This window comes from Peptoniphilus sp. BV3AC2, from assembly GCF_000478945.1.
Classification (GTDB): domain Bacteria; phylum Bacillota; class Clostridia; order Tissierellales; family Peptoniphilaceae; genus Peptoniphilus_B; species Peptoniphilus_B duerdenii.
Map to the genome: position 1 here is coordinate 1 of NZ_AWXD01000030.1, position 57671 is coordinate 57671.

The following is a 57671-nucleotide window of genomic DNA, read 5'->3' on the forward strand; positions in this document are numbered from 1 at the left end:
TATTTCACTTGCCTAGACTTGACCTTCTGAAGTTATACCCGTTCGACTCACTTCGTTCGCTCAGGGTGACGGCAGTTGGGAGGGTGTCCTACTAAAAAAGTTTCAGAGGAAGACTGTCACCCTGAGCGGAGGGTGGAGGTTTACCGACACCCGTAGTCGAATGGGTATAACCCTGGTGGGGTTATACAAGGATTGTTTCATTTGCATGGACTTGTCCTTCTGAGGTTATACCCGTTCGACTCACTTCGTTCACTCAGGGTGACCGTAGTTGGGAGGGTTTTTGTTTCTATTATATAGGGATGATTTTCGTACGGCTTCGCCTGATGAAAGATAATGTAGTATCGAATTTAATGGAAGCAGGTTGATTCCGCTACAAATTGTATGCAGTTTTTCCCACATAAAAAAAGGAAGCGGGGTGCTTCCTTCTTCTATATTATTACTTTTATTTGTTCACTCTTATTACTATTTCGCCTTTGTCATCGGTGTCCACTGTTAGTTTATCTTTTTCTCCTACTTCTCCTGCTATGATCATCCTTGATAGTTTGGTTTCTAGTGTTGATTGGATGTATCTTTTGACTGGTCTTGCGCCGTATTGTACGTTGTAGGATTCGTCTAGGATTTTTTGTAGTGCGCTTTCTGTGGCTTCGATTGTGATTTCTCTTGCTTCTAAGCGTTTTTCCAATTCTTTGATTGCTTGTTTTATGATTTCAAAGATTTGGTCTCTTGTTAATGGTGTGAACATGACGATTTCATCTATTCTGTTTAGAAATTCTGGTCTAAATGATCGTTTCAGTTCTTCCATGACGATGTCCTTGGTTGTTTCTGGGATTTTGCCGTCTGCGTCTATTCCTTCTAGTAGGTCCGCTGATCCAAGGTTAGATGTCATGATGATGACTGTATTTTTGAAGTCGACGGTTCTGCCTTGGTTGTCGGTTAGTCGCCCGTCGTCTAGGACTTGTAGCAAGATGTTGAACACGTCTGGGTGAGCTTTTTCGATTTCGTCAAAGAGTATTACTGAGTATGGATGGCGTCTTACTGCTTCTGTTAGTTGGCCGCCTTCTTCGTAGCCTACGTATCCTGGTGGGGATCCGATGAGTCTTGATACGGAGTATTTTTCCATGTATTCACTCATGTCGATTCTGATTAGGTTCTTTTCGTCATCGAATAGATCTTCTGTAAGTGCTTTGGCGGTTTCTGTCTTGCCTACTCCTGTTGGTCCTAGGAAGATGAATGATCCGATTGGTCTGTTTTCTGATTTTAGTCCTGCTCTTGCACGAAGTACTGCGTCGGAGACTGCTTTTACTGCTTCGTCTTGTCCGATTACTCTTTCGTGGAGTCTTTCGTCTAGTTTTAAGAGTTTGTCTCTTTCAGTTTCGTTTAGTCTTTCTAGTGGGATTCCTGTGAGTCTTGAGACTACTTCTCTGATTTCTTCTTCGGTTACGACTTCTTTTACCATTTGGTCTTCGTCTTTGGTTTTTTCTTCTTTGGTTTTTAGTTCTTCTTCTAGTTTTGGTAGTTCGCCGTATTTTAGGACTGATAGTTTTTCTAGGTCATAGGATCTTTCTGCTTCTTCGATTTGATGTTTTATGTCTTCGATCTTTTCTTTTATTTCTTTGACTGAGTCTAGGTCCTTCTTTTCTTGTTCCCATTTAGCTTTTAGTAAGTCGTAGTCGGATTTCTTTTCACTGATTTCTTTTTCTATTGATGCGAGTCTCTTCGCTGAGGCTTCGTCTGTTTCTTTTTTTAGTGCTTCTCTTTCGATTTCTAGTGATAGTATTGCTCGTCTTACGTCGTCGATTTCCGTTGGCATGGAGTCGATTTCTGTTCTTAGCATTGCACAGGATTCGTCCATTAGGTCTATTGCTTTGTCTGGTAGGAATCTATCTGAGATGTACCTGTTGGATAGTGTTGCTGCTGCTATGACTGCTCCGTCGGAGATCCTGATGCCGTGGTAGATTTCGAATTTGTGTTTTAGTCCTCTTAGGATGGTGATGGTTTCTTCGACTGTTGGTTCTGTTACCATGACTTTTTGGAATCTTCTCTCTAAGGCGGAGTCTTTTTCGATATATTTTCTATATTCGTCTAGTGTGGTTGCGCCGATGGTGTGGAGTTCTCCCCTTGCTAGCATTGGCTTTAAAAGGTTACCTGCATCCATTGCGCCGTCTGTCTTGCCTGCGCCGACGATGTTGTGTATTTCATCGATGAATAGGATGATTTTGCCTTCTGAAGATGAGACTTCGTTTAGGACTGCTTTTAGTCTTTCTTCAAATTCTCCTCTATATTTTGCGCCGGCTATTAATGAGCCCATGTCTAGTGAAAAGATGGTCTTGTCTTTTAGTCCTTCTGGTACGTCGCCGGAGACGATTCTTTGTGCGAGGCCTTCGACGATGGCGGTCTTGCCGACGCCTGGTTCTCCGATTAGGACTGGGTTGTTCTTGGTTCTTCTGGATAGGATTCGAATTACATTTCTAATTTCTTCTTCTTTTCCTATTACTGGGTCCATCTTGCCAGATTTTGCTTCGGCGGTTAGGTCTCTTCCGTATTTTAGTAGTGCTTCAAAGGTGTCTTCTGGGTTGTCTGTGGTGACGTGTTGGTTGCCTCTGATTTTTCTTAGGTTTTCTAGAAATGTTTCTTTGGTGATGTTAAATTTCTTTAGTAGTTCGACCACTGTGCCATTTTTATTTTGTAGAATTGCTAGGAAGATGTGTTCTACTGATGTGTAGAGGTCTTTGAATTCATCTCTGATTTTGTCAGCGTCTCTTATGGCTACGGAAAAGTCTGTGGATGGGTGGACTGAGCCGCCCCTCATCTTAGGTAGTCTTTCGATTTCTGCTTTGGTTTCCCTTAGAAGATCATCTGAATTTACTCCCATGTAGGATAGAACTCTTGGGATGAGTCCGTTTTTATCCATTAATAATGATGCGAGTAGGTGTTTGTCTGTGATCTCTGGGTTGCCGTATTCTCTTGCTATATTTTCTGTATTTTGTATTGCTTCTATGCTTTTTTGTGTCCATTTTTCTAAGTTCATAGTATCACTCCTTTACATTTTTAAGTTTCCTGTAGAGTTCTTCCATTTCCGGTGTGATTTCTACTGGATTTACTATATTAAATGTTATATAAAGGTCTCCGGTCTTGCCTTTTAAGTCTTTGAATCCTCTGCCTGGGATCCTCATTTTTGAGCCTCCCTTGAATTTTGGCGGGATTTTTACTTTTATTTTATTTGAGAGGGACTCTACCGTCACGTCATCTCCCAAAGCTGCTTGCCATGGGTAGATATCTTGGGTTGATTCTAGGTTTAGTCCTTCTAGTTTGAATTTTCTGTTTGGTTTTATCTTTATTTTAAACATGATATCAGCGGTTATGCAGTATTTATCTGCTTTTACTTTAATTTTTTATTTTCGGTGATCCCTGCTGGGATTTTGAGTTCAATTTCTATGTTTTTTCCTTCTATATTAAGGCTCACTTTTTCAGTCTTGCCTAGGTATGCTTCTTTCAGTGTGATTTCTAGTTCTGTGTTGTAGGTTGGCCTTTGAGCTCTGGCAGTTCTCTTCTTGCCACCGCCTCCGAAGTCGGAGAAGATGGCTCCCATGGAGAATCCGCCGAAACCTCCTTGGTCGGATTTTGCGTCACGCCCAAATATTAAATCAAAAAAGTCTGAAAAGCCACCGCCGTTGCCGCTGGAAGTATATGTGTAGCCATATTGAGAAGGGTCGAAATTTTGTCCCCCTGCGAAGTCGTAGTTAGAGCCAAAGGTATCGTATCTCTTTCTCTTTTCCTTGTCCCCTAGAACTTCGTAGGCTTCGTTGATTTCTTTGAACTTTTCCTGTGCAACTTTGTCATCTGGATTTAGGTCCGGATGGTATTTCTTCGCCAATTTTCTGTATTGGGATTTGATTTTTTGTTCAGTTGCGTCTTTCTCAACGCCTAATATTTTATAATAATCTTTATATTCCATATGTCCTCCATGTGCTTAAATGTTTTTGACCTTATTTGACCTTAAATAAATTATACAAGGGTTGTGGATTTTTTGCAAGAGGTTTTGGGAGGTTTTTGATAATATTTATTTGTTTTTTGTTTTTATTTTTTGTTTTTGGGTGATGCTATCTGGATAGCATGAATTTATTTTTGATGCTATCCGGATAGCATGAGAGATAATAATTATTAATTAGTTTTATATAGCTATTTCATTTGCAAAAACTTTACCCTCGGAGGTTATACCCATTCGACTCACTTCGTTCGCTCAGGGTGACCGTAGTTGGGAGAGTATTCTATATAAAAGTACCCTCGAGGAAGACAGTCACCCTGAGCGGAGGGTGGAGGTTTACCGACACCCGTAGTCGAATGGGTATAACCCTGGTGGGGTTATGTACGGATGATTTTTTTTGCAGAGATTGGTTAAATATAGGTCAGATCCTTCGACTTCGGCGGTTGAAACCGCCTTCGCTCAGGATGACAATACATAAGGATAGACCTTTAGAAATTCTTTAAATCAAAAGAGTTTGCCTGTGTAGAGCCTCTCGGCTGTGGAACCTGGAAGGTTCCGCTACGGGGATAAAAATTTTTTTCTATATTAAACATCTACATAAAATAAAAAGCTCCAAAAGAGATTCCGTCTGGAAGAAAATCGTAAAATTCAAACCTAAGAAGACCGGCTGCAAATCGCACTGTTTGAGCGAAGCGAGTTGCGAATTTGCAGGTCGACGTGGTTTAGAATTTTTGAGTTTCTGTAATCGGAATCGTCTTGGAGCTTTTATTTTTGTTATGACTTATTTGCATAAACTTGACCTTCGGAGGTTATGTACGGATGATTTTTTGGCAGAAATGGGTTAAATATAGGTCAGATCCTTCGACTTCGGCGGTTGAAACCGCCTTCGCTCAGGATGACCAAGTGGAAGGAGCGTCGCTCGATAGATGTTAATCATTTGCTATATATAAAGACTTCACGCCTTCGGCTATGGAACCTGGAAGGTTCCGCTACAAAAACATATCATTACTTAGATTTATGTAAAAATAAATTTAGAACTCTCCTTCGATTTATCCCATAGAATCCTTAATCACTATCCTGGTATACACACAACCTAAACCACTACAAGTGATTTTTGCTTTCGGCGTTAAGAAATTTTCCACTGTCTGAGCGTAGCGAGTTTGGAAAATTTTAGCCGGATAAAAAAATCACTTCAACAAAAAGCCCAATGCGAGGTGGGTAGAGGGAGCACGATTGGCAGTCGAGTTCTGCAAATCAGCCTTCATTTCATTCGGCTTCTTTGGAACTCTTTGCATAAGACCTGCAACGAAATCGGAGATTTCGGCTAGGGCTTTAACAAGGGAGGAAACTGCGAGTCTCGAAGAGAAAACCGAAGGTTTTTTCAAGAGACGTTAATTCCCTCCCTCTCCCTCGTAAAAAAAGATTTGAAGAAGAAAGAATATGTTTTAAAGAAGTATAGGATATTTATTTACATTTATTATAATTTTTGAAATTATTTCATTTGTGAAGACTTGACCTTCGGAGGTTATACCCATTCGACTCACTTCGTTCGCTCAGGGTGACGGCAGTTGGGAGGGTTTTTGTTTTACTAGACTAAGTTAAATATAGGTCAGATCCTTCGACTTCGGCGGTTGAAACCGCCTTCGCTCAGGATGACTAAGTGGGCGGGTTGTCGTACGGCTTAACGCCTAAGAAAAGAGAATTTAGTATTTAGGTTTATGGAAGCAGGTTGCTTCCGCTACGGGGATAAATTAAAATAATGTTTATTGCACGCCTGACGGCTGAGGGTAGATAATTTAGTGACGATTTTTATAATGATTGCTTCTGCTACTACCTAAGGGGTGGATAGTGGGATTCGAACCCACGACCTTTCCTCTCAAAAAAAGAAGGGTTAATCCCTTCTTTGATTTTCTTTTCTTTTTCTTATGGATGACATGATTCTTTCGTTTAGTGCTACTGCTGGGTTGTAGCCCAGTTGTTTCTGTTTGAAGTTATTGGTTGCGACTTCTATAATCATGGCGGTGTGTCGTCCTGGTTTTACCGGTATGGTGTACTTGACTACGTCGATGCCTAGGATTTCTTGGTAGGTGTCTTCTAGTCCAAGTCTTACATATTCTTTTTCGTCGTCCCAAAGTTCTAGGTGGGCGATCATTTCGACTTCTCTCTTTTCCATGACGGAGCCGACTCCGAAGAATCTTTGGATGTCTATTATTCCTACTCCTCTTACTTCCATGAAGTGTTTTGTGATTTCTGGGCTGGTACCTATGAGTCTGTCGTCCATCTTCTTTATTATGACTGAATCGTCGGAGATGAGTTTTGAGCCTTTGGCGATGAGGTCTAGGGCGGTTTCTGATTTGCCGACTCCTGAGTCCCCGGTTAGTATTACTCCTACGCCGTACACGTCTAGAAGCACTCCGTGGATTCTCGTGGTTGGTGCCAATGCTTCATCTATGAAGTTTTTTAGTTCTTCTAGCACGATGTTGGTCTTTTTGTCGATTTTAAAGATGGTGATGTCGTATTTTTCTGCTGATTCCAAGGCTTCTTTGAAGACTTCGTTACCTGCGGCAAAGATGATTGCCGGCACGTCTTGTTCAAAGAGTTTGTCCAGGCTTTCTCTTCTCTTGTCCGGTTCCATTTCGGATAGATAGTACCATTCTTGGTTACCTATCATTTGTAGTCTTTTGTTTTTAAATTTTCTGAAGTAGCCTGCTAGTTGTAGTCCTGGTCTGTTGACTTCTGGTTCTGTGATGCTTACTGTGAAGTATCTCTTGGCTTGGTATACCAGGTTGAAGTTCAGTTCTGCTTTTAAATCCATGAGGGTGTAGTAACTCATTTTTTCCTCCAATGATTGTAGAGTTCTTCCGCCGAGGTTCTGTTCATCGACGGCACTTCCATCAATTCTTCTATGGTTGCTTCTTTTATTTTGTCTATGGTTTTGAAATGTTTCATCAGGTTTTGTTTTCTGATTTTGCCGATGCCTTCTATGTCGTCCAGTTCTGATTTGAATGCGGTCTTGGAGTGTAGACTTCTGTGGTAGCCTATGGCAAATCTGTGGGCTTCTTCTTGTATTTTGTAAAGAAGTCTGTAGAGTCCTCCTCTTATTTCTAGTGGAATTTCTCTGTTTTCGTAGATGATTGCCCTGGTGGTGTGGAAGTCGTCTTTCACGAGGCCTGCCACTTCTATTTCTATGCCCATCTCTTCCATAACTTGCTTGGCTATTCCCACTTGTCCTTTGCCTCCGTCCATGAGGATGAGATCCGGCAGTAGTGTGAAGGAGCCTTTTTGGTCTTCCTTCGCTCTTTTGAATCTTCTCTCTAGGACTTCTTTTAGTGATGCGTAGTCGTCTGGTCCTACAACAGTCTTTATTCTGAATTTTCTGTAGTCGGATTTTTTTGCGTCGCCATTTTCAAATACCACCATGGAGCCTACCGATTCTACTCCAGAGATGTTTGAGATGTCGTAACATTCGATTCTCTTTGGTAGTTTTTTTAAATTTAAGGCTTCTTGCAATTTTTCCAAGGCGATTAGGTTGGATTTCATCTTCGATTCGTAGGAATCCTGATATTTTGAGACCATGTCCAGTGCATTTTTCCGGACAAGACTCATAAGATGAGATTTTTCTCCTTTTTGTGGGACGCTTATCTTCACCTTTTTGCCTGCTTTTTCTGAAAGGAATTCTTCTAGGATTTCGCTGTCCTCTGGCATTGATTCTGTGAGGATCTCCTTCGGCACAAATGCCGCTCCCATGTAGAACTGTTTCATAAAGTCGGAGATGATTTCTTCGTCCGATGCGCCGTAAGGATCTTCGATTAAGAAATGTTCCCTGCCGACGATTTTGCCGAGCCTGATAAAGAATATCTGCACCACCACCGAGTCCATGCCCCTCGCAAATGCGATGATGTCACGATTTTCTGTGTTGGCGCTATCCATAAGTTGTTTTTCTTGTAGTGCTATAAGGGAGTTCATCATGTCCCTTAGCTCCGCCGCTTTTTCAAAGTTAAGCTCCTTCGATGCGTCCATCATCTCTTTTTCCAATGAATTTATAAGTGTGTCGTCTCCCGCGAGGAAGTTTAGGATTTCATCGATCATCGGTGCGTATTCTTCTTCCGTCACGTCCCCTTTGCAGGGCCCCATGCACTTCTTGATGAAGAAGTTTAAGCATGGCTTGAAGCTTAGTGGTTTCTTATTTAAATTTAGTTTGCAGTCTCTAATCATGTAGCGTTTTTCAAAGACTGTGATGGCGTCGTTTACCGCCATGACATTTGGATATGGTCCGAAGTACTTGGCTCCGTCCTTTATGATTCTCCTCGTCTTTTCCACTTTTGGGAATCTATCCTTAACCGTTACTTTGATGTAGGGATACTGTTTGTCATCCCTGAGAAGTATATTGTACTTGGGAGAGAGTTCCTTTATGAGGTTGGACTCGAGTATAAGGGACTCCACTTCGTTTCCTACTATTATATATTCGAAATCGCTGATGTTTTTTACCATGGATTCCACTTTTCTCGTGGACTTTCCATAGGATCCAAAATATTGTCTAACTCTATTTCTAAGATTCTTAGCCTTTCCGACGTAGATCACCGCATCGGTCTTATCCTTCATAAGATAAACTCCCGGGTTTTCCGGGAGCATGGCTAATTTTTCTCTTAAGTTCATATTTCTCTAGTTTCGTGTTTCAAGAACTCTAGCATTTCCCCGTCAAAATGTGGTGCTAGTAGCTCATATGTTTTTTTGTGATAACTATTTAAAGTTTCGATTTCTTCCTTAGTTAAAAGATCTTTGTCGATTGCACTTAGGTCAAATGGAATATATGAAAGTGATTCAAATTTGAAGAATCTGCCGTCTGGATACTTTCCATCGTCCACACATTCCATAATGTTTTCGATTCTGATGCCGTGTTTGTTTTCTTTGTACACGCCTGGTTCGTTGGATACGATCATGCCAGGTTCCATAGGCACATTTCTACCAGCTCTTGGGCTGATGCCGTGAGGACCTTCGTGAACATTTAGGAAGTGACCAACACCGTGGCCTGTTCCGCATTTGTAATCCATGTGGTACTTCCAAACATTTATTCTAGTGATTCCATCAAGGGCGATAGTTGAAGTGCCTTCTAGGAATACTGCATTTAGAAGTGCAAGATGGCATTTAAGAGTAAGTGTGTAGTCGCGGATTTCTTCTTCAGTTAGTTCACCAACGGCGATGGTTCTAGTGATATCTGTAGTGCCGCCGAGGTATTGTCCGCCGGAATCCACAAGAAGGAATCCATGATTTTCGATCTTTGCGTGGTCGGCTTCAGTTGCGTGATAGTGCATCATTGCAGCGTTTGGACCATATGCACAGATGGTGTCGAAACTATCATAGAAAAATTCGTCTGATTCTTTTCTAAATTCGAGAAGTTTCTTGGTAGCAGTCACTTCGTCTGTGTGGTTTTCCTTTGCCCATTTGATAAACTTGGTAATCGCAACAGCATCTATAACATAGACTCTCTTTTGATTGTCCAGTTCAACCTTGTTTTTAATTGCTTTTCTGTAATCAGTTGGGTTTGCACGATTTATAATTTCATTTTTAGAATCTAGGATTGCATAAGCCTTGTGGTTTGTATATCCAGTGTCAACTAGCACCTTTTTGCCATTTATCTTTTCAAGATCAGTGAAGAATTCTCTATAATCTTTGAAATTTGCATCATTAAAATCTTTTAGATCCTTAACTTGGTCAAGATCCACATAGATAGTCGCAGAATCATCAGTTACAATTGTGTAAGAGATGAAAACAGGGCAACAATTGATGTCGGCGCCTCTTAGATTGTAAAGCCAAGCGATATCATCAAGCTTAGAAAGCACGAAAACATCAGCACCTCTGTCCTTCATATCAGCTCTAAGGTCAGATAATTTGTCGCTAGCAGTCTTGCCAGCGTATTTAACATCGTGGGTGAACACCTTTGACTTAGGAAGATCCGGTCTATCCTTCCAAAGTTCTTTTGTAAGATTTGCGTCTACGATCTTTATATCAGATGGTATATTGTCGCGAAGTCTCTTGAAATTAGCTTCAGGATAAAGTTCAAAATCTAGACCAAGGGTTCCAGATTTGAAATTATGAGAGATGTATTCCTCGATGGTGTCGTAACCAGGAGTAGCCATCTTCATAAGTTTGTATCCAGGGAACATTTGCTTTTCCGCTTGGATGAAGTATCTTCCATCAGCCCAAAGAAGAGCTGCATCTTTTGTAATAAGTGCGGTTCCTGCAGAACCAGTAAAACCTGAAACGAATTGTCTTTCGTTGTAGTGATTAGGTAAGTATTCTGAACCATGTGGGTCGAAGGTAGGTACAAGGTATAGATCCAAGCCTTCCCTTTCCATAAGTTCTCTAATATTGTTAAGTATCATAAAAACTCCTTTGTATAAATTAATTCTTTGTTTATATTAATATTATATATCAAAGGTTGCGGTGATGTATAGTAGAGAGGAAAATGTTTTTGTGTTGTGGAGTCAACACGTATGACTACCCGTAGTGGAAGCATTTTGCTTCCACAGCCGAGAGACCACAATAGAATTTGCAAATTGTTAACATTTATAGAGCGACGCTCCTTCCAATTTGTCATCCTGAGCGAAGACGGTTTACCGTCGAAGTCGAAGGATCTCTACTAATAAATCCCTAAGGAAGACAGTCACCCTGAGCGGAGACGACGAAGTCGTCGTAGTCGAACGGGTATAACCCTGGTGGGATTATGTACGGATGACCGTTTATACCCGTAGCGGAAGCATTTTGCTTCCACAGCCGAGAGACCACAATAGAATTTGCAAATTGTTAACATTTATAGAGCAACGCTCCTTCCAATTGGTCATCCTGAGCGGAAAAGGCGTAGCCTTTGGAGTCGAAGGATCTCTCCCATTGTGAGGCCATGTACGGATGATTTCATTTGCATAGACTTGACCTTCTGAGCTTATACCCATTCGACTCACTTCGTTCGCTCAGGGTGACGGCAGTTGGGTGGTTCATTGTAGCCTTCGGCTGTGGAACCTGGAAGGTTCCGCTACGATCTACAATTGAATGTTTACGTGGCTTCACGGCTTCGCCTGATTTTTTGTTTATTCGTATGGAGGAAGGTTCTGAAATTGTTATTAAAGGAATTTTAGGAATGATATGTTTTTGTAGCGGAAGCAATCTGCTTCCATAAACCTTGATCCTAAATTTTCTTAAATTAGCCGTCAGGCGTAGTTGAACTTATACATATTATTCAAACCCACACCCTTTTAACACAAAACAAAAAAAGGAAGACATGCATCTTCCTCAAATCTCTTTATTCAATATCCAACACCTAATTCTTCCCCATCCAATCTATAAAAAACTTGGTGAACTTCTCCGCGCCTTTTTCGTTTAGATGCCCTGGGTCATAGAAGTCACTCTCTATGAGTCCAATCTTATCTTTATCCCCATTGAAATCGTAGAATTTAAGTCCATTTTCCTCGCATAATTTCGAAAACTCTTTTAAATTTTCGCTATACACTGTTTCATCGTAGACCGGTGTCTTTATAAGTCTTAACTCCACTCCATTTTTCTTGCAAAGCTCGGAAATTTTTACAATCGTAGCTACTTTGTCCTCTATGAATTTCCCTGAAGCAAGTTTAATCGCCTCTAGATTTTCTTTCTTCATGGTTTTGTCCTTGGAAAATGATGGCGACTGCCCGGTGAGCTTCACGTATCCATTCAAATCATCGTGGTACATGCTGTATTTAAAATGCCAGTCCTCATCCTTTAACTCGTCCCATCTGGAATGGTACATGAGAAGTGGAAACAGGGTGTGCAGCTTCATTCCTTTTGGCACCGCCTCGGTAATCATGTGAATCTTGCGAAGTCCAAACGGAAAATAATCCGTGTAGGAATGCACCGTCGCCTCATCGGTTTCCGTTTTTGATAGGGCGTCGAAAATATCCAGGTACACCACCTTTGGATGGGAGATGGAAAGCGCCGCATCGATGTAGAAATAGTTCGCTTCCAGCGGTTGCTTTTGGGATGCGAGAATGTAACTCGTTATGCCCTTTTCCTCTAGCATGCTCGGTATGATAGAGCAATATGCGTGGGATGTTCCGAAAAACATGATGTCGTAATCCTTCTTTTCGTTGAAGTATCCACCGATTTTATTGCCCATGTCCCAAGGTTTGTCCAAGGATTTTCTCATAAGAATTCTGTTTGCATAACTAAGAGATGCTCCAAGGACACAGATAAATATTAAAAAACATATGAAATTACGCAATCTTTTCATAAAATCATTCCTAAAATTGAAAATAGATAAACATGGACTCAGAAAAACCAACGCCGTAGATGCCGAAAATCACCACAATCATAATTAGTGCGAAGAATATGGCACCTTTAAAGATTGTAGGAGCGTGCATAAAGCGGCCCTTCACGTCCACAGAATTATATTTTAAAATATCCACCACAAGGAGTATCAAAACCGCCACCAAAAGTGCATAGAGATTGGCTATGTTTAAGCCAGCTTCCGCGATTGTTGCACCATTTGTAGAGAACATCCTTTCGATAAATGTAAACGCATCGGAAATAGTCTTCGCACGGAAAAATACAAACGCTAGCACCACGAGGACAAAGGTCACAAGCCTAGAAATATTCCTAGAAATTATCCCTTCCTTGTTTTTAAAACGCGAAATGAAGTGGCTACATACATTTAAAATTCCATGAATCAAACCCCACATGAGAAAAGTGTAGTTCGCACCATGCCACAGACCACTCACCAAGAATACGATCATGATGTTTGCGTAGTGCCTGAAGCTGCCCTTTCTGCTTCCGCCCAGTGGAATGTAGAGATAATCCTTGAACCAAGTGGATAGAGAAATGTGCCATCTACGCCAAAAATCCACTATGGACACCGCTAGAAACGGTTCACGGAAATTATCCATAAGGTCGATTCCCATCACCTTTGCAGAACCTTTCGCCATAATCGAATAACTGTAAAAGTCGCAGTAAATTTGAATGGAAAATAGTAGGGCGCCAAGCATCATCACCGTTCCTGTAAAATCCATTGAACCGAAAACCGTGTTTACAAATATGGCAGCACGATCAGCGATTACAAGTTTTAAAAATAGTCCGTAAAAAATCAGAAGCAGACCTTCAACTAGGTTACAAACGCAGTACTCCCCATGATTTCTGATCTGAGGTAAGAGATTCTTCGACCTCTCGATAGGACCAGCCACAAGTTGCGGAAAAAATGACACGAAAAGCGCATATGTTATGAAATTTCTCTCTGCTCTTAAGTCGCCGCGATACACGTCCATTGTATATCCCAGAGCTTGAAAAGTGTAGAAAGAAATCCCTACGGGCAGGATGAATAGCGCCTCAGTCGGCGTGTTGCCACCAAGTATGCGGTTGAAAATATCTATAAAAAATCCATAATATTTAAAAACAAATAAAATCCCGAGGTTTAGCACAAAAGAAATAGAAAGAAAGAGTTTTTTCTTTCCATAAGAATCCATGAGAATCGCTGCAAAGTATGTAATCACAGTGGATAAAAGCATAAGAGCAGCGTACTTAACGTTCCAGCAACCATAGAAAAAATAGGACGCCAGAAGCAGATGGATGTTTTTGAATTTCTTTGGAAGTGCAAAGTATAAAATTACCACAATCGGGAAGAAAATTGCATAAGAAATTGAATTAAAAACCATAAAACCTCCAACTATAAGTGTATAATATGGTAGGTTAAAAAGCTAGTTTTTTGTTGTTTGAAGGTATGTTTGGATTATCTCACTTGTATTTACTTGACCTTCTGAGGTTATACCCGTTCGACTCACTTCGTTCGCTCAGGGTGAAGGCAGTTGGGAGAATGTTTTTGTTAAGTAAAGCTAAAGGGAAACAGTCACCCTGAGCGGAGACGACAATGTCGTCGTAGTCGAACGGGTATAACCCTGGTGAGGTCAACACCTCTCCACGGTCATCCTGAGCGAAGATTACGAAGTAATCGAAGTCGAAGGATCTCTTCCCTGGTGGGGTTATGTATGGATGATTTCAGTTGCATGGACTAGGTTAAATACAGCTTATACCCGTTCGACTCGGAAATAAATTTCCTCGCTCAGGGTGACGGCAGTTGGGAGAATGTTTTTGTTAAGTAAAGCTAAAGGGAAACAGTCACCCTGAGCGGAGACGACAATGTCGTCGTAGTCGAATGGGTATAACCCTGGTGAGGTCAACACCTCTCCACGGTCATCCTGAGCGAAGATTACGAAGTAATCGAAGTCGAAGGATCTCTTCCCTGGTGGGGTTGTGTATGGATTATTTCAGTTGCAGAGGCTAGGTTAAATACAGCTTATACCCGTTCGAAGCCCTAGCCGAAATCTTCGATTTCGTTGCAGGTCTCGTGCAAAGAGTTCCAAAGAAGCCAAACGAAGTGAAGGCTGATTTGTTGAACTCGACTGCCTCTCAGGGTGACGGAAGTTGGGAGGGTATTTTTCTGTAGAGAGCCTTCGGCTGATTAATAATAGTGTAGTGTAGAGGCTTATGGAAGCAGGTTGCTTCCGCTACGATTGCTGGACACAAAAAAATAAAAAAACCCGCATCTGCGGGTTGATTTTCTATGAAATTAGTCTGCACTATATGGTAATAGAGCGATTTGTCTTGCTCTTTTTATTGCAGAAGTCACTTCTCTTTGGTGTTTTGCACATGATCCTGTCACTCTTCTTGGAAGAATCTTACCTTTTTCTGATATGAATCTTCTAAGTGATTGTGAATCTTTGTAATCTATTACTTTATTTGGATCTTGGCAGAAAGCACATACTTTTCTTCTACTTCTGAATCTTCTTTGCATGTTCTACCTCCTTAAAATGGAATATCTTCATTGTCTACTGGGAAAAATGCTTCTCCCTCGTCATCTGATGTAGAAAACTGATCATAAGAAGAGTTTACTGGTGGTTTGTTGAATCCGCCAGGATTTTGAGATGGTGCGGAGAATCCTCCTACGCCTTCTTGTGGTCTTCTTTGATATGTTTGAGATTCTGATCTAGATTCGATGAAGTGCACTCTATTTACTACCACGTCTGTGGTATACACTCTTGTGCCATCTGGTTTGTCATAGCTTCCTGTTTGAATTCTTCCTTCTAGTCCAATTCTATTGCCTTTGTTGAAATAGTTGGCTATTAGTTCTGCAGTTTTTCCAAAGGCTACGCAGGATATAAAATCAGCTGTTGGTTGATTTTGTGCTTCTGCTTCTTGACGTTTTTGTTGGTTGTAACCTCTATCTACTGCTACGGTTATTCTAACATTTGCCATTCCTGATGGGCTGTATCTAAGCTCAGGGTCTCTAGTTAGTCTTCCTATCAATGTTACTACATTCATTTTATCACCTATTTTTCTATGGCTACTACCATATGTCTCATTACTGGGTCTAAAATCTTAGCTACTCTGTCGAACTCTTTTACTGTTGCAGGTTCTGCTTCGAAGTTTACTAGTACGTAGTATGCTTCTGTATAGTATTCGATTTCGTATGCAAGTTTTCTCATTCCCCATTCATCAACTGATTCGATTTTACCGTGTGTTTCGATGATGTTTTTTAGTCTGTCGAATGTCTTAACTCTTGTTTCTTCTTCTACATCTGGGTAGAACATTAGAACTACTTCATATTTTCTCATATTACACCTCCTTGTGGTCTTTGGCACTCTCGTGCAAGGATTATTTAACTCATTTAGTTTATAATATGGATTTAGTTTTGTCAAGGGTTGTGGAAGTTTTTTGTTTTTGTTTGTGATTACTGCTACGTTGATAAATATTATTTTTAATTTTCGCGCGGTTATGCCTGAGTAAAATGATTCGTTCAGTTGAAATAAATGGAAGCTGATAGCTTCCACTACGGTGATGAATCAAATATTTTTTTATATTTTTTGTAAAAGATGGGTTAAATATAGGTCAGATCCTTCGACTCCAAAGGCTACGCCTTTTTCGCTCAGGATGACAAATTGGGTAATGTAACACACTTGCAGGGTGACGGTAGTTGGGAGGACTTTATAAAGAAAACCTCAATTAATCTCTTAAAAAGAGCAGAAAGAGGTTCACACATAAGATCAGCATAAGCAGTAAAGGTCCTTTCCTCTTCAGCATTAAGTCTTACAGATACAGTTTTCATATCTACCACCTCTAAGGCAAGAGTATTACATTGTATTACACAAATCAATAAAAAGCTTTATTTTTCTAAAACTATTTTTGTATAAATTTTTTCTGTGAATTTGTATATTACAAGATAAAAAATTATATAAATAAGAAATACAAAAATCATTGATTTAATAAATAATTTTGTATTCATAAGTCCTATTAGCATTAAAAATTTTTGCAAAACAGGAAGGGCAAAGGATGTGTGAATGAAACAGAAAACTATTGGTAAAAACAAAAGCCACGCCATTTGTTTTCTTATAATTTTCTTGCCATCAACTTCATCCAGTCCAAGTTTTCTTAAAATTTTAAATCTTTCTACATCTCCATAGGCTTCTGTGAGAAATTTGTAGTATATGGCAAGCCCCATTGTGATCAAAAATGCAAGGGAAAGAATTATACCAACGAAAAATATTACTCCATAGTCACTTAAAAACTCCTCCTTTGTTTGCTGTCTGTCTATTATTGTGAGTTTTTGATTTGGATTTACTTTAATGTCATTCTTGTGTTCGTTAAGTAAATTATTAAAGTTTTTTGGCAAGTTTCCCTTTATCAAAGTTGTTATATCTGGAGTTACTTTAGAGTTGTTCCATTGGCAATTTAGTTTCTCACAAATTTTATTTGCAGTTTCGTAATCTTTTGCTAATATTTTATTTTTTTCAAAAATTGTCTGCACACTTTCCAATGGAATATCTATTGTTTCATTGGATACTTGCCTTGCGCTAAATCCCAATTTTTTTATAAATTCTTCATTATTATCTTCTTTAAAATAAATTAAATCTTTGCCTTTAAAGTCTAATTTGGTGTCAGGACTATAAATTATGTCCAGTGAAATTATGTCATTTTTTAAATTTGCATTAGTCCATTCTCTTTTTGTCATTACCTTTAGCTTATTCTTGTCTCTAATAAGTGGGATGGCCCATTCATAAGTTGTAGTGACCTTTCCATTAATCTTATTGTAAGATAATAAGCTTCTGATATTATTTCTATACTTATCTAAGTTTTTTATACTTAATGACTCTGCTTCAGTCCTTATGGCATATGGTGCTGGAAATATTCTGTTGGTTGCATCTCCTATGCCTGCATAGAGACTTATGCCTGATGTTAAAACTATTGTAAAAGCTGTAGATAGTATTGCAATATTTGCAAGAGATCTAGCATTATTATTTACTCTATACAAAAGCCCGGACACAGATAGAAAATTTCCTTTCTTGTAATATAGGACCTTATTGTTTTTTAATAGTTCAAGAAATAAAGTCACTATGGTGGAAAAAGCAAAATAAGTTCCAATTACAACTAACGTTGCTGCAATAAAAAATTTAAAAAAAGCTTGTACCGGATTTTTTGTAGTTAAACTTATAGCATAACCTCCTACAATAAAAATTATTCCCAACAAGGCAATTAATTTTGTAAATTTATTTTTCCTATCTCCTGCCTTGGATTCATTTACCAAAGCTATTGGAGAATAATTTCTCATCTTAATAATCTGAATTACAAATACAAAAATCAGTATTGCAATAAATATTAAATCTACAATAGCTACTGCCAAAATATTATTAAAAAATCCACCCTCAAATATATTTATGGAATTATTTGTCAGTATCAAAAAAATTCCAAGAGATAATTTGTATAAAGCAAGGCTAAAAATACTTGCTGTTATTATCGAAAAAATAATAATATAAATTATTTCCCAAAATAAAATTATTCGCAGATGTGTTTTTTCAAGTCCAAGTATTAAATAAAGTCCTTGCTCTTTCAACTTTCTCTTTTGAATAAAAGAATATACAGAAGAAAGCATTATAAGTGAAAAAATTGATAAAACTATGACTCCATAAAACAGGATACTTTTCATTGTTTCCATTCCCTTTGCTCCTGCAAGAGACTTATCTAAAACAAGGCTTAAGCAAATTGAGCTTAGAACAATAAGAAATATTATTGTTCCAATAAAGGGCATAAAAATTTTTTTATTTCTCTTAATTCCAGAAAGGGCAAGTCGTGAGTAAAGTGATTTCATTTTCTCAACTCCTTTGTAACATCTGCATTGTGTCTGCAATCTTCTTTTGCATATCAAGGGAAGTCCTCTCGCCCCTATAGATTTGATGGTAAATTTCTCCGTCCTTTATAAATAGAACTCTCTTCGCCTCTGATGCAGCCATGATGGAGTGAGTTACCATAAGTATAGTCTCCCCATCTTGGTTTAAGTCTTTAAAAACCTTTAAAAGTTCTCTTGTACTATTGCTATCGAGAGCTCCTGTTGGTTCATCAGCAAGTAAAATTTTCGGTTCACCTATAAGTGCTCTCGCAATTGCAGTCCTCTGTTTTTGCCCTCCACTTATTTCGTATGGATACTTATTTAATAGATCTGAAACATTTAACTTTTTTGCAATTTTCAATAATTTTTCTTCCATAACAGAAATTTTTTCATCGGACAATACTAGGGGCAATAAAATATTTTCTTTAACAGTGAAGTTATCAAGAAGATTAAAATCTTGAAACACAAATCCCAAATTTTCTCTTCTAAATTTTGCCATTTCGTTGTCCTTTATCTCTTGTAAATCTTTGCCCATTAAAATTACTTTTCCAGAAGTTGGTCTATCAAGTAACGCCAAAATATTTAATAAAGTTGTCTTTCCACTTCCAGACTCTCCCATTATGGCAATATACTCTCCTGCTTCAACAGTAAAATTAATTGACTTTAGAGCTTCAAGCTCATTTTTTCCAAAGTGACTTCGATATATCTTTTTTATATTTTGAACTTCTAACATCTTCCATCTCTTTCAGAAATAATATTAATCATTAACAGCAATGGGCTTTGCATAATAAACAAAGATCATTGCGTCATATAAATCTTTTGGAACTTCCTTTACTCTATAAGTCTTTGGCATGAACTTCATAAGTGGAGAATACCCTTCTCCAAGACTTACCATGTTGATTTCTTTATTTATAAGGTCAAAAGTTTCTCCTTCTTTAACTTTTGTGAAATCCAAATAATATTTCCCTTTAAATTTTCTCGCACTGTAAGCTAAAGGATCAGCGGATACAAAGACATGATTTGACCTCTTATTATCAGGACCAGCCATATTTATGTTTACAATTCCCTTATAAAAGTCTGTTCCAATAATAAAATATTTTTCTCCAAAAATTTTCTTTAAGTGAGACCCCATTGGCTCATAAAATTTTTCACTTTTTGCAATGTGACCGTTGTGTCCAGAAATTAAAAGCATCTTATTTCCCTTTGATTTTTCAAAATCACTTATCCACTTAACATTCTCAGCCATAAGCTCATCTCTCAAAGTGTTTACTTTTACATAATCATTAAAATCTAATTCGTAATATTTTATGCTATTTAATACATTTGTAAGAGCTCTTGAAGCTATTTTTGCATCTGAAGAGGATAGGGCGTCTGCATAAGCTTTTATCTCTAACAACAAAGCTTCCTTATCTTTTATCTGTGAAATCTTAATTTTTTCATCTTTTATAAAAGAAAGCTCCTTTTTCAAGTCTTTTTCTTGTAATATATTATTTTCCTTACAAAAATCTAATATTAAATCAATAGATTTTTCTGGATTTTGCATGTCAAAGCCGTAAAAAGAAAGTTTGTCCTCATCCTTGGCTTTTTGATTGTAGTCAAACATATAATTTATAAGATCATTCATGTTCTTTGTGTGATAAATATTAAAAGAAAAAATTCTTGAAATATTTTCATCTCTCTTGTTTCCGTGAATGTAATTGTTGATTATCATTCCTTCGCCAAAATCAGCTTCAATAGCAAAGCTCTTTAAATTATTTTTTTCAACTAAAGTCTTTAAAACTTCTAATTTTAAATCTTGAAAATCAGAATTTCCGTGAGTCGCTTCCCCAAGTCCAACAACTTGTATATTGCCATCTAAATTTATCTCACTTACAGCTTTGCCATAGTCTTCTATATCAGAAATATTTTTTCTGGCACTTAACTTTGGAAGATTAATCCATAAAAAATCTCCAATCCCTATAAGAATAATAAGGGATACTAAAAAAATTAAAATCCCTTTAAATATTTTCTTTATCATTTTCTCACCTCTTCCTATATTATATATTGTATAAAAAAATAAATCCTTTTATTTACATAACAAATAGAGCTTTAATGTGACATTTTTGTAAGATATGAAAAAAGAGTGCTAAGCACTCTCATCCAAAATATTTTTTAAATTTACATAAATCTTTGTGCCAACCTTTGGCTCTGACTCACACCTCAATGTCACTCTTAAAGACTTCCCAATATTCTTTGAGAGGTTAAGTCCCAGTCCCGTTGACTTTTTCTCCAACCTACCGTTGTAACCCGTGTATCCTGCATCAAAAATCCGCGGCAAATCTTCTGGCATTATTCCAATTCCATTGTCTTCAATTACAAGTTCATTTTTCTCTAAATAAATTGCAATACTTCCATTATGCGTGTACTTGATTGCATTAGAAATAATTTGCTCTAATAAAAAAGAAAACCACTTGGCATCAGTTAAAATTATTTTCTTAGTTTCGAAAAAGTCTACCCTATTATTTTTCCCAATAAACTGAATTGAATATTTTCTAATTACGCTCCTAATAATTTCATCTAAATTGTACTTGCTAAAGACATAATCCGTGCTATTTGCATTCATCCTTGCATAGCCCAAAATATTTCCCACATACTCTTCGATTTCAAAAATCTCTTTTTCGCAATCTATTCTGTTTATTTCATCTTTTTTGAGTAAAAGTTTTAAAGCAAATATTGGGGATTTTATTTGATGAGTCCAAATAGTTAAGTAGTTTTTTACATCTGCTCTTTTCTTTTCTCCAATCTCTTTAACTCTTTTATTTTCTTCTAGGCTTTTATAAAGAGCCTTTGATAATGGGGACTCATAAAGTTCTAATATTTTTTCGTAGTCTTTTCTATTTAAAAGATCTATTTCTTCTCTGTAATCACGGTCTCTTATGGAGTAAAGAAAAATCATATAAATAAAAAATAAAAATAGATATAAAAAAGCTATATAAATGGACTTATCCCTATCAAATTCAAAAATTAAATAAGTTCCCAGGATATAAAAAAATATGAAAAATCCAAGAATTAATGTAAACTTTTCTCTCTTTAAAAAACTTTTAATTGGCAGGTGGGACATAATAGCCTACTCCCTTCTTAGTTTTTATTAACTCAAAAATATTTATATCTTCTAGCTTTTTTCTTAGACGCATTACATTTACTGTTAAGGTGTTGTCGTCAATATAGGAATCAGTTTGCCAAATTTTATCAATAATTTCATCTCTATTAACAACTTTACCTGGCTTTTCCAAGAGAATTTCTAAAATTTTAAATTCATTTTTCGTGAGTTCTATTTCTTTGTTTTCTCTTGATATAATCATCTTTTCGCAGTCAAGTCTTATGTCTTTGTAAAAAATATTTCTTGTCTCAATATATTCGTAAGCTCTTCTAAGCAATGCTCTTATTTTTATTTGTAACAGCTCTAGTTCAAATGGCTTAGTCAGATAATCATCTGCTCCAAGATCCATTGCCATTATTAAATTTAAATTTTCATCCGCAGCTGAAATAAATAAAATTGGAACTTTAGAATTTTTCCTAATAATTTTGCACCAATGATAACCATTGTAAAAGGGAAGAGTCACATCCATTAAAACTAAATCAGGATGGAAGTTTTTAAATTCATCAAAAATATTTTGAAAGTCCTCTGCAATTTTTATTTCATAGTTCCAAAACTCGAGGTGCCTTTCAATTCCTTCTGCAATTACCTTGTCATCTTCTATCAAAAAAATCTTCCACTTTTTGTTTTCCATATCTTTACAACCTACTCTCTTAACTAAAACTTACCTGACTTAATTATATATATTAAAACCCGCTAACAAAAGTAAAGCATAACCTGCTAAAAAAAGTCAAGCATAAAAAAAGGAGCCTAAGCTCCTTTATTTTAATATTTTTTATCATACTGTGGCTTCTTCTTTTGCTGCTTCTTTTTCTGCTTCCATCTTCGCTTTTGCTGCCAATGCTTCTTGTCTCTTCTTTTCTGCTTGTAGTCTTTGGTTTTCTTTTATTTTTGCGATTCTTTCTGGATATTCACAGAAGATTGCGCCTGTTGGACAGTTGGCTACGCAGATTCCGCAGTTGATACATTTTGTATAATCGATTGCTGCTAGGTTGTCTGTTACGTGGATTGCGTCTTTTGGACATTTCTTTTCACAGATTCCACATCCGATACATCCGTTACTGCAGTATGTTCTTACTTCTTTACCTGCATCTTTTGAGAAGCATTTTACTTCTGTTTTTTGTTTGTATGGCATTAGTCCGATTATATTCTTTGGACAGATTTTGATACATTTCATACATGCTACGCATTTTTCCTTGTCTACTTCGGCGATTTTGCCGTCTGTGATATGGATTGCGTCGTAGTCACATACTGTTGTACAGGTTCCGCCACCTAAACAGCCGTAACTGCAGGCTTTTGAACCTTTTTGAAAGTCTGCTATTAATCTACAGTCTACTAAGCCTTTGTATTCATATTTATCTTTTGCTGCTTCACAGGTTCCTTGACATTTAACTACTGCTACTTGTCTTTCTACGTTGCCGGCGTTTACTCCCATTACATCTGCAACTGCTGCTGCTACTTGGGCTCCCCCGATTACGCATCCTGTTACTGGTGCTTCTCCTCTTGCTATTGCGTCTGCTAGTCCGTCACATCCTGGGAATCCGCAGGCTCCACAGTTTGCTCCTGGTAGAGCATTTCTAACTGCTATTACTTTTGGATCTACTTCTACTGCAAATACTTTAGATGCTATAGATAGTATGACTCCAAATAGTGCTCCTATTATACCTAGTATTATTATTGGTGTTATTATTGAAGACATCTTTTCCTCCTTATACCAATCCGCCAAATCCGGAGAACGCTAGTGCCATTAAGCCTGCACTTATTAGTGCTATTGGTACTCCTTGTAGTGGCTTTGGTACAGCTCCTAGGGCAAGTCTTTCTCTTAGTGAACTCATTAGTATTAGTGCCATTGAAAATCCAAGTGATGCTCCTAGTCCTGAGAAGATGGTTTCTATTATTCCGTATCCGTTTTGGATGTTTAGTACTGTTACTCCTAGTACTACGCAGTTGGTGGTAATAAGTGGTAAGAATACCCCCATGGCTGTGTATAGTGCTGGTGAGATCTTCTTGATTACCATTTCTACGAATTGTACTAGTGATGCTATTACTAGTATAAATACTATGGTTTGTAAGTATTCAAGATGGTATACGTCTAGTATAAACTTTTGTATGCACCATGTGATTATTGATGCTAGTACTACTACGAATGTTACTGCGATTCCCATTCCTGTTGCTGTTTCTGTCTTAGATGATACTCCAAGGAATGGACAGATTCCTAAGAATTGTGCGAATACGTAGTTATTTACTAGTATGGTGGATATTAATATGGTTATTATTTTACCTGCCATTATTCTCCCCTCCTAGATAGTATTGATCTGTATCCTGCAATTAAAAATCCTAGTAGTATGAATGCTCCTGCTGGGGCTCCCATTAGACCTATTCCTGGGAATGCTTCTGGTAGAATCCTTTTATCTAGTAATGTTCCGTAGCCCACAAGTTCTCTTATGAAGCCCATTGTGATTACTGCTAGAGAGTATCCTATTCCTGTTCCTAGTCCATCTACTATTGATGGGATTAATTTGTTTTTATATGCAAATCCTTCTGCTTCTCCTAATATACAGCAGTTTACTACGATTAGTGGTAGGAATATTCCTAGTGCGCCGTAGATTGCTGGTGAAAATGCGTGTAGTATCATTTGTACTAATGTTACAAATGTTGCTATTACTACTATGAAGCATGGGATTCTGATCTTGTCAGGGATTATATTTCTAAATATTGATACTACTGCGTTACTCATGATTAGTACGAAGGTTACTGCAGCCCCCATTGCTATTGCGTTTTGAAGACTGTTTGTAATTGCTAGTACTGAACATAGTCCTATCAGTTGCATGAAGATAGGGTTGTGTTTAATCATTGAATTTGTAAATACTTTACTTAATTTCATTAGTTTGCACCCCCATCAGCTTTTAGAACTTGGTTGTAGACTTCGATTGCTATGTTGTCGCCTTTTACTACTGCTTTTGAAGTAACTGTTGCGCCTGAGATCCACATAACTTGGTTTTCACCAGATGGGTCCTTTGCATATTCAACAGGTCCTGCTGCAGATTTGCCATTATAGCTTGATGTGTAGTCTTCACCTTCTATATGTGTTCCAAATCCTTTTGTTTCTTGGTTTGTAATATTTCTAAATCCTGCCAATTTATCTCCGTCAAGTAGGATTCCTATGGCATTTGTCATTGAACCACCAAATCCGTTGGTGTTTACATTTATACCGTATCCTACTACTTCGCCGCCTTTTTTAGCAACGAATACATTTTGAATGTCAGGATAGTTTGCTTGTATTTCTTCTAGTTTTGCCTTGTCATATTCTTCAAAGTCATCTGCTGCTTCTCCAAATATAGCTTGGTAAGACTTCATAGTTTGTTCGAATTCCATTTGTTTAATCTTCGGTTCGGTTATTCCGTTTACATATGCAAGAAGTCCTGCTGATATTGCACAGAATATTAAAAGAATTATTCCGAATTTAATTGGTTCTTTCATTTATTTTGCACCTCCCCGTAAGCTTCTGTCTTAGTTAATCTGTCGATTAATGGAGTTGCTACGTTCATTAGGCATATTGAATAAGATACACCTTCTGGTAGTGAAGCCTTGGTTCTTATGACTGCGGTTATAATACCACAACCTATTGCAAATATAATCTTACCTCTGTTGTTACCAGGAGAAGTTGTATAATCTGTAGCCATGAAGAAAGCTCCTAGGAAAAGTCCTCCACCTAGGATTTCATATGGGATTATATTAAAAGGTACTCCAAGTATTGGTAAAAATACTGCAGTTGTAAGTATATAGAAAACTGGGATTCTCCAGTTAATTACATTTCTAATGATTAGATAAAGTCCACCTAGTAATAGAAGAGCCGCAGAGGTTTCTCCGATTACACCGTAGATTTTTCCGGTGAACATATTCATAAGTGGTGGAAGACTCTCAAAATTTCCAGCTTTTATAACTTGAAGTGGAGTAGCTTCTACCATTCCATCCACAGTTGCTTGTGCAATAGTGTCATAGTTGATGTATGCGGTCATTTCCTTTGCCCAGGATGCCATAAGCACGATTCTTGCAGCAAGAGCTGGGTTCATGAAGTTAAATCCGATACCACCGAAACATTCTTTAACAACGATAATTGAAAATACACAGCCGAAAATAGCCATCCAATATGGAAAATCATAAGGAAGGTTAAATGCGATTAAAATACCAGTTACAATCGCAGAAAGGTCGTGTACTTGAGTAGGTTTTTTAGCTAACTTTTGATAACAATATTCAGATGCTAGACATGAAAAAGCACAAACTATAGTCAAAAATAGGGCTCTAATTCCGAAGAAATAGATAGCACCTAAAAGAGCTGGAATAAGTGCGATAATTACGTCAAGCATTATCTTTTGAACAGTATCCTTACTTCTAATATGTGGGGCAAGAGATACAAAATAATTAGCGTTTAAATTTTCTTTTTCCATACTTACCTCACTGATTTCATTCTGATTTCACGCTTAGCAAGCTTTATAGATTGGGTCAAATGTCTCTTTGCAGGGCAAACGAAAGAACATATACCACATTCCATACATTGGTCAGCATGAAGTCCGATACAAGCGTCAACATTTCCTCTAAGGATAGCTCCATTGATTCCAGAAGGATTAATCCTAGCAGGACAATGATCTATACATCTAGAGCATCTAATACAAGGGCTTTCTTCATAAGTATCAATGTCTTCATCAGTAAACACAAGGATACCAGAAGTAGTCTTGGTAATAGGACTGTCTAAATCGAATACAGACTTACCAGTCATAGGACCACCGCATACGATCTCAACAGTATTATCCTTAACACCGCCACAAAAATCTAATATGTCTCTTACAGAAGTTCCGATCTTAACCAAGATATTCTTAGGCTTATTGATACCAGAACCAGAAACAGTGATCACTCTTTCGTAAGAAGGCTTACCTTCAATCACAGCTTCATAAAAAGCAAGAGTAGTACCAACGTTGGTTAAGAAAACCCCAACAGTGTTGGTAACGCCATTTTGAGGGACGATTCTGCCAACTACCGCTTCAGATAGTCTCTTAGAATCCCCTTGAGGATACTTGGTCTTACAACCTACTACCTTAATATGGCTCCAAGCAGGATTGCTCTTAATTCTTTCTTCCATCTTTTCGATGGCATCAGGCTTATTTTCTTCGATAGCCATGTAAGAAACATCCTTGTTGTAGTAGTTTGCAAAGATTTCAAGACCCTTAAGTATTTCATCAGTCTTTTCTAACATGATTCTGTGGTCACAAGTAAGGAAAGGTTCACATTCCGCACCATTGATAACACACTCATCAAGAACAGGATTTTCGTTTTTAATCTTCGCATGAAGAGGAAAACCTGCCCCACCCATACCGACAATACCCTTTTCTTTAACGAAAGGAATCATATCATCTAGGGATTTTTCTTCATAATTTGGCATAGGTACGCGCTCAGCCTCTTCGCCGAGCTTGTCATTCTTAATAACAATATGTTCACAGTATCTGCCATCTGCTGTGTACATCATTTTGATAGCTTCCACGGTTCCGGATACACTCGCATGCACAGGAGCAGAGATAAACGCTTCAGAATCACCGATCTTTTGGCCCATTTTAACATGGTCGCCAACCTTAACGATAGGTTTGTTTGCAGCACCTATATGTTGAGACATAGGGATTGCTACAAGTTCAACCTCCGGCATAGTTTCTATCTGACATTTCTCTGAGAGTTCCTTATGCTCATCAAAGTGAATCCCACCAACTGAAAACGTGAGATTTCTTGAACTCATAAATTCACCTCTTTAAAGATAAGTTCATATTATTCTATAAAATTAATTATAACACTTTAGCAAAATGACCTCAATCAAATATAATAAAAAAATAACATACTTATCGTAAATGTGTAAATTATAATAGTTTTTAATATTAGCTATCATTTAAATCGAAAGGATAGAAAAAAATAAATATAACCTAAAGACTATATAACCATAGTAAAATGGTGGGAATTTGATTTTTGTAGAAAATACTAATTTTTATCTTTTTTAAAAAGGCGCAAAGAACACAGATCCCCTGGTGTGAACAAGTCTGGATGATTATCCGTAGCGGAAGCAATCTGCTTCCATTAACTTTGATACTAAACTATCTATCCTCAGACGGTAGCCGTGCAGCAACCATTCATCCTATTCATCCCCGTAGCGGAAGCATTTTGCTTCCATAGCCGAAGGCTCTACTTAGAAAACCTTAAGGAAGACAGTCATCCTGAGCGAACGAAGTGAGTCGAACGGGTATAACCTCAGAGAACCAAGTCTTGGCAAGTGAATTCATCCGAACATAACCCCACCATACTCGAGATCCTTCGACTACGACGGTTCCGCCTTGCTCCACCGTCTCCGCTCAGGATGACTTGGTGGGAGGTTTATTTTAAAACTTCTTGCTATATAGTGTTTACTTAAATGACTTGGTTGAAATTTTATAATTCTCTATGATGAATGTATAGAGGATTGTCATCCTGAGCGAAAGCAGTGAGTCGAAGGATCTGACCTATATTTATCCAACATAAGCATTTATAATAATATCAATAACAATTATCACGCTATCCGGATAGCATTTAAAATTAATCATCAGTTTTTAACCTCACCATCGTTATACCCATTCGACTCCAATGACTCAGCCTAGGCTTCGTCATTTCCGCTCAGGGTGACTGTCTTCCTTTAGTTTTATTTAAATAAGCCTCTCGGCTGTGGAAGCAAAATGCTTCCGCTACAAAAATAAATCTTTTATAAGTTTTCTTAGAAATAAATTTTGAACATTCCTCAAACCTATTCCTTAGTATCCTTAATCAATACCTTCTATAGATATAGCCTCTACCACCACAAGTGATTTTTGCTTCCGGCGTTAAGAAATTTTCCACTGTTTGAGCATAGCGAGTTTGGAAAATTTTAGCCGGATAAAAAAATCACTACCAAAACCTCCCCAATGCGAGGTGGGTAGAGGGAGCTCGAGGGAGAAGGGAGGAAACTGCGAGTCTCGAAGAGAAAACCGCAAGTTTTTTCGAGAGACGTTAATTTCCTCCCTCTCCCTCGTAAAAAAAGATTTGAAGAAGAAAGAATAGGGTTTGGTTATGTAAAAGATATTTATTCATATTTTTGATGCTATCCGGATAGCATTTAAAATTAATCATCAGTTTTTAACCACACCATCGTTATACCCATTCGACTCCAATGACTCAGCCTAGGCTTCGTCATTTCCGCTCAGGGTGACGGTCTTCCTTTTGGTTTTCTTAATATCGTTCCCCCAACTGCCTTCACCCTGAGAGGCAGTCGAGTTCTGCAAATCAGCCTTTGACTTCGTAATTTCCGCTCAGTGTTACTTTATTTGGAAGATTCAATTTGGAATCCATTTTCCCCACAAAAAAATAGCGACATTATGCCGCTATTTTCTAAAAATTTTATAATTAAAAATCTAATTATACATTCTCATTCTTTTCTTCACAACAATCGGTGCGACCATGTACATAACAACCGCCGCAATGAGGTGCACCGCAAGCACCACCGCCACGATTTTCGTCGGTCCGCCCAGAGACTTAAGACTCATATACTTTGGTAATATATCCAATATAATGAATTTTGCCAAGAATATATATCCGAGAAATCCGAGGTTAAATACCATTACCGTTCCGTTTCTCTTCACCGCTTGTTGTGGGTTGTCCCAGTCGAGTTTCGGTTTAAATGATCCTACAAGCATCGCCAATGCCGCTATGAAAAACATTGCAACCCCAAGTCCTACCAAGGCTCCGATAATAAACATTGGTCTAAATCCCACCAAGAATAATGCTATTAATGCAGTTGGGATTGTGTTTACACTTTGTAGCAAAATTGATGCTGCAACTCTTCCTCTCACCTGTTCTTTCGCAGAGATTGGCAAGGTTTGTGTCAGCCAAATCTTTTTTCCTTCCCTCGTAAAACTGGTAAGTGCTGTGTTACTTGATATGCTCACAATTGCTCCAACTAGGAAGAATGCTGCTGCTGCAAAGATTACTTCTTCAATTGGAGATGAAAATGATGAGCCGATAAGCTCTGATACTACTCCATAACTTGGGGTTATTCCTAGAGTTTTTGAACTGCTAAATAGGAAAAATATCACAAACACCGCCAAGATAAGTCCACCAATTCCCACATTGAATAGAAATACGGGAGTCTTCACAATATTTAATAGATCTCTCTTCATCAAGGTCTTCGCAACACTTTCTTTGGAGTTTGCCCTCGCCTTTACATGCTTCTTGTGAGAATCTTTTGAGTTTTCAAGATTAATCGCCTTGAATACAAATCCAGTTGATACTTTTGAAAATATATATAGAATTCCACTTCCAAGCAATAGGGCAACAAATCCCACAAGCACTGACACAACTATATTCTTTTCAAGTATTACTTTCAAAAAGAAAATCTGTGGCACCCAACTTGCAACTTTTTCTATTCCTCCAGAAACCGCAATATTCTTTGTAACTGCACTGTTTACAAAGAATTGAATTCCTATGGAAAAGCCGAGCAAAAGCATAAATCCAACCACTTGGAAGATGTACTTAGTGCTTCTAAATTGGTTTAGGTACCTCATTACAACTGACACAACTATTGTGATGACAGCAATTTCAAAGTTTACAGAACCTATGACAAGCATGATTACCGGAAAGATCTTCGCAACGTCGTTGAATCCAGCATTGGCATAAGGAATATAGACGAAGCTCACGTAAATTCCAAATATGATGTAGAAGATAAGCCCCATTGATAGTGCCTTTGCAAATAGGATGTTTTCCCTCTTGATTGGCAAGGTCATGAGCATCTTCACCTCGTTTGAGTAGAAGATCGCCGACATAAATGCCACCATGTAAAATATCAATAAGAATATTCCCATTCCAAGGAAAAGCTGAATCATAACCATGTATCCCGCTTCAGTCCTAGCAATTTCTGTGATTGCAGATAGAGCCACCACTCCGAAAAGTCCTATGATGTAGATGGTTAAAATCAGAGATAAAAAGATATTTAAAATTCTCTTTCTTTTTCCTTTGCCATCGTTGGTCCTCAAATTGAAAATTCTATAAGTGAAACTTTTTAAATCTTTCTTTATTAATGTTTTAAGCTCTGTCATCTGTTAGCTCCAAGAATATTTTTTCCAAGCTGCCTGTGTCCTTCGCCGCGGCCTTGATTTCGTCAAGAGTCCCAACAGCTATAATCTTACCCTTGTTGATGATACCGATTCTGTCACAGAGATTTTCTGCAACTTCCATTACGTGGGTGGAGAAAAACACAGTCCTGCCCTCATCTGCCAAGGCTCTCATGATTTCCTTTAATCTAAACGAAGATTTCGCATCGAGGCCAACCATTGGTTCGTCGAGAATTAAAAGTTTTGGACTGTGGATCAGCGCTCCCATGATGACGATCTTTTGTTTCATTCCGTGGGAATATCCAGCGATCATCACATCGAGATTGTCCTTCATCTCAAATACTTCTGCGTATCTATCAATCTGTTTATTTCTCTCTTCGTCGCTAAGTTCAAACACGTCGGCGATAAAGTTTAGATACTGCCTTCCAGTCATGATGTCGTAGATTTCTGGACTGTCCGGTACGTAGGCGATCTGCCTCTTCGCTTCCACATCATCGTGAATTGCGTCGATTCCGTCAACAGATATACTTCCGCCATCAGGCATAAGCATGCCCACGATCATCTTAATCGTCGTGGTCTTACCAGCGCCGTTTGGACCGAGAAATCCGTAGATTTCCCCAGATTTTACAGATAGGTCGATGTTATCCACCGCCACCTTGTCACCGAATTTTTTAGTTAAATTTTTAATTTCAAGCATATTATTCTCCTAAATTAGTCTTAATTTTATTATAAAGTTCAATCGTCTTTTCATCGTCTTCCATATTGAAGTAGAAATTTTTGTTCTTCGTCTTCATATGGATGACCTTATCTACATTTCTGTAAATGTAGAGTCTCACAGGTCCGATACCCTTCATCTCAAAATCACCATAACCTTGGGACTCGATGGCAGCACCATTGGTCCGAATCATCTCCACCTTTGGAAATTCGTCGAGAAGTTCCAAATTTTCCACATCGGAAAGATCAATTTTGTCGCTATAAATCTTGGCGCTAATCTCCATTCTGTCACCGATAAATTCATAGCTATACTTGGCAGGAGATAGAAAATATCCCACAGAACCCACCAGAGCGATAATTAAAATCGTAGAAACTAAGTAGATTATCTTGCCCGCCTTGTTGCCACGATTTATTTCCATATTTCCAATATTTAACTTGGAAGGCACGAGAATTCTCGGATCATTTGGATTGTTGTAGCCGAAAAGATCGTAGAAATCATCTTCAGAAGAGATAAACTCTTCGTCAATCTTCTGTTCTGATTTCACAAGGTAGATGGTGTAGCTAAGCACCACAGCCATCTCCGCAACCAAGTACCAAAGGATAAACTTCCCTTCTATAAAATCATCTAATGCAAGTACCAGCACAGAAGTAATCCCTGAAAAAATCGTAGCGAGGATGATTGCAACTCTTTCAGGATAGACCTTTGCTCGTAGATTTCTGCGGATATTTTCATCCCTATCTGAAGTGTAAACCGTGTTTCCCCTCCTTCTCAAAATAAAAGCAAAGAAGAGAAAGAGGAGCACATTTATAAGCCCCGTTACAATAATCGTAAAAGCAAGAGTGTTGATTTTAAACTTCAAAAGCGAAGGTAAGAGCAAGATAATAGGCAAAATATAAAAATATTCTGAAATCTTCGCCTTTTCAATCTCCATATTCGCCACCACGTCTACAAAGAGCACCTTGGCATCGTCCACGTTCCACGACTTCTTAAGCGCCCTTAGATTCCTCATTGAAAGATAGGTGGAATAGCCCATCCCCATAGAAACTCCAAGTACAGAAACGATGAAGATATACATAATAAACGCCTCAGACTTGGTCACAAACATGAGAAGAGGAAAGAATAGAGAAACTATACAAATCTTCTTTCGCATTTCTTTTTCGTGATTTAGAATCTCCTGTACCTCATCGGACTGAAACTGCGCATAGGACATGGTCGTCGCAAGAACGTAGCCATTTTCATAACGCAGATTCCTCTTTTGAGAAAAGTACGCAACAATTGTAATGAAATATGCATTAGCAAGTAGAATTATCATAAATACCATCGAGAATCACCTCCACTTCGTCTTTGGAATAACCGCGGGCAATAGCCTCCTTAAATAAATCTTGCAAATTTTCTTCGTAAGCCTCGCATTTAAGAGAAGCATCTGAATAGATTCGAGAGCCGACACTTCTGTCCACCTCGATAAAACCCTCATCTTTTAGAAGGGTATAAGCCTTCTGCACCGTCATAATATTTAAATTTAAATCACTGGCAAGACTTCTCACAGAAGGAATGGGATCGCCCTTCTTCAGCTCGCCATAAGCGATAAGGTTTACAAACATATTCCGAATCTGAATGTAGATCGGAGTGTCTTTAGTAGTATCAATCTTATAAATCATAACCCACCTCTGTATTACTTATTATATAACACATGGTACAGTTGTCAATATAATTAAATAATATTTTTTGTAAAATTTAGAACTAAATACATGATCCTCAGGCGAAGCCGTGAAACAACCATTCTTAATATTCACACTCGTAGCGGAACTTTCTAGATTCCACAGCCGAAGGCTACAATGAACTTCCCAACTGCGGTCACCCTGAGAGGCAGTCGAGTTCTGCAAATCAAACATAGATTATTATTTGCCTACGCCTAAAATATATTTAAAATAAAAAAGGGATACATGATTTCTCAGGTATCCCTTTGCGTCTAAGACGCAAGATCTAATAGGTTGTGTTTCCACAACTATGTCCCTATAGGACTATTATGTCTTTAATATACAAAATAATTGACTATTTGTCAAAAACGTATAACTCTTTGATTTTTTTATTTATTAGGTCTAAATGTCTTGAATCCAAGATTGATTCCACTCAGAGCCTCTCGGCTATGGAAGCAAAATGCTTCCGCTACAAAATTAGATCGTACCTCAAAGATAAATATATTTTTAAGATTAATAATCCTCAAGACGAATAAACAAAAATCCTTTCCCAAAAAAAACAAAAAAAGCACTTTAAAAGTGCTAATTTATCCTCTCGAAAATCCCATATAAAATTGGCTTATCAATACTTCTCCACTTGCTCTCGTACTCCGTCACAATATTATCCGGAAAATCCTCAAGCTTCATATCAAAAGTCTTAAACACGCATTTAAAACCGCATTCGTCAAAATAATCAAGACTCGCTTCGAAGAGGTCCCTATCGTCCACCTTGAGGTAGATTTTCCCACCAACTTTTAAAAACTTCTTGTACCTCTCAAGAAAAAGCGGATAGGTGAGCCTTCTCTTCTGTTGACGAGGCTTCGGCCACGGATTGCAGAAATTAATATAGATAGTGCTCACCGCATCCTCGTTGAAAACTTCGTCAATCTTTTCAATATCAATGGCAACCGCCCTGACATTATTAAGTTCATTGTCCTTTATCTTCCTTGCAGCATAGATAAACGCGTTGGTCTCCTTATCAAAAGCCACAAAATTCACATCAGGATGCCTAAGCGCCATCTGTCTAAGGAACTCTCCCTTTCCAGCGCCAAGCTCCACCCTGATTTCATTATTATTACCAAAAATCTCCTGCCAACGGTCCTTCAAACCCTCGGTTTCAAAAAACACATAGGGATTCTCCTTCATCTCCGGAATGGCAAAATGTTTCTTTCTAAGTCTCATATAATCACCAAGTAGATTATATAGATAATGGCAGCTAAATTCAAGAAAAAGATGGGTATTGTTGTTAGAAGTAATCCCGGGATGCTTGTCATCATTACAGAAACATCCGTCTTCAGGCGTAGCCGTGCAACCACATAAATTACCATTAACACTTTGTAGCGGAAGCTATTAGCTTCCATCAACATCGATACTACATTATCTCCACTCAGACATCGCCGTACGACAACATTCCAATTACATCAATCACCACTCTTTTAACCAAACTAAAAAACACAAACCTATACTTGATTTGTGTTTTTATTAATATAATTCTTCTTAAACTATTTCATATATCTATTGGCAACATCTTCCAGTAAAGAAAAATCACAACAACGACTTTTTACCTTCAACTCAAAAGAGGTTAAAGAGCTGTCATCTTGCGTCATTTTTTTATAAAGTGAATACGCTTTGCTTGTAATATTTAATTTATTCGATCTGATCCACCTAATTTGTTTACTTAATAAAGTCTGGTAATTCTTATCTTTTATAGAATTAATATCTATTTTAAAATAAGTATTATTAACTAAAGGTATCATATTATTTAAATTAATAGCTCCCAGATTTCCAGAATCAATTTTTATAAAATCAATATTATTCTTCATAGTGATATGCTTTCTTTTAGGCGAAGATAGAGGCGCAAAATAATTAATAGAACTATCAGCAGTTGATAAGCTCAAAATAATGCCAACATATGGTCTATCAATACCATGGTTAAATAAAACTTTACTATCAAAAGTTCTTAAATAGTTTAAAAATTTACTATCTACTGTAAATAAATTTAACATTCTATCCCCTTTACAAAAAAAGCGGCTTGCAATAAGCAAACCACTTTTCCTTTTTTAGTTCGCATTTAATGGCTGCGTACACCGCTTTTTTAGTTCGCATTTAATGGCTGCGTACACCGCTTTTTTAGTTCGCATTTAATGGCTGCGTACACCGCTTTTATTACAATTAAAATATACCATAGATATGTTTTTCTGTCAATAAAATGGTATCTTGTGTAATGCTCATAGTTTCATATTCATCCCGTAGCGAAATCTCCAAACTACACCAAACATCAATGTCTTACCTCAAAAAGTCTAACCCATTCCCTACTTAATTCCACGTAGAGCCTATCGGTCATGGAAGCAGGTTGCTTCCGCTACAAAAATCAATCATTCATCAGTTATAATTATATTTTTAAACAAATAATCCTCCAGACGAATAAACAAAAATTCAGCCGAAGGCGTATGACAATATATATTCCAATTCATCCCCCATAGCGGAACCTTCTAGGTTCCACAGCTGAAGGCGTGAAGTCTTTAAATATCGCAAATGATTTTATACTATCGAGACACAGTGTATCCAATTACACCAATCATCAATGTCTAACCCCACCAGGGTTATACCCATTCGACTACAATGACTCAGCCTAGGCTTCGTCATTTCCGCTCAGGGTGACTGTGTTCCTTTAATTTCTCAAATTCCGCTACAAAAATCACCCACCCTTTTACCTAAAAATAAAAAATACCCCTAATTATTTCACAAATTAGGGGCAAAATCATATATTTTACTTTGTAATAGATCCTTCGAATCGAAAATAAATTTTCTCCCTCAGGATGACCGGCGGTTGTTTCGTCTTCTATTTCTTCTAACCTTCCTGCCATTACCACTGCCGACAAACCTTACTAGTTTCAAAACAAAAACTACCAAAAGTATTATAAGCACAGCGGTAACTGCGAGGATTCCATTCTTGAGTCCATTCACACCTGGTGCGGCTTCCACATTGTCATCTGTCACATCTGCTTTTGCCACATCTTCCACCAATTTACAATTGACGAGGAGTCTCTGTTTTCTCGGTGGTGTAAGCGGATCACAAGTTAGTAAGGTAAGTATCTTCTTACCAGGAACAGAATCCAGTTTCTCCCATTCCCAAGCTTCGATGATTTCTTTGTCCGCCACCTTGTACTCCAAGGTTTTATTCGGCCAACTTAAATAAACAGAATCCCCGGCGGAAAGTTTGTCCAAATTCCAAAACATAATCGCTTGGTAGTATCCTCTATGTCCCGCAATGACAGCCCTAGTTCCAGGCTTTTCGCTAGGCAAATCCGTCCCTTCAATATGGGCAACCCCCATGGCGAGGTGCTTCTTGGAAGCATCCAGGTACACAGGCTCCGTCACATCAATCTTCGGTATGCTTAGATACGCAAACACCTGGTCCTTGTCCTCCAAAAATGAATAGTCTGAAGCGTAGTCGTCTGTGGCAAATGGATCCACGATATTTACTTCACCATTTAAAGATTTATTATATTTTTCAATCTCGCCTAAGGTATGCTTATCAAGCTCCATGCCGCTACTCATAAATTTCATGTAGCCACTAGTCCCAGCGATGATGTCCTTGGAAAGTTTAAAAAAACCATAAAGCGGAATCGAAATTCCCAAAATAATCAAAAGATATCCAAGAATAACCTTGTTTCTCTTACTCATCTTTCTTCTCCTCAATCGAATCCATGTATTCCCTGTATCTTCTAAGCGCCTTTCTGTAGTCAGATCTAGAGTAAAGCACAAGCACAAATAGCACCACAGAGAAAGGAATCGTAAACGCAAGCATGTCCCTATATTCCAAACCAAGGGAAATAAGCGCACGAGAATCTTCCTTCACAGGAGCCACATAAGGCACGCGATGCCCCCTCACAAGCAGTCTGTGAGAGTTAATCATGTACGGAGTACAAGTTAGAAGCGTCGCATAATCCTTGTCGTCCACAACTAACACCGGATCAAAATTGGAAGGCTCCACCGTCAAAATCTGATCCACCTCATAAGCAAGCACAGTTTGAATATTGTGGATATAGAAAATATCACCCTTTTGAAGCTTGTCCAGATCCCTAAAAAGTCTCGCAGAAGGCAGCCCCCTGTGAGCAGTAAGCACAGTATGAGTGGACTTGCCACCAATAGGAAGACTCGTACCCTCCAAGTGACCAACGCCCTTGTTAAGCACGTCAAAACTAGTGCCGGCGTAAATAGGAAGATTCGTGTCAATTTTAGGAATTTCCACAAACCCAAGCTTCTCCTTGACCTCAAGCATACGAGCATACTCGGCAATACCTTCCTTTTCCTTTTCAGTATAAGGGTCAGCGAGTCTAGAAGGGTCCAAAACCCTATTGTAAGCCTCAGCAAGTTCAATCCTTCTTAAAATCTCATTCTGATCGAGGGACTTCGCATTCTCAGTGAACTCGAGAATTTGATTATTAGCCTCGATTCTATAATAATAATTGGAAACCATCGGGTACATCATGATGACAAAACCAGCGATGAAAAGAATAACAAGTGGCCAGATCTTCTTCTTACCAGTAGACTTACTCATTGCCATCACCCCTCTTGTCCTCGTGATTCTTAAGAATCAACACATACCTCTTCGTCTTCCTCTTGTAATTGTAAATCATCAAAAGCATAAGCACGATAAACGCTATATCGCCCATAAACATATACTTATACTTAAAGTGAGTCTTGTTGCTTAGAATAAACGTATCATCAATAGCCTCATCATAAGGAACCCTATGACCCCTCACAAGAAGCCTGTGAGTATTGATCATGATAGGCGTACAAGTAAGAAGCGTCGCATAATCATGACCAGGCACAATCAAAAGATCACTGAAATTACTAGGCTCAACCACAAGAATTTGGTCAACCTCGTAGGCAATAGTCTCCTTCAAATTGTGAATATAGAACCTCTCCCCAAGCTTCACATTCTTAAGATCAGAAAAAAGCTTCGCCGTAGGAAGCCCAGAATGAGCAGTGATAACCGTGTGGGTAGAATTGCCACCGATAGGCAGACTCGTACCCTCCAAGTGCCCAGCCGCCACCTGAAGCACATCCTCAGAAGTACCAGCACGAATAGGAATATCCACATCAATGGAAGGAATCTGAATGTGACCAATCTGCTCATGAAGCTCCAGCATGCGAGCGTACTCAGCACGACCCTTGTTGTGGCGCTCCTTGGCATAAGGATCCTCAGACACACTATTCACCAAAGAATCATTAAAAGCCTGAGCGAGATCAATCCTTCTCTTAACCTCTTCATCAGACAGTTTCTTCTTTTCACTATCGAAGTTAGACACCTGTTGCGTAGACTCCACACGATAATAGAGCCTAGAAACCGTCGGATACATCAAAACTAAAAAACCTAAAATAAAAATTAACTTAAAAGGCCAAGTCCTTTTTCTCTTACTCTTAGCCATAATCCTCCTAAAATCTATACAAAATAAAAATAATTAACTATACATATTTTACCATAAAGGTCCACAATAAAACCAACATGAGAGAAAAATAAAAAAGGAATTTATCGTAGATTACGATGTTTTATTAAAATAAGTAAAACTTAGTTTGCTTAAAACTACCAATAAAATTCCTCTCAACTGCGGTCATCCTACAAGAACGTCCCCTCTCCCACTTGGTCATCCTGAGCGAAAGAGCTGCAAGGCTCTGAAGTCGAAGGATCTGACACATATTTAACCCGTCTCTGCCAAAAAAATAATCCAAACTTGACCCCACCAGGGTTATACCCGTTCGACTCCAATGACTCATCCAATGCTTCGTCATTTCCGCTCAGGGTGACTGTTTTCCTTGAGAATTTTTGTGAAACAATGTAAGTAGGTGGTCGTCACCCTGAGCGAGCGCCAGTGAGTCGAACGGGTATAACCTCCGAGGACCTAACATTGGCAACTACAACAGTAGCGGAACCTTCCAGGTTCCACAGCCGAAGGCTACTATACACCTTCCAACTGCGGTCATCCTGCAGGAGCGTCATCCCTCCCACTTGGTCATCCTGAGCGAAAGAGCCGTAAGGCTCTGAAGTCGAAGGATCTGACACATATTTAACCCATCTTAGCCAAAAAAATCATCCAAACATAACCCCACCAGGTTTATACCCATTCGACTACGGGTGTCGGTAATCCTCCACCCTTCGCTCAGGGTGACTGTCTTCCTTAAGAATTTTTGTGAAACAATGTAAGTAGGTGGTCGTCACCCTGAGCGAACGAAGTGAGTCGAACGGGTATAACTTCCGAAGACCTAACATTAGCAACTACAACCGTAGCGGAACCTTCCAGGTTCCACAGCCGAAGGCGTAGAGTCTTCAAATTTTGCAAATTATTAAAACATATCGAGCGACAACATTCCCAACTGACTACATTTCATAGGGATTCTCCCAACTGCGGTCACCCTGAGCGAACGAAGTGAGTCGAACGGGTATAACCTCCGAAGACCAAGTCTAGGCAAATAATTCATTCCAACTGACCCCACCATACTCGAGATCCTTCGACTACGACGGTTCCGCCTTCCTCCACCGTCTCCGCTCAGGATGACTGGTGTGGCGGTTACCCCAAAAACCAAAAAAACAGCAGTCGAGTTCAACAAATCCCTTCTTCAAAAAACACACATAAAACAACCCCCTACATACACCAGTACATAGGGGGTAAATAACATATTGATTAAAATCCTGTGCTATTTAATTTTCCAAAACATAAACATAAATCACAATCACAAATCGCAACCGCAATCATAAATCATAATCATAACCACGATCGCAATCCATAATCATAACCCATATTTATCATTTATTTTCCTTCACCAAAACACCGCCCCAAATAGAGCATATAACCCCGAAAATCGACATCAAAATCAAACTAATGTCACCAGTCTTCGGAATTCTTCTCGGTTTCTTTGGCTTGTCCTTATCTTTCGGAGGTTTCTTCGGTTTCTCCTCATCATCAGGAGGAGGCGGAACCGGTTTGTTCTCAACCACCTTATCTAGCTCAAGAGAATTCCCATCAATGACAAAAGACTCAGCTCCGCCAAGAGGCTCATATCCCCCAGCAGGCTTCACTTCCCACAAAGAATAAGTCCCAAAAGGTAGATTATCCACCGCAAAGTACCCATCCTTATCAGAAATAAGCACCAAATCCTTGCCATTAATCTTCACTCTTTCATCGTAACCATTCACATTTCTAGTAACGATGAAACGCACGCCCTCAATAGGCTTCTTCGAATCAGAATCGATCTTTTTAAACCTCTTGCCGCCGTCAGAATCCTTGTAGTTCACCACCACAACCTTGGTAGTGCCACCGTTGACAACGAAACGAGTCCTCACATTCTTAATCCTGTAACCCTCCGGCGCTTGCACCTCTTCAAAGATATACTCGCCAAGCTCGATACCTTTAATCGAAATCTTGCCATTGGAATCAGTAATAAGGTTACTCATCACCAAAGTCTCCTCGCCATTTACCACCTTGTAGAGGTTAAAGACAGCCCCAGCAAGAGGCACATCATCAGCAGAAACCTTGAAAAGTTCCACATGATTATCAGGAGGCGGAACCTCGTGGCGACCTTTCGGCATGATGGTCACGTCGTTCTTATTAGCCTCATCAACAGTAAAGACAAAAGGAAAAATCTCAACCTTACCATTGTCAGAAACCCTAGCATAGTAGGTCCCAGACTTAAAACCATCAAGGCTCGCAACGCCTTTATCATTGGTAGTAACAGTAGTTTTATCTTTATACTCCTTAGACAAAGCAGCATCAGACCAAGAATAAAGATTCTTCGCCAAATCTTCCTTATCCTTATCAGAAGTAATAATCTTATCGCCAATCTTCCAGATGACGATCTCTCTATTAGCCACATCATTAGCTTTGCGATCCTTGCCAGTCAAATCAATAGTAAGGCTCTTAGCATAAACAGCACCTGAGATAATAACCATGCTAAAAATTACACAGCCAAGAAGTAGCTTAAATATTTTATTATTCAATTTTAGCACGGCTAACCCTCTTTCTTAATTAGTTTTCTTCAGCAGTTCTCTTTCTCATAGCGATGAAAGCACCAGCCATTAGAGAAATACCAACAACAGTGAATATAACAGTACCGATACCACCAGTTTGTGGGATGGTAACTTTCTTGTTCTTTACTTCTAGCGCATCTTTTGTGCCATCGGCAGCGTCTAATTTATAGTTGATGTCGTAGGCTGTTTGATTTTCTTTTCCTACTGTACCAACTGTAAATTTAATTGGAGTTGTTAATTTAGAGAATCCTGTTGGAGGTGTTTCTTCCACTAATTCATAGTTTCCATAAGCTAAACCATCAACTTCAAATTGACCATCTTTGTTAGATACGAATTTGTGGCCATCAGTTTTAGTAGTTGTCCAAGTCCACATAACCTTCATCTTTGCATAAGCCTTATCTCTAGTTGTTGCTAATGTTGCAATTGCATTTTCTGCATTTGTTTTTGAATCATATTGTTGACCGTCAATAGTTACCTTATTATCAGCTGTAATTTCGCCTTTTTCTAAAGCTGTATTTAGAGCTGCTATAGCTTCATTGTATTTTGTCTCAGCTGTTTCGTAAGCAGTTTTATTTTGTGCATTTACTTTAGAATCAAAAGCAAGATATTCGGTTTGATTATTTTCACCAGCTCTAGTTACATAGAATTCTGCTCCTGCAAGTCTGTTTGATCCACCATCAGTCTTTACAAACTTGAAGTTGTAAGTTGTAACTTTTGGTGGTCTTGGTGTGATTACAGTTGGGTTATATTCGTTCTTGATAGCCATTTCGTTTGTTCCTGGTGTAAATTTAGCTTCATATCCATTTACAAACTCGTGAACAGTGTACTCTGCGTTTTCAAGATTTGTAAACTTACCTGAATATTTATCAGTTCCTAGTGTAAACTTAATTTGTTCTTTACCTTCTTCAGGAGCTATATAATTTTCTTCTAATATATTACCTGTTCCATCAAGAACAACTTCAGCTACAGTCTTACCACCTTTTTCAAGTAAGTAAGTAACTTTTGTGTTTCTATTATCCTTAGTATCAGACCATGTTTTCTTTACATCAAATTCTCCATTAGTTGGAGTTATTTTTCCACCTGGATTTGGTTCGCCTGGTGTAAAGGTAATATTGTTGTTTTCTTTCTTATCAACTACTGATTCACCATTTAGATAAGCATAGTAAGTTAATTTGAATTCAACATTACCTTCTAGTAATTTTTCGTTTACAGTTTTGATATAAGCTTCTGATAGCTCTAAGTCAAAACCATTGTCATATTCATTTAATGTGTAGTTAGAATTAGTTACTTCAGTAAATGCACTTTCATTAGGGAATTTAACTTCAAGTTTTAGTTTTGCTGATCCTTCAACATTATTTACATCAGCTGCTTTTACAAATGTAAGACCTTTAGTCATTCTATCTGACCAAGATGCTCCAGTGTATTTTTGACCTTTTTTAAGAAGTGTAGGTACTTCGTAAGGGATAGCTGAACCTTTTCTTGCGTCAATTGCTTCTTTTTCTGCTAAATATTTATCATATTCTGCACCATACTTAGCTTTCCAGTCTGCTACTTGCTCCTTAGTTAATGTTTTTGTAAGTGCTTCAGAGTCAATCTTTGTTACTTTACCATCTTTTTTAACATAGCCTTTTGCCATTTCTACGTCTTCTTTTTCGTTCTTTGGATAAATATGAACTGTGTTTAAGAAGTATTCTCCAGCTTTGAATTGAGGTTTTTCAGAAGTTCCTGTTCCTTGAATGTCTTCGCCTAAAAGAACTGGTATAGCAATTGCAAATGGAACTGCTATAGACTTTGTGATGTTAGAAGGTCTTCCTGTTTCTATAAACCAGTAGTAACCTTGTTCAAGGTCAACTGTTGCAGGTTGTACATTACCACTTGCATCTTTTGTTGTTTTAATAGTGTTATTATTTGGTGCAGTAACTCCTGAATTAGTATCAGCAACAACAGTATCCATTTCTGCTTTAGTATCGTACTTGTCAGGATTTGCTTTCATTTCATCAAGCTTTTGAGGAGAAGCAACCTTGTAGTAAGTAAATTCTACCCCTGCAATTTCTTGAACTTCTTTTCCACCAATAGTAAGCTTTCCTTCTTGTTTTTTGTACTCTCCACCATTATGGTCGATTGGATTTCCAAAATTATCAGTTAATAGCTTGTGAACATTAAGTTTTGTTTTAAAGTTTTTTTCGCCTTCAACAGCTTTTAATACACCTGTATCAATTACTGGTGGTGTGTTTGCATTATTAGCCATCGCGGTTAGCGGGCTAAATGCTCCAATCATCATCACTAATGCTAAAATTAGTGACATAAATTTTTTCTTGTTCATAATAAACTCCTTAATTTTATTATTTGTATAATCATTTGCCTAAGCAAATTACTACCTTTTGTATATTGCCAATTGACAATATATTTAAAATCTGTCCATCTTTTTTCTTTTTCCAATTAATCTTTTTTCTTTGTGTCTATTTCTTCTTTTATAGCTTCTAGAACTAATATGATATTGTTGATTGTTTTTATCCTATTATTTATTGACCATTTATCATTTCTGACTTTATCAGTATCTAGACATTTCAAAATAGGTATACCTGAGAAAAACTTTTCATTGTTTTTTATGTCTAATTCTAGGTCAAACTTCATGGACTTAAACATTATCAAATCATTGATTAACTTGTCCCTGTCAAAGAAGTCTCTATTAATATAGTTGTCGGTCACATATTTTACTAAATCCTCAATCTGTGTTCCATTTGATAAAGTTTTAATAGCGAGAGGATAACTTACCTGATAGTGTCTATCCTGAGCTGAAAACCTAGTTTTTCCTTCATCTAACGCTATTGAAAGATCATGTGAAATACTACTTTTTTTGTTAGAATCTATATTTTTGTAACTTATTTTAGTTTCTGAAGCTTTTGAATCAGTCACGACTGTTTCTTGGTCTACTGTTTCAATTTCTTGTTCATCTGGCTTAATTTCTTGATTATCATCTTTTTTTTCTTCTGAATAATCTTGATTATGATAATTTTCTTCTTTAATGCTTTCTAATGTATAGATTGCATAATTTACAACAATTAGCCTTGAAGAGTCTGAATTTTTTGAAGTTGCAAATAACTCTATTGCTACTTTTAAAAAAATATAAATTATCAACGCAAAGAAAACAATATTTACTTGTTCATTACTTAAATGTTCTTTGTTTATAGCTTTTAAACTTAAGATAGCTGAAATAACTGAAATAAAAAATATAATTATCTCTCTTGCAATACCTTCATTTTTTATTTCTTTTTCTATTTCATCTCTATAAGTTTTAAAAATAATTAAGTCTTTTAACAAATTATTTAAAACTCTATTTTCATTATATAGATAATTTGTATTAACATATTCTATTATTTCATGTTTTTTTAACTTTTTAAGATTAACACGAGTTGGATAACATAAATTATAATACAAGTCATTTTCTATATTTATATAACAGAAATCTTTCTCTTTTAAATGATTCTTCGTCATAAATCACCTCTCATTTATCGGTGACTAATTTTAGATTGTTTCAAGAAAAATTTGTAGTCCTTAAAAACTAGTCTATTATTTCTTTCCATTTTATAATTCCAAGGAGCAGCGACGATGTTTCGCCACCGCCCTTGTTATTATTGTTGTGTTTTCCGTTAGGTTTCCTTGAGTTTATCCCTTGCAACTGCCGTCACCCTGAGCGAGCGCCAGCGAGTCGAACGGGTATAACCTCCGAGGATTCAGTCCTCACAACTGCATTTTCCAAACTGCCGTCATGGAGGGTACCTCTGGTTATCTTTGTAATCATTCATCGAAAACCAGCCCCCTTCTTCTCCTGTAGCTTAAATAAGCAAGTCCAATAAGTGACATTCCTATACTAGTAAATATGAACGTACCCATACCACCAGTGTGAGGATATTCAGCCTTACGGTTTTCCACTTCAATAGGTCTTAGATTATACTTATCAGTATCTACATATACTGGACCTTTAGTAGCTAGCTTATCGATATCAAGTGTGTAATTTACTTCATCTATTACTTCTAGCCCTAAAATTACATCAGCTTTTTGTTCTACTGGCAATAAAGTTTCTTTATTTGTTGCAGAATCTTTCTTTATACTTTCTAATTTTAGTTCACCAGTATATTCTACGACTATGGTGTCTGTGGTTGAGATATCTCCCGTTTCAGTTTCTATACCTAAGAATTTTCTTAGTGAATATCTAGATCCGAAATTTTCACCAACTTTACCATAGGTTTCTGCGTAATAATCTGTATAGTCTTTTGATGTCAAGTCTTCAATTTTAGTCTTAAATCCTTCTACATTATCTTTCTTTAAAATAGCAACTTTTACCTTACCACCGATCTTTCCAGCTTCCTTAGGTATTTCCCATCCATTTTCTATGATTCTTAGGAATGAATTAGCTTCTGGAATAGAAAGTTTTTCATGCTTTGGATTTATTATTATTCTTTGAGTGAATTTCTTATTATCCTTATCCACTGATAGAACTTGACTTGTAATCTTTCCGTTTGCGCCTCTTGATAAACTTGATTGTATTGGATCTTTTTCTTTAACTAGTACTTTTCCTTTTTCAAGCAAGAATTCTCTTATATATCCCGGCATCTTAGAGTAGCCTTTTGGAGCCTTGATTTCTTCTAAAGCGTAGTATCCGTCTTCATAAATTTTTTCTAACTTAAATTTACCATCTTCTCCCGATGTAACTGTCATATCTTTTTCGATAATTTCGCCATTAGAAGATTTTTCAGAAACTTTGATAGGCTTGTATTTATCTTTTTCTCCTTTTTTATAAAGTACTTTAAATTCTGCACCTTCCAAGGAACTTCTATCAATTGAATCAATTTTTATAAATTCAATGTTCTTATAGTTTATTACATCTATAGGTTCAGATCCTACTGGCTCGCTTACTTTTTCATCTTTTGAACCAGTGTTTGAAGATACAGCTTGTCCCACCGGTTTATTTTTGTCTACATATCTTGTAATTTCACCATTTTGTCCTACGCTAAACTCTTCTATATGTCCTTCAATCTTGTTGTAGCCTTCTGGAGCTTTTTTCTCGAATAGGGCATAGTCTCCTGGAGCTAGTTTTTCATAGGAAACCAAACCATCAGCTTTGGTAGTTTGTTCACTGTCCTTTACCTCTTGCCAACTTTCTCCATTTTTCTTGTAAAGAGCAAATATAGCACCAGCTAGACTAGTTCCTTTGTAGTCTGTTTTTCTGAATTTGATTTCATTCTTAGGGTTTATAGCTTGGATGATTAGTTGGGCACTAGCCACAGCCTTATTATCAGCAAATCTAGCCAAATCCCATCTAGCTGCTATAGTACTTCCTCTGACTATAATTGAGCCAACTGAATGAAAATCCTTTATTTCAGATAATGGTATCTTGCCTTTGACTTCTACTATATATGAGTCGGTTGAACTACTGCCAGAATTTTTATCTTTGCTAAAATTGAAGTTTGTTGCACCCATCCTATCAAATCTTTGATTTAGTATCTCTGTAAGATTAGCATCATTATTTACATCAAGAGCAAAGGATTCTGGCATTGAGTTTACTATATTAGTATTGCTGTTGTTATTCAATTTCATAATCCTAACATTAGCATAGTTCAGTTTTTTAGTGTTTGAATTGTCTGAGCTATATGGATTGTAACGGAAAGTCCAGTTTGGATATCCCTCATCACGCATCCTATTAATATAGTAGTATTGGGTGAACTCACCTGTAGTCTTATCCATCTCAGTAATCTTACCAGTAAGGTTGTGCCAATAATTATAGGTTTGATAATCAGTGCCATACCAATAACGATAGTACTCTGTGTATTGGTAAGGGTGGCGTGAAGTTTCGCTTGGAATATCATATTCCACATCATAATTCTTACTCTTTGAAACTTTATCTCCAAGTCCTATACCAACTTCAACATTATTAGTAGATTTTTTAATTTTATCAAGATTTATCCAAGTTGCTAGGTTTGTCTTAAGTTCTGTAAGTTTATATGTCCTTGCATATTCTGTAAATGTGTAGGTGATTGTGTTAGTTGTCTTATCATATTTAGCCTTGGCTACTGTACCTACACCATCTGCAAAAATATCCAAACTACCCAGTGGTTTATCCTTGTAAATACCATATAAGTCTATGGAATCTGAAAGTTTAACTTTGAAGTAGTCACCTGGATTTATTGTTACTGGCACTGTAAACTTAGCTGTGATTCCTATACTTTGAGCCTTGTGTGGGTGGACTGAATTTTTTGTGTCTGTCTTATCATTATCCAGTGTTTTTTGAACCCTAATCTCTGGATCTTCTAGAAGTTTAATTTCATTTGTTAAATCAATTCCACCAGAACTTGTGTCGTTTACATATGGGTCTAGCCCTTCACCGCCTACAGTAAATCTCCACTTTTGTCCATTACTCTTGTAACCGTCTGGGGATTTTATTTCCTCTAGGATGTAGTTACCTATTGGAAGTTTATCAAAGATAGCAACTCCCTTTTCATCGATGCTTGCAGTAATTGTGTCATTTTCATTTAGAACAAGATCTCTTGGCACGTCTACAATAAACTTACCTGAGTTTGGAGTTTTAACCGTTACTGCATTATTTCCATTGAAAGTTACAGTGACCGTAGCGTTTGAGATTGTTTCTCCAAAAATCTTGGTAGCTCCCACTCTTACTGGTTCTAGGCTAAGAACCTTTCCATTTTTAACTACTGGATCTACTGAATCTTTCTTAGCTACTGTTGCAGTTGCTGTTTCTTTTAGATTTTCAGATTCTGCACCATATAAACCGTCTTTGTTTTCTGGTGAATCGGAATCAGCAGCGGTTCCAAGTCTAATTAATCTAAATTTAGCTCCTACAAGTGGATTTCCCTCTCCATCTTCTTTATTTATTCTGACCTTACCTTGACCTGGTTTTTCGTTTATTATCTTACCCATGTTCTTTGCAGTAGCACTGGTTACATAGTCGACTAACTGACCATGTTCTACATTTGTAGCTGCTGGGTTGTATTCTATAATACCATTACCATTGTCATACTCTAGAGTGATTTTTCCTCTGCCTGGTGTGATATCACCAGTCTCGGCATTGGTCTTTGGTTCTTCATAGGCAACGGTCATGTAGAGGATAGGGCCTTTGATTGGTCTGTAGCCCTTTGGAGCTTCAACTTCCATTAGTCTGTAACGACCTGGTTTTAGACCTCTAAATCCGAAGTAACCGTTAAATGCTGAAGATACATAAGATCCTGGCACATCTACATAGTCATTTTGGATATATTGTTGAAGTTTAAATATTGCTCCTTCAAGTCTATTTTCAGTTACCTTTTTACCATTACTTTCCCAACCTTCACTCTTTTCTCCATCACGTCCGTGTTTTGAGAAGGTGATATTGTATGTTTCTTCATCGTTTATGATGTCCAAACCTTCTTTTGGTATATCTAGTTCATCTTTAGGCTTATCAGTAGTATATAGATTTGAAATGTCGGCTGATGTTGAAAGGGTCTTTATTGGTGTAGCATTAGCTAATGCTGGACGAATTTCACCACCTTCTAAGCCTACCCAATTTTGGTATCTGTCATTGTAAAATTCATCTGACCAACCTTTTGGTTTAGTATTTGCTAGGGCAGCTGCACCTGCTTGGTAAGACGCCTTAGGGAAGGTATTCCATTCAATTTTTTTATCCTTTTCATTGTAGACTGCTTGGTAGAAGCTTCTTGCTCCTTGGTAGAATTTGATATCCATTTCTAGTTTAGCAAGGTCTTCTTTCTTGATTTTTGTGTTTTTATGAGGAGCAACTGGATTTCCATTTACATCTTTTTCATTTACTGCCATACCTGACACTAGTGATTCATCATAATATCCTTCAATATCTATGAAGTAAACTTGACCTGGGTCTAGGTTTAATTGATCTTCGTCAAATCCCCAATCAAATGGTCTCCACCTTGCGGTGTTTACCATTGATACACCCGGTTTAGAAAGATCATAGTAACCTAGTATATAATCCGTATCTAGATTTTCTTTAGGATTGGATATCTTGTAGGTTGTCCTGTAAGCTGTCTTTAATCCTTCTTTTATTGTATCCGGTTTTACTCCTGGTCTGTCCTTTTCAACTCTCTTATATTTTGGAGTGATTTGGACGTTGACTTTTTCTTTTCCACTGTAACCTCTTAGGTCTATGATTACCCTTTGTACAAATGTCTTCGCATCTGGATCTATGTGGGTTATCTTGGATGCAGTTCTAATTGCAAGATTTGTTCCTGTTGTATCATCTTGTATTTTAGATTCTTTTGACAACAAGTATTGTGAAGGTGTTTGTGATGGTCCGAAGTAGGTTGCGTGCATCCTGCCTTGGTCATCTTTAACTTCAATCTTCCACTTAGAAGAAGCCTTCTTATAGCCCAATGGTGGCTTGATTTCTTCCAATACATAGTAACCTTTTTGAAGTTTGACTGGTTGGTTATCCTTATCTTTAAATAGAATTCTACCATCTATTCCAGAAACTGCTGTCAAGGTCGTAAAGTCTTTTACTGGAGTTTTATAATCCGCTTCAGTCTTTATTAATTTAAATTCTCCACCTTCAAGAGTCCTACCAACTACGTCTTTTTTGAATATTTTAAGTTCCAAACCAGCTTTTCTATTTGTAAGCTTAGCATCTTTTTTGATGATTTTATTTGGATTGCTTGGGTCATAAATTAGGTAGCCAAGTTCATCATCATCTGGTTTAACATCTGAACCACCACCTGGCTGACCAGGGTCTGGGCTTTGTCCTTCTTTGAACTTAGCATAAACTGTTACATTTTCAGAAGGCATTATGAAGTATGGTCCTTCATTGTCATATTGGACATCTACTGTTCCGCCCCATTCTTTTGTAACGCTTAACGTGTCAAGTGTCATACCTTGATTTGGTGTAGCCTTGATTCTTACCTTGTCATTTGGATATGGTCTTCTAGGCTCAGCTGTTACACTACCACCTGTTATGTCTGGATTAATTCCAACTAGGTAAGTTCCTTTTGGTGGTTGAACATATTTAACATTAGCGTAAATAGTTACATTTTGACTAGGCATTTTGAAGGAACCTTTTGTCTTGGAATCATCCAATGTCAATCCTGCTAGGCTGCCCGTTCCATCTGACTTTTGTACCCAAACATTTGTTATTTCATAATCAGGATTTGGTGTTACTGTAAATTCTACAAGTTCTCCTGCCTTTGCTTTGTTAGGTGCTGTCCTTGTATAAACTACTACCTTCCTATTTGTATTACCATCCACACCCACATCATAAATAGTCTCTGGTACTACTTCTTTTTTGTTGAATGTTACACTTACATGAACATCCTTAGCTTCCATTTTGAAAGTATATTTGCCATTTTGTAATTGTGGTCCAATAGATTGATTGCCCACCTTAACATCGGTTATTTCAACTGTGTCATCTTTTGGAGTGACAGTTACTGTTACTTCTTCTCCTTCGCTAGCCTTATCTTTATCAACTAATACACTTCCAAGGGTAGGATCATTTACACTTGTTGTGATCTTGAATTTTGATTTCTCGAAGGTAGCTTTTATAACTACATTCATGTCTGGCATAGTAAAGCCTGTAGCATCTGTAAGTTCCTGCAAGAAGTTTCCAGCTTCATCTTCTAGCCAGATTATATCTACTATATATCCATCATTAGGATGAACAGATAGGGTTATTTGTTGGTCCTTGTAAGCCTTGTTAGGAACACCTGCTACTACACCATTAGGACCTAGGTAATTTTGGATTGTGTGTTCTGTTGGTTGTGGTTGTGCTTCATCCTTTGTACCATATTCTATAATTCTTGGTTGTGGATCAACTTTTTCTTTGGTTCTTACAAAGACTGGGTTAGGTTGTTTTACATCGTCAATATAAGTTACCTTGTAGATATCAATTTGATAGCCTTCTTGACCTGCAAATACTTGTTTTTCTTCGCCTTTTTTCATGTTGGCGTTTGGTCTTCTTTCAGGCTCTTGAGGAATTGGAAGTGTTGTCCTTACTTCTTCTTCCTTAACTTCTGTCTTTGGACCTGATGTTTTGTAGTTAATATCATCTACACTAGCGTATTTCTCAGCTGCCCATACTTTATTAGGTCTAAAGTTTTTATAGTAGTCCATTCCCAAACCTATTACACCAGACTTAGGATAATCATACTCTACTTCTATTACAAAAGGTCTACTTTCAGATTTAGTCAACTTAAATTCGTATCTTTTAAAAGTTCCAAATTTATTGGTTACATCAGACATTCCTTCAGATCCATATTTAAGAGTTTCTGTTCCAATGTATTTAATGTTGTCTACTGTAGATGTGCTTTCTACTGGCCTTATGCTTAAAACTTTAATATTAGCTTTGTTACCATAATAGTCTTTAGCATAGATACTTCTATTAAGTGGTTCTGCGTGGAAATCAAACTTCGCATCCTTTGAAGCTTCACCTGACATATTGACTAAAAATATTTGTCTATACTTACCTTCAGATTTATTTATTTTAGTTATTTTGGTTTGGTTATCGCCACCTTCAGATCTTGTAGTTTTATTTCTAGATCTATTAGGGTCTACTTTTTCCCAACCATCTGCTCTAACTGCTAATCCTACTATTTCATCGCCTATTTCTAATCCATCTACACTTCTGAAGAATCTACTTCTCAATGCTTTGCTTAGACTAGTTATTGAGCTCAAATCTTCATTGGCTGCAAGTGCTACTGTATTTGACAGACTAGTTCCATCTTCTTCAGCGGATCTTGCCATTGGAGTAGGTGTCACTACAGTTGCTTTACCTACTATTAACTTGGTATTTTTATCTACCGTTGGATTTGCTATTGGGTAAAGTTGGAAATTATTTATATTTGTATATTCTTCTGCTCCCCAATATTGGTTACCTTGGTTGTTATAGTCCATACCTGTTCCGATTCCACCAATTTCAGGTTGATCTTTTAGATCTGTTTCTATAACGACTGCAATAGTTTTTTCACCTGTTATTTTAGGATTTATTACTAATCTTGTATGATTGTTTTTGCTTATTATCTCAGTACTATATTGAACGTTGGCTCCTATTTTCCCAAGATTTTCTGGACTTGCATCTTTTCCAACTTCAGCTACGGAAATTACATTTGTATTTTCTGTGGTTATATCCCATTTTTCTGGATAGGAATGAAGCTCTAGTGTAGGGTCTGATAATTTTTCAGTTAGTCTGTTTAAGACATAGACTTGTCTGATTCTCTTGGTTGCTTTGTTTATTTCAACTATATGAGTTTTTATTTTTTTATCAGCGGTTTGTTTGTATTCTTCTCTAACTGAATCTGATTTATTAATCATTGTAGAGTTTGCTATATCTACTTTTTGCCACTGAGCTTCTGGATCTGTATTAGGAACTTTATCAGATGTGCTATTGTCCTTGATGTATATTTTTCCATCATCTTGTATTGTGACTGTCCAGTCTGTGTTCGAGCTTTCGTAACCTTGTGGAGCTCCATGTTCTTCTAGCTTGTAAGTTCCTGGAAGTAGTCCTTCAAAAGATACCTTTCCTTTGTCATCAGACTTGCCCCACTTAGTTTCTGTTACTGGGTTAGTACCTGTTAGTTTAAATGTTGCACCTGACAAACCATCGAGTTCTTTTTCTCTTACTTTTGTAAATTCAAATCTGTGCTTGTTCTTTACGTTGGTTACATCTAGAGAACCTTCAGATATATAAGCCCCTACGATATTTCCTGCTTGGGTGTTGGATGTTACTTCATCACCTACTGGTATATCTTCTACAGATTCATAAAAGTCTGGTTTCCAGTATACTTTTTCATTAGCTGTTCCAACATTTTCCCAATAATCCATACCTAGACCTACTCCAGCGGATTCGCTTTTGTATGGTACTTTTACATCAATTATTATAGGTTTATCTGTTGCCGGAAGATCAAATTCCATTCTTTTTGGAACTTCACCTTGTTTTTCACCTTTTTTTGCTGTTAAATTTATTTCTTTTGCTATATAGTTTTCCAGTTTTATATCGCCTACATTTTCTGTTACTGCTTTGTCAAGTTGGAAAATTTTGTAGGCTTCGGTTCCAACATACCAATCCATGTTGTTTTCATTTAGTGGTTGTTTATGGATTTGGACTTTTGATGGTCCCATTTGTTTGGCTTCTGGATTTATTATAAATCTTTGGATAACGTAAGGTTTCTTTGCTGTTTTATTGATACCAACAATTCTTGTACCCATCTTATATGGTTTTGGATAATTATCTACATAATCTCTCCATCTTGGGTCGGTTAAACCATTGAATTTTGCTGGTGATCTTTTAGCAATATCTACCCAGTGTGTTCCCTTTTCTTTTAAGAGGGAGTTATTTGCCGCTTCGCTAGTTTGTTCTTTTGGTCCTTCTATATAATCGTGAACTTCTACTTTATTATTACCAACTACAAGTACCCATTTTTTATCAAGTTTTTTGTAACCTGCTGGTGCTTCAGTTTCTTCTAGGATATAGGTTCCGTTTGTAAGTTTTAAATCCGCTCCTGTGCTATTTTTGAATTTTACACGACCACTTGTGTCGGATATACCTGTACCGACTTCGGTATAATTTTCTCCGTCTTTTTTCTTTATTACAAATTTCGCATCAGGTAGAGCTTGGCCTTGGTCGCCTTTTTTGTAGACTACAAAATCTTGACCTTTTGGTTTGTTTGCTACATCAAGAATTAGGTCTTTACCTATTATAGATGTTCCGTCAGTGTTAAAACCTACTTCTGTTATGGTTACAACTCCATCTTTAGCCACGTTTACAAGCCACATCTTGTCTGATTTTATGAAATCTTTCGGAGCCTTAGATTCTACTAGCCTATATACGCCTGGTTGTAATTTATCGAACGTCAAATATCCATCTATACTTGTTGTCTTAGATATAGTCTTATTTGTCTTAAGATTTGTTAGCGTGAATATTGCCCCTTCTAGGGTTTTAGATTTATCAGCTTCATTATATTTTCTAATTCTAAAGCTAGTTGGTACATATTCTTCGTTTGCCACCATTACTTTTTGCTTGTAGAACTTAGGTATTTCTTTTCTATTTTGTTCTGCTGTAGCTTCGTTTATGTTTACTTTTGAAGCAAAGGCTGACTTAAGAGAGTCTTTATCAGAAGAATTCTGCATAATGAAGGCTCTAAACATATTCCTAAATTTATTTAGATCCGTTACCTTAAATGTTTGTTCTATTACATAACCTTCATTATTCTTAGATATGGCTGGCATATCAATTTTAAGCGGTCTAGAATCGGGAAGTGCTCCTGTTGATTTTATTTGACTTGGATCAAATGTCAATGCTATAGCTCCTTGCCTATTATAGACATATTGTCCTTCGATATTTTGATTTAGTTCCAATCTATATGTTCTAGGGTCATTTTCTGGTCTAATACCCATTGACAAAGGCATGTAAGGCTCGTTTGTTTTATGATTAAACTGATCTACTGTTGGTTGTACAGAATATACCTTTACATTTTCTAGTTCAAATGCTGGCATATTTCCATTGCCTGACCAATATGCTATATTGGTTGGTGACCAGTTGGTTGACATCCAGTTAAAGGATAGAGTTCTAGCATTTCCACGACTGCCAACTAAGTTTGCCTTTGCATTGTAGTAAGCTATTGCCTTTACATACCAGTTACCGTCTTTGCCTTGGTATACATCTCTAAAATAATAAGCTTGTGTTGGAGAATTTCCACTTGGATGTGAGTCATAGTCTTCATAGAATGCCTTGACGTTGACGATATCCGTTTGGTTACCTTTAACACCTTCTTGACCCGGAGCTACTATATTTTTAAAAGAGTAATCTCCTGAATTTTTAGCGTAAAATTTGGATGGAATAACACCATCTATTACTAGGTCAAATATTACCTCTCCACTTCCAGACGCTTCTGTAAATACATAGGTCAATAGATTGGTATCATAGTTGAAGTATGGTTTAGCTATGACTTGACCGTTACTTTTTATTTCTGGAAACTTATTTACATATTGAGTGAAGTCAAGATTTGGGTCAAATTGAATTTCGAATCTCTTTCCTGGTTCTGATGATTTTAATTTAATATTTGCCTTGTAGGTGTAAGACTCATAACGATAAGCTTCCCATACTCCTGGTTTTATACCTGTTTCACCAAAATTGTTTTCGCTTAGTTTCATTGATTGGTCAACTGTAACTACTGGAACTTTTGTTTCGGTATCTTTAACTATTTCATCTTCAATCCAATAATCTACGCCTGGAACTGGAGTACCAACTCCATCTTTAAATCTTGGTGTGTAGGTCACTTGAGATGCTTCATCTACATGAACATCAAATACAAGTTGAGATTCTATATAGCCTTCTGGTCCTGCTATTTCTTCTATAGTATAGTAACCTTGAGGCATCATTCCAAAGTCTACCTTACCTTTTTTATCCGCTTCATTGCTGGAAACTACGGTTTTAAGAACTTCATTGTTAGCAGAGTTTCTAAGAACAAATGTAGCTCCGCCCAATGGGTTCTTATTAGAGTCTACTTTGATTACCTCTACTGGCTTTGTTTCAAATTTTTTATTTTTAACTAAAACAGTTATTTCGTTAACAACATTAGGGTCTGCTGGTGTAATAGTCTTTTGGATTTTAGAATTGTTTCCAGGATCTGTATTGTCTACTAACCAGTCGTAAGATATTTTTCCATCATTTGATTTTGGTGTACCTGTAACTTTAACTAGGAATCCCCAGTTTGTTCCAAACCTTACATGTGGGATTTTGATTTGATAACCAGATTTTCCTGTGTAGGTATCGTAAACATTGTTAGTTCCCTTGATAGGGTATTTATTTGGTTGGTTTAAAGCTGGTCCACCAATATTATTTTCTACACCAGATTGAATATCCATAGCTTGGTTTAATCCAGGTCTTCGCGATGGGTCTACGTCATATACTTCTACATTTAGACCATCATTATTATATCCTGTGATATTTAATCTAGTATTTTGGTTGGTTCCGCCACCTTCATCTGGTTTTAGATAGATGTAAGTGGTTACTTGTCCATTCTGTCCCTTAATCGCAAATGATCTAAGATTCATGAAAAGAGGATATTTATCATCTTTAAAGTATTGGGTAGCTGAATCATCTCCTATTTGAGTTGAATCTGGTCCAGTAGCCTTTACCTTGCCATTCTCATCTATAATTATTTTAGTATCTTCTGCTAATTTATATCCTACAGGAGCTTGAACTTCTGTTAGATAGTAGATTCCTGTAGAAATATTTTTAAATTCTGCTTCACCTTTTCCATCAGTTACAACTTCTGCTCCACGGAACAGTCTAAATGTAGCTCCTGGTATAGGTGTTTTTCCATCTTCCTCTACCAATTTAAGTTTAAAGTTACCACTTTTTTTTATTTCTCCTTTAACAGCCCTGTTGTGGATATAGTATTCATTTAAGTCTGTTTTATAGTAATTGTAGTTTTCAGTATAGTGGTCGTTTAAATCTTTTGGAAAGTCCTGTTTTATTGTTGGTTGGATTCTCGTAGCAGTTCCATTGTCATCAATATTCCATACTTTTACATTAGGGATTGTTATTCTTCTTGAAGATGAATCATCTTTTGCTGCATCTACATGTTCTGTCCCTAAAACATTGTTTTCATTTGCAGGGTCTACTGCTTTTATATCTTGGGCTGGCATTTTTAAACCAGTATCAAGTCCCCAGTTTTGGTCTATGGATAGGTCTTCGTACTTAGATATCGCAACTCCACCTAGTGTATAGGCAGATGGATTTTGTTGATCTAAGTCAGTTGTATATTCATAGGCTGCTATTGTTCCTACTGGTTGTGGTGTGTTTGGATTTTTTTCAGCACTTGGAATTGCTGGTGGATTTATACTTGTCTCAGTAGATTTCACAACCATTTTACCAGTTGCAGTATCTATTCCATAAACTGCAACCTTAGCAGTTTTTAGACTTTGATTTCCTCCAAGCTCTCTTGAAGCTAATGGTAGTTTTCCATCATCACCTGTTGAGACTTGATCTGTTACAGTCCACTTAGCGTGGTTTGAATTTGCAAATTCACCAAGAATAGATGTTCTGTTGTTCATGCCTACACGATTTGGTGTAGCATCTTCTACCTTAGATCTCGGATAACCTTGAGTTCCGACTATTCTTTTTGCTCCTACCTTACCATTGGCAACTGCGTTAATATCCAACATATAAGTTTCTTGAATATCAGTTACTGGTGTATAGAAGGTATAAGTGAATTTATTGCCATCTTTTTTATCTGGCTTATAGTGAATGGAGTCTACTATACCGAGTTTACCACTTAATTTATTACTTTCTGGGTTTTGTATAGAAACACCGCCTATAGCGAGTTTTTCTATTTTACCAAGTCCAGATCCTTTGACAGTAGTAAAGTTGACATGGAAGTCTATTCCATTTAGATTTACTGTTGAAACTACTTGTGCTGTCCAATTGAAACCTTCTAATTTTCCATCTTTTACAACTGGTATACCAACTGCATCCATGTCTACCTTATAGGACTTGTCATCTGCTTCTATAAGTTCTGGTACATCTCCTCTACCTGGCTCAATAATAGATCCTGCAAGGTTACCATTTTTATCAACTTTTTGTGGTATTAGGTCTTTTGGAGCTTTTACTCCAAGTCCACTTACCTTATTGGTTACTGTAAATGTTCCGTCAGGATTAAATTCCGTAATATTCGTTGGATTATAATCAACAGGAATATTTAGTGGGACCTTTATATTTTCTGGTATTTCTT

34 protein-coding genes and 1 pseudogene (1 of these 35 running past the window's edge) are annotated in these 57671 nt (G+C 37.4%); all 35 read right to left on the reverse strand.

Features of this window, described 5'->3' with window-relative positions:
- Positions 1-442: 442 nt before the first annotated feature.
- The gene (gene clpB, locus HMPREF1252_RS07370; RefSeq protein ID WP_023060067.1) at positions 443-3028 is read right to left on the reverse strand and encodes an ATP-dependent chaperone ClpB; all 2586 of its coding nucleotides are present in this window, start codon (positions 3026-3028) and stop codon (positions 443-445) included.
- A 4-nt stretch (positions 3029-3032) separates the two neighbouring features.
- Positions 3033-3955: pseudogene (locus tag HMPREF1252_RS07375) on the reverse strand (DnaJ C-terminal domain-containing protein).
- Positions 3956-5876: 1921 nt separating this feature from the next.
- Positions 5877-6818, reverse strand: a complete 942-nt coding sequence (gene hprK / locus HMPREF1252_RS07385) for an HPr(Ser) kinase/phosphatase (protein WP_023060088.1) — start codon at positions 6816-6818, stop codon at positions 5877-5879.
- Positions 6815-8641, reverse strand: coding sequence for an excinuclease ABC subunit UvrC (gene uvrC, locus HMPREF1252_RS07390; protein ID WP_023060064.1), 1827 nt, complete (start codon positions 8639-8641; stop codon positions 6815-6817). The genes hprK and uvrC overlap by 4 nt, the downstream gene beginning before the upstream one ends.
- Entirely contained in the window at positions 8638-10368 is a 1731-nt protein-coding gene (locus HMPREF1252_RS07395) for an aminopeptidase P family protein (protein WP_023060093.1), read from the reverse strand. Before HMPREF1252_RS07395 ends, uvrC begins: the two co-directional genes overlap by 4 nt.
- Before the next feature lie 932 nt (positions 10369-11300).
- Entirely contained in the window at positions 11301-12245 is a 945-nt protein-coding gene (locus HMPREF1252_RS07400; protein WP_023060060.1) for a hypothetical protein, read from the reverse strand.
- 10 nt (positions 12246-12255) lie between these two features.
- On the reverse strand, positions 12256-13659 hold the full coding sequence (locus HMPREF1252_RS07405) for an MBOAT family protein (protein WP_023060066.1): 1404 nt from the start codon (positions 13657-13659) through the stop codon (positions 12256-12258).
- A 911-nt stretch (positions 13660-14570) separates the two neighbouring features.
- Entirely contained in the window at positions 14571-14795 is a 225-nt protein-coding gene (gene rpsR / locus HMPREF1252_RS07410) for a 30S ribosomal protein S18 (RefSeq protein ID WP_008900897.1), read from the reverse strand.
- Positions 14796-14806: 11 nt separating this feature from the next.
- Positions 14807-15322 (reverse strand): single-stranded DNA-binding protein, encoded by a 516-nt coding sequence (locus HMPREF1252_RS07415; RefSeq protein ID WP_023060050.1) that lies wholly within the window; start codon positions 15320-15322, stop codon positions 14807-14809.
- 8 nt (positions 15323-15330) lie between these two features.
- Positions 15331-15615, reverse strand: a complete 285-nt coding sequence (gene rpsF / locus HMPREF1252_RS07420; protein ID WP_008900899.1) for a 30S ribosomal protein S6 — start codon at positions 15613-15615, stop codon at positions 15331-15333.
- Between the two features lie 311 nt (positions 15616-15926).
- Positions 15927-16106, reverse strand: a complete 180-nt coding sequence (locus tag HMPREF1252_RS10015; protein ID WP_255325002.1) for a DUF6290 family protein — start codon at positions 16104-16106, stop codon at positions 15927-15929.
- Between the two features lie 57 nt (positions 16107-16163).
- A complete protein-coding gene (locus HMPREF1252_RS07430) occupies positions 16164-18143 on the reverse strand; it encodes an FtsX-like permease family protein (protein WP_023060087.1) in 1980 nt (659 codons plus the stop codon).
- A gap of 4 nt (positions 18144-18147) precedes the next feature.
- Complete coding sequence (locus HMPREF1252_RS07435) at positions 18148-18894, reverse strand: ABC transporter ATP-binding protein (protein WP_023060054.1); 747 nt, start codon at positions 18892-18894, stop codon at positions 18148-18150.
- A 24-nt stretch (positions 18895-18918) separates the two neighbouring features.
- Positions 18919-20178 carry an erythromycin esterase family protein gene (locus HMPREF1252_RS07440; RefSeq protein ID WP_023060058.1) on the reverse strand — a complete coding sequence of 420 codons (1260 nt, stop codon included), beginning with the start codon at positions 20176-20178 and terminating at the stop codon, positions 18919-18921.
- Between the two features lie 108 nt (positions 20179-20286).
- Positions 20287-21096, reverse strand: a complete 810-nt coding sequence (locus HMPREF1252_RS07445) for a HAMP domain-containing sensor histidine kinase (protein ID WP_238318196.1) — start codon at positions 21094-21096, stop codon at positions 20287-20289.
- Between the two features lie 145 nt (positions 21097-21241).
- On the reverse strand, positions 21242-21931 hold the full coding sequence (locus HMPREF1252_RS07450; RefSeq protein ID WP_023060062.1) for a response regulator transcription factor: 690 nt from the start codon (positions 21929-21931) through the stop codon (positions 21242-21244).
- A 144-nt stretch (positions 21932-22075) separates the two neighbouring features.
- Entirely contained in the window at positions 22076-22996 is a 921-nt protein-coding gene (locus HMPREF1252_RS07455) for an RnfABCDGE type electron transport complex subunit B (protein ID WP_023060061.1), read from the reverse strand.
- Between the two features lie 10 nt (positions 22997-23006).
- Complete coding sequence (gene rsxA / locus HMPREF1252_RS07460) at positions 23007-23585, reverse strand: electron transport complex subunit RsxA (RefSeq protein ID WP_023060094.1); 579 nt, start codon at positions 23583-23585, stop codon at positions 23007-23009.
- Positions 23585-24181, reverse strand: coding sequence for an electron transport complex subunit RsxE (rsxE, locus tag HMPREF1252_RS07465; RefSeq protein WP_023060076.1), 597 nt, complete (start codon positions 24179-24181; stop codon positions 23585-23587). Before rsxE ends, rsxA begins: the two co-directional genes overlap by 1 nt.
- Positions 24181-24777, reverse strand: coding sequence for an FMN-binding protein (locus HMPREF1252_RS07470; protein WP_023060052.1), 597 nt, complete (start codon positions 24775-24777; stop codon positions 24181-24183). The genes rsxE and HMPREF1252_RS07470 overlap by 1 nt, the downstream gene beginning before the upstream one ends.
- Positions 24774-25745, reverse strand: a complete 972-nt coding sequence (locus tag HMPREF1252_RS07475; RefSeq protein ID WP_023060057.1) for an RnfABCDGE type electron transport complex subunit D — start codon at positions 25743-25745, stop codon at positions 24774-24776. Before HMPREF1252_RS07475 ends, HMPREF1252_RS07470 begins: the two co-directional genes overlap by 4 nt.
- A 2-nt stretch (positions 25746-25747) precedes the next feature.
- Positions 25748-27079, reverse strand: coding sequence for an electron transport complex subunit RsxC (gene rsxC / locus HMPREF1252_RS07480; RefSeq protein WP_008900912.1), 1332 nt, complete (start codon positions 27077-27079; stop codon positions 25748-25750).
- Positions 27080-28751: 1672 nt separating this feature from the next.
- Complete coding sequence (locus HMPREF1252_RS07485; protein ID WP_023060078.1) at positions 28752-30431, reverse strand: hypothetical protein; 1680 nt, start codon at positions 30429-30431, stop codon at positions 28752-28754.
- On the reverse strand, positions 30418-31143 hold the full coding sequence (locus tag HMPREF1252_RS07490) for an ABC transporter ATP-binding protein (RefSeq protein ID WP_023060049.1): 726 nt from the start codon (positions 31141-31143) through the stop codon (positions 30418-30420). The genes HMPREF1252_RS07485 and HMPREF1252_RS07490 overlap by 14 nt, the downstream gene beginning before the upstream one ends.
- 1 nt (position 31144) lies before the next feature.
- Positions 31145-32482 (reverse strand): PH domain-containing protein, encoded by a 1338-nt coding sequence (locus tag HMPREF1252_RS09345; protein ID WP_023060046.1) that lies wholly within the window; start codon positions 32480-32482, stop codon positions 31145-31147.
- Entirely contained in the window at positions 32454-32819 is a 366-nt protein-coding gene (locus HMPREF1252_RS07500; RefSeq protein ID WP_023060085.1) for a GntR family transcriptional regulator, read from the reverse strand. Before HMPREF1252_RS07500 ends, HMPREF1252_RS09345 begins: the two co-directional genes overlap by 29 nt.
- 621 nt (positions 32820-33440) lie before the next feature.
- Positions 33441-34079 carry a tRNA (guanosine(46)-N7)-methyltransferase TrmB gene (gene trmB / locus HMPREF1252_RS07505; protein WP_023060065.1) on the reverse strand — a complete coding sequence of 213 codons (639 nt, stop codon included), beginning with the start codon at positions 34077-34079 and terminating at the stop codon, positions 33441-33443.
- Positions 34080-34399: 320 nt separating this feature from the next.
- Positions 34400-34903, reverse strand: a complete 504-nt coding sequence (locus HMPREF1252_RS07510) for a type III toxin-antitoxin system ToxN/AbiQ family toxin (RefSeq protein ID WP_023060082.1) — start codon at positions 34901-34903, stop codon at positions 34400-34402.
- An 808-nt stretch (positions 34904-35711) separates the two neighbouring features.
- Entirely contained in the window at positions 35712-36584 is an 873-nt protein-coding gene (locus tag HMPREF1252_RS07515) for a class C sortase (RefSeq protein ID WP_023060071.1), read from the reverse strand.
- Complete coding sequence (locus HMPREF1252_RS07520; RefSeq protein WP_023060055.1) at positions 36577-37461, reverse strand: class C sortase; 885 nt, start codon at positions 37459-37461, stop codon at positions 36577-36579. The genes HMPREF1252_RS07515 and HMPREF1252_RS07520 overlap by 8 nt, the downstream gene beginning before the upstream one ends.
- Positions 37454-38335 carry a class C sortase gene (locus HMPREF1252_RS07525; protein ID WP_023060044.1) on the reverse strand — a complete coding sequence of 294 codons (882 nt, stop codon included), beginning with the start codon at positions 38333-38335 and terminating at the stop codon, positions 37454-37456. The genes HMPREF1252_RS07520 and HMPREF1252_RS07525 overlap by 8 nt, the downstream gene beginning before the upstream one ends.
- A 1373-nt stretch (positions 38336-39708) precedes the next feature.
- Complete coding sequence (locus tag HMPREF1252_RS07530; protein ID WP_023060051.1) at positions 39709-40908, reverse strand: collagen binding domain-containing protein; 1200 nt, start codon at positions 40906-40908, stop codon at positions 39709-39711.
- 19 nt (positions 40909-40927) lie between these two features.
- Positions 40928-43252: a pilin N-terminal domain-containing protein gene (locus HMPREF1252_RS07535; protein ID WP_023060047.1), complete on the reverse strand. Its 2325-nt coding sequence runs from the start codon at positions 43250-43252 to the stop codon at positions 40928-40930.
- A gap of 116 nt (positions 43253-43368) precedes the next feature.
- On the reverse strand, positions 43369-44424 hold the full coding sequence (locus HMPREF1252_RS07540; RefSeq protein ID WP_023060070.1) for a hypothetical protein: 1056 nt from the start codon (positions 44422-44424) through the stop codon (positions 43369-43371).
- A 303-nt stretch (positions 44425-44727) separates the two neighbouring features.
- A protein-coding gene (locus HMPREF1252_RS07545; protein ID WP_023060092.1) for a SpaA isopeptide-forming pilin-related protein crosses the window boundary here: on the reverse strand, positions 44728-57671 show its 3' portion. Its footprint extends 1369 nt past the window's final position; the window shows 12944 of its 14313 coding nt (coding positions 1370-14313); the start codon falls outside the window, past its right edge; it ends in the stop codon at positions 44728-44730.

Coding starts and splice junctions, on each gene's coding strand:
- clpB (WP_023060067.1), bottom strand. CDS start 3,028: ATGAACTTAGAAAAATGGACACAAAAAAGCATAGAAGCAATACAAAAT.
- hprK (WP_023060088.1), bottom strand. CDS start 6,818: ATGAGTTACTACACCCTCATGGATTTAAAAGCAGAACTGAACTTCAAC.
- uvrC (WP_023060064.1), bottom strand. CDS start 8,641: ATGAACTTAAGAGAAAAATTAGCCATGCTCCCGGAAAACCCGGGAGTT.
- HMPREF1252_RS07395 (WP_023060093.1), bottom strand. CDS start 10,368: ATGATACTTAACAATATTAGAGAACTTATGGAAAGGGAAGGCTTGGAT.
- HMPREF1252_RS07400 (WP_023060060.1), bottom strand. CDS start 12,245: ATGAAAAGATTGCGTAATTTCATATGTTTTTTAATATTTATCTGTGTC.
- HMPREF1252_RS07405 (WP_023060066.1), bottom strand. CDS start 13,659: ATGGTTTTTAATTCAATTTCTTATGCAATTTTCTTCCCGATTGTGGTA.
- rpsR (WP_008900897.1), bottom strand. CDS start 14,795: ATGCAAAGAAGATTCAGAAGTAGAAGAAAAGTATGTGCTTTCTGCCAA.
- HMPREF1252_RS07415 (WP_023060050.1), bottom strand. CDS start 15,322: ATGAATGTAGTAACATTGATAGGAAGACTAACTAGAGACCCTGAGCTT.
- rpsF (WP_008900899.1), bottom strand. CDS start 15,615: ATGAGAAAATATGAAGTAGTTCTAATGTTCTACCCAGATGTAGAAGAA.
- HMPREF1252_RS10015 (WP_255325002.1), bottom strand. CDS start 16,106: ATGAAAACTGTATCTGTAAGACTTAATGCTGAAGAGGAAAGGACCTTT.
- HMPREF1252_RS07430 (WP_023060087.1), bottom strand. CDS start 18,143: ATGAAATCACTTTACTCACGACTTGCCCTTTCTGGAATTAAGAGAAAT.
- HMPREF1252_RS07435 (WP_023060054.1), bottom strand. CDS start 18,894: ATGTTAGAAGTTCAAAATATAAAAAAGATATATCGAAGTCACTTTGGA.
- HMPREF1252_RS07440 (WP_023060058.1), bottom strand. CDS start 20,178: ATGATAAAGAAAATATTTAAAGGGATTTTAATTTTTTTAGTATCCCTT.
- HMPREF1252_RS07445 (WP_238318196.1), bottom strand. CDS start 21,096: ATGATTTTTCTTTACTCCATAAGAGACCGTGATTACAGAGAAGAAATA.
- HMPREF1252_RS07450 (WP_023060062.1), bottom strand. CDS start 21,931: ATGGAAAACAAAAAGTGGAAGATTTTTTTGATAGAAGATGACAAGGTA.
- HMPREF1252_RS07455 (WP_023060061.1), bottom strand. CDS start 22,996: ATGTCTTCAATAATAACACCAATAATAATACTAGGTATAATAGGAGCA.
- rsxA (WP_023060094.1), bottom strand. CDS start 23,585: ATGGCAGGTAAAATAATAACCATATTAATATCCACCATACTAGTAAAT.
- rsxE (WP_023060076.1), bottom strand. CDS start 24,181: ATGAAATTAAGTAAAGTATTTACAAATTCAATGATTAAACACAACCCT.
- HMPREF1252_RS07470 (WP_023060052.1), bottom strand. CDS start 24,777: ATGAAAGAACCAATTAAATTCGGAATAATTCTTTTAATATTCTGTGCA.
- HMPREF1252_RS07475 (WP_023060057.1), bottom strand. CDS start 25,745: ATGGAAAAAGAAAATTTAAACGCTAATTATTTTGTATCTCTTGCCCCA.
- rsxC (WP_008900912.1), bottom strand. CDS start 27,079: ATGAGTTCAAGAAATCTCACGTTTTCAGTTGGTGGGATTCACTTTGAT.
- HMPREF1252_RS07485 (WP_023060078.1), bottom strand. CDS start 30,431: ATGACAGAGCTTAAAACATTAATAAAGAAAGATTTAAAAAGTTTCACT.
- HMPREF1252_RS07490 (WP_023060049.1), bottom strand. CDS start 31,143: ATGCTTGAAATTAAAAATTTAACTAAAAAATTCGGTGACAAGGTGGCG.
- HMPREF1252_RS09345 (WP_023060046.1), bottom strand. CDS start 32,482: ATGGTATTTATGATAATTCTACTTGCTAATGCATATTTCATTACAATT.
- HMPREF1252_RS07500 (WP_023060085.1), bottom strand. CDS start 32,819: ATGATTTATAAGATTGATACTACTAAAGACACTCCGATCTACATTCAG.
- trmB (WP_023060065.1), bottom strand. CDS start 34,079: ATGAGACTTAGAAAGAAACATTTTGCCATTCCGGAGATGAAGGAGAAT.
- HMPREF1252_RS07510 (WP_023060082.1), bottom strand. CDS start 34,903: ATGTTAAATTTATTTACAGTAGATAGTAAATTTTTAAACTATTTAAGA.
- HMPREF1252_RS07515 (WP_023060071.1), bottom strand. CDS start 36,584: ATGAGTAAGAGAAACAAGGTTATTCTTGGATATCTTTTGATTATTTTG.
- HMPREF1252_RS07520 (WP_023060055.1), bottom strand. CDS start 37,461: ATGAGTAAGTCTACTGGTAAGAAGAAGATCTGGCCACTTGTTATTCTT.
- HMPREF1252_RS07525 (WP_023060044.1), bottom strand. CDS start 38,335: ATGGCTAAGAGTAAGAGAAAAAGGACTTGGCCTTTTAAGTTAATTTTT.
- HMPREF1252_RS07535 (WP_023060047.1), bottom strand. CDS start 43,252: ATGAACAAGAAAAAATTTATGTCACTAATTTTAGCATTAGTGATGATG.
- HMPREF1252_RS07540 (WP_023060070.1), bottom strand. CDS start 44,424: ATGACGAAGAATCATTTAAAAGAGAAAGATTTCTGTTATATAAATATA.